The 56,298-nt window shown below is 70.7% G+C and carries 54 protein-coding genes, 4 pseudogenes and 1 riboswitch (1 of these 59 only partly in view); of the genes and pseudogenes, 26 read left to right on the top strand and 32 right to left on the bottom strand.

The features are described from left to right. The 3 genes from ACIQZO_RS36765 to ACIQZO_RS36755 form a co-directional block, all read right to left on the bottom strand. Positions 1-464, bottom strand: partial view of an NADPH-dependent FMN reductase gene (locus ACIQZO_RS36765; RefSeq protein WP_403635215.1) — the 5' portion only. It extends 178 nt beyond the left edge of the window; 464 of the gene's 642 nt are visible here — the first part of the coding sequence; its start codon is at positions 462-464; the stop codon falls past the left edge of the window. 74 nt (positions 465-538) lie between these two features. Beyond that, the gene (locus tag ACIQZO_RS36760) at positions 539-2,815 is read right to left on the bottom strand and encodes an ATP-binding cassette domain-containing protein (RefSeq protein ID WP_403635279.1); all 2,277 of its coding nucleotides are present in this window, start codon (positions 2,813-2,815) and stop codon (positions 539-541) included. Between the two features lie 190 nt (positions 2,816-3,005). Further along, positions 3,006-4,037 carry a helix-turn-helix transcriptional regulator gene (locus ACIQZO_RS36755; protein ID WP_403635212.1) on the bottom strand — a complete coding sequence of 344 codons (1,032 nt, stop codon included), beginning with the start codon at positions 4,035-4,037 and terminating at the stop codon, positions 3,006-3,008. A 212-nt stretch (positions 4,038-4,249) separates the two neighbouring features. Here ACIQZO_RS36755 and ACIQZO_RS36750 point away from each other — a divergent pair, with 212 nt between their 5' ends. The 10 genes and pseudogenes from ACIQZO_RS36750 to ACIQZO_RS36705 all read left to right on the top strand — a co-directional run. Then, positions 4,250-5,851: an MFS transporter gene (locus tag ACIQZO_RS36750; protein WP_403635209.1), complete on the top strand. Its 1,602-nt coding sequence runs from the start codon at positions 4,250-4,252 to the stop codon at positions 5,849-5,851. Between the two features lie 291 nt (positions 5,852-6,142). After that, positions 6,143-7,114 (top strand): methyltransferase, encoded by a 972-nt coding sequence (locus ACIQZO_RS36745; protein WP_403635207.1) that lies wholly within the window; start codon positions 6,143-6,145, stop codon positions 7,112-7,114. 8 nt (positions 7,115-7,122) lie between these two features. After that, positions 7,123-7,809, top strand: coding sequence for an antibiotic biosynthesis monooxygenase (locus ACIQZO_RS36740; protein ID WP_403635205.1), 687 nt, complete (start codon positions 7,123-7,125; stop codon positions 7,807-7,809). Beyond that, a complete protein-coding gene (locus tag ACIQZO_RS36735; protein ID WP_403635202.1) occupies positions 7,806-9,302 on the top strand; it encodes an FAD-binding protein in 1,497 nt (498 codons plus the stop codon). The genes ACIQZO_RS36740 and ACIQZO_RS36735 overlap by 4 nt, the downstream gene beginning before the upstream one ends. A 15-nt stretch (positions 9,303-9,317) precedes the next feature. Beyond that, positions 9,318-10,061, top strand: a complete 744-nt coding sequence (locus ACIQZO_RS36730) for a class I SAM-dependent methyltransferase (protein ID WP_403635199.1) — start codon at positions 9,318-9,320, stop codon at positions 10,059-10,061. Next, positions 10,058-10,408 (top strand): hypothetical protein, encoded by a 351-nt coding sequence (locus ACIQZO_RS36725; RefSeq protein ID WP_403635197.1) that lies wholly within the window; start codon positions 10,058-10,060, stop codon positions 10,406-10,408. The genes ACIQZO_RS36730 and ACIQZO_RS36725 overlap by 4 nt, the downstream gene beginning before the upstream one ends. Further along, the gene (locus ACIQZO_RS36720; protein WP_403635195.1) at positions 10,405-11,553 is read left to right on the top strand and encodes a glycosyltransferase; all 1,149 of its coding nucleotides are present in this window, start codon (positions 10,405-10,407) and stop codon (positions 11,551-11,553) included. The genes ACIQZO_RS36725 and ACIQZO_RS36720 overlap by 4 nt, the downstream gene beginning before the upstream one ends. Next, on the top strand, positions 11,550-12,746 hold the full coding sequence (locus tag ACIQZO_RS36715; protein WP_403635192.1) for a cytochrome P450: 1,197 nt from the start codon (positions 11,550-11,552) through the stop codon (positions 12,744-12,746). Before ACIQZO_RS36720 ends, ACIQZO_RS36715 begins: the two co-directional genes overlap by 4 nt. Beyond that, complete coding sequence (locus ACIQZO_RS36710) at positions 12,730-12,972, top strand: hypothetical protein (RefSeq protein WP_403635190.1); 243 nt, start codon at positions 12,730-12,732, stop codon at positions 12,970-12,972. The genes ACIQZO_RS36715 and ACIQZO_RS36710 overlap by 17 nt, the downstream gene beginning before the upstream one ends. Positions 12,973-13,314: 342 nt before the next feature. Then, positions 13,315-13,776, top strand: a pseudogene (locus ACIQZO_RS36705) (transposase); the annotation flags it as partial. Here the strand turns inward: ACIQZO_RS36705 and ACIQZO_RS36700 are convergent. After that, positions 13,674-14,192: pseudogene (locus ACIQZO_RS36700) on the bottom strand (transposase); the annotation flags it as partial. The pseudogenes ACIQZO_RS36705 and ACIQZO_RS36700 sit on opposite strands and share 103 nt — an antisense overlap. Before the next feature lie 127 nt (positions 14,193-14,319). On the opposite strand from ACIQZO_RS36700, the pseudogene ACIQZO_RS36695 reads away from it, so the two are divergent. The 5 genes and pseudogenes from ACIQZO_RS36695 to lnt all read left to right on the top strand — a co-directional run. After that, positions 14,320-14,636 (top strand): annotated as a pseudogene (locus ACIQZO_RS36695) (transposase family protein); the annotation flags it as partial. Between the two features lie 516 nt (positions 14,637-15,152). Next, positions 15,153-15,284: pseudogene (locus ACIQZO_RS36690) on the top strand (undecaprenyl-diphosphatase); the annotation flags it as partial. 114 nt (positions 15,285-15,398) lie between these two features. After that, positions 15,399-15,575 carry a hypothetical protein gene (locus ACIQZO_RS36685; protein ID WP_167745548.1) on the top strand — a complete coding sequence of 59 codons (177 nt, stop codon included), beginning with the start codon at positions 15,399-15,401 and terminating at the stop codon, positions 15,573-15,575. A gap of 69 nt (positions 15,576-15,644) precedes the next feature. Further along, on the top strand, positions 15,645-16,112 hold the full coding sequence (locus tag ACIQZO_RS36680; RefSeq protein ID WP_403635187.1) for a nuclear transport factor 2 family protein: 468 nt from the start codon (positions 15,645-15,647) through the stop codon (positions 16,110-16,112). Positions 16,113-16,176: 64 nt separating this feature from the next. After that, the gene (gene lnt, locus ACIQZO_RS36675; RefSeq protein WP_403635184.1) at positions 16,177-17,754 is read left to right on the top strand and encodes an apolipoprotein N-acyltransferase; all 1,578 of its coding nucleotides are present in this window, start codon (positions 16,177-16,179) and stop codon (positions 17,752-17,754) included. Here lnt and ACIQZO_RS36670 read toward each other — a convergent pair. Beyond that, positions 17,699-18,604 (bottom strand): Gfo/Idh/MocA family protein, encoded by a 906-nt coding sequence (locus ACIQZO_RS36670; protein WP_403635182.1) that lies wholly within the window; start codon positions 18,602-18,604, stop codon positions 17,699-17,701. The genes lnt and ACIQZO_RS36670 overlap by 56 nt on opposite strands. Before the next feature lie 86 nt (positions 18,605-18,690). Here ACIQZO_RS36670 and ACIQZO_RS36665 point away from each other — a divergent pair, with 86 nt between their 5' ends. Continuing rightward, positions 18,691-19,215, top strand: a complete 525-nt coding sequence (locus ACIQZO_RS36665) for a DinB family protein (protein WP_403635180.1) — start codon at positions 18,691-18,693, stop codon at positions 19,213-19,215. 157 nt (positions 19,216-19,372) lie between these two features. Further along, positions 19,373-19,834: a hypothetical protein gene (locus tag ACIQZO_RS36660; protein WP_403635177.1), complete on the top strand. Its 462-nt coding sequence runs from the start codon at positions 19,373-19,375 to the stop codon at positions 19,832-19,834. 51 nt (positions 19,835-19,885) lie between these two features. Here the strand turns inward: ACIQZO_RS36660 and ACIQZO_RS36655 are convergent, their stop codons facing one another. The 8 genes from ACIQZO_RS36655 to ACIQZO_RS36620 all read right to left on the bottom strand — a co-directional run bounded on the left by ACIQZO_RS36655 (position 19,886) and on the right by ACIQZO_RS36620 (position 26,656). Next, positions 19,886-20,431 (bottom strand): hypothetical protein, encoded by a 546-nt coding sequence (locus ACIQZO_RS36655; protein WP_403635276.1) that lies wholly within the window; start codon positions 20,429-20,431, stop codon positions 19,886-19,888. A gap of 95 nt (positions 20,432-20,526) precedes the next feature. Then, on the bottom strand, positions 20,527-21,195 hold the full coding sequence (locus ACIQZO_RS36650) for a uracil-DNA glycosylase (RefSeq protein ID WP_403635273.1): 669 nt from the start codon (positions 21,193-21,195) through the stop codon (positions 20,527-20,529). Between the two features lie 122 nt (positions 21,196-21,317). Next, on the bottom strand, positions 21,318-22,901 hold the full coding sequence (locus ACIQZO_RS36645; RefSeq protein WP_403635174.1) for an ABC transporter substrate-binding protein: 1,584 nt from the start codon (positions 22,899-22,901) through the stop codon (positions 21,318-21,320). Between the two features lie 152 nt (positions 22,902-23,053). After that, on the bottom strand, positions 23,054-23,815 hold the full coding sequence (locus tag ACIQZO_RS36640) for an SDR family oxidoreductase (protein WP_403635172.1): 762 nt from the start codon (positions 23,813-23,815) through the stop codon (positions 23,054-23,056). Between the two features lie 27 nt (positions 23,816-23,842). Further along, positions 23,843-24,604, bottom strand: coding sequence for a 3-oxoacyl-ACP reductase FabG (gene fabG, locus ACIQZO_RS36635; protein ID WP_403635169.1), 762 nt, complete (start codon positions 24,602-24,604; stop codon positions 23,843-23,845). A gap of 181 nt (positions 24,605-24,785) precedes the next feature. Then, entirely contained in the window at positions 24,786-25,169 is a 384-nt protein-coding gene (locus tag ACIQZO_RS36630; protein ID WP_403635167.1) for a DUF3037 domain-containing protein, read from the bottom strand. Next, a complete protein-coding gene (locus ACIQZO_RS36625; RefSeq protein ID WP_403635165.1) occupies positions 25,166-26,023 on the bottom strand; it encodes a HipA family kinase in 858 nt (285 codons plus the stop codon). Before ACIQZO_RS36625 ends, ACIQZO_RS36630 begins: the two co-directional genes overlap by 4 nt. Before the next feature lie 18 nt (positions 26,024-26,041). Beyond that, on the bottom strand, positions 26,042-26,656 hold the full coding sequence (locus ACIQZO_RS36620) for a cysteine hydrolase (protein ID WP_403635162.1): 615 nt from the start codon (positions 26,654-26,656) through the stop codon (positions 26,042-26,044). A gap of 76 nt (positions 26,657-26,732) precedes the next feature. Between ACIQZO_RS36620 and ACIQZO_RS36615 the strand changes: the two genes are divergently transcribed. Continuing rightward, the gene (locus tag ACIQZO_RS36615; protein WP_403635159.1) at positions 26,733-27,191 is read left to right on the top strand and encodes a pyridoxamine 5'-phosphate oxidase family protein; all 459 of its coding nucleotides are present in this window, start codon (positions 26,733-26,735) and stop codon (positions 27,189-27,191) included. A 39-nt stretch (positions 27,192-27,230) separates the two neighbouring features. On the opposite strand, the gene ACIQZO_RS36610 is transcribed toward ACIQZO_RS36615, so the two are convergent. Next, positions 27,231-28,151 (bottom strand): LysR substrate-binding domain-containing protein, encoded by a 921-nt coding sequence (locus ACIQZO_RS36610; protein WP_403635156.1) that lies wholly within the window; start codon positions 28,149-28,151, stop codon positions 27,231-27,233. Between the two features lie 74 nt (positions 28,152-28,225). On the opposite strand from ACIQZO_RS36610, the gene ACIQZO_RS36605 reads away from it, so the two are divergent. Continuing rightward, a complete protein-coding gene (locus ACIQZO_RS36605) occupies positions 28,226-29,221 on the top strand; it encodes a DMT family transporter (protein WP_403635153.1) in 996 nt (331 codons plus the stop codon). A gap of 256 nt (positions 29,222-29,477) precedes the next feature. Here the strand turns inward: ACIQZO_RS36605 and ACIQZO_RS36600 are convergent, their stop codons facing one another. Beyond that, on the bottom strand, positions 29,478-30,812 hold the full coding sequence (locus tag ACIQZO_RS36600) for an aminotransferase class I/II-fold pyridoxal phosphate-dependent enzyme (protein WP_403635151.1): 1,335 nt from the start codon (positions 30,810-30,812) through the stop codon (positions 29,478-29,480). 37 nt (positions 30,813-30,849) lie between these two features. On the opposite strand from ACIQZO_RS36600, the gene ACIQZO_RS36595 reads away from it, so the two are divergent. Beyond that, complete coding sequence (locus ACIQZO_RS36595) at positions 30,850-31,569, top strand: pyridoxamine 5'-phosphate oxidase family protein (protein ID WP_403635149.1); 720 nt, start codon at positions 30,850-30,852, stop codon at positions 31,567-31,569. Here the strand turns inward: ACIQZO_RS36595 and ACIQZO_RS36590 are convergent. Together ACIQZO_RS36590 and ACIQZO_RS36585 are read right to left on the bottom strand one after the other, a co-directional pair. Next, complete coding sequence (locus ACIQZO_RS36590) at positions 31,551-32,555, bottom strand: DMT family transporter (protein ID WP_403635147.1); 1,005 nt, start codon at positions 32,553-32,555, stop codon at positions 31,551-31,553. The genes ACIQZO_RS36595 and ACIQZO_RS36590 overlap by 19 nt on opposite strands. Positions 32,556-32,717: 162 nt before the next feature. Continuing rightward, entirely contained in the window at positions 32,718-33,674 is a 957-nt protein-coding gene (locus ACIQZO_RS36585) for an EamA family transporter (RefSeq protein WP_403635144.1), read from the bottom strand. Between the two features lie 172 nt (positions 33,675-33,846). On the opposite strand from ACIQZO_RS36585, the gene ACIQZO_RS36580 reads away from it, so the two are divergent. Further along, on the top strand, positions 33,847-34,275 hold the full coding sequence (locus ACIQZO_RS36580) for an SRPBCC family protein (protein WP_403635142.1): 429 nt from the start codon (positions 33,847-33,849) through the stop codon (positions 34,273-34,275). Between the two features lie 104 nt (positions 34,276-34,379). On the opposite strand, the gene ACIQZO_RS36575 is transcribed toward ACIQZO_RS36580, so the two are convergent. Then, positions 34,380-35,000 carry a PadR family transcriptional regulator gene (locus tag ACIQZO_RS36575; protein WP_403635140.1) on the bottom strand — a complete coding sequence of 207 codons (621 nt, stop codon included), beginning with the start codon at positions 34,998-35,000 and terminating at the stop codon, positions 34,380-34,382. A gap of 277 nt (positions 35,001-35,277) precedes the next feature. Between ACIQZO_RS36575 and ACIQZO_RS36570 the strand changes: the two genes are divergently transcribed. Beyond that, a complete protein-coding gene (locus ACIQZO_RS36570) occupies positions 35,278-35,847 on the top strand; it encodes a GNAT family N-acetyltransferase (protein WP_403635138.1) in 570 nt (189 codons plus the stop codon). A gap of 612 nt (positions 35,848-36,459) precedes the next feature. After that, positions 36,460-37,311 (top strand): PhzF family phenazine biosynthesis protein, encoded by an 852-nt coding sequence (locus tag ACIQZO_RS36565; RefSeq protein WP_403635135.1) that lies wholly within the window; start codon positions 36,460-36,462, stop codon positions 37,309-37,311. A gap of 34 nt (positions 37,312-37,345) precedes the next feature. On the opposite strand, the gene ACIQZO_RS36560 is transcribed toward ACIQZO_RS36565, so the two are convergent. The 3 genes from ACIQZO_RS36560 to ACIQZO_RS36550 form a co-directional block, all read right to left on the bottom strand. After that, a complete protein-coding gene (locus tag ACIQZO_RS36560; protein ID WP_403635133.1) occupies positions 37,346-38,044 on the bottom strand; it encodes a hypothetical protein in 699 nt (232 codons plus the stop codon). A 92-nt stretch (positions 38,045-38,136) separates the two neighbouring features. Further along, entirely contained in the window at positions 38,137-38,976 is an 840-nt protein-coding gene (locus ACIQZO_RS36555) for a CPBP family intramembrane glutamic endopeptidase (RefSeq protein ID WP_403635130.1), read from the bottom strand. 164 nt (positions 38,977-39,140) lie between these two features. Further along, complete coding sequence (locus ACIQZO_RS36550) at positions 39,141-40,673, bottom strand: glutamate-cysteine ligase family protein (protein ID WP_403635128.1); 1,533 nt, start codon at positions 40,671-40,673, stop codon at positions 39,141-39,143. Between the two features lie 487 nt (positions 40,674-41,160). On the opposite strand from ACIQZO_RS36550, the gene ACIQZO_RS36545 reads away from it, so the two are divergent. Next, positions 41,161-41,781 (top strand): hypothetical protein, encoded by a 621-nt coding sequence (locus tag ACIQZO_RS36545; RefSeq protein ID WP_403635125.1) that lies wholly within the window; start codon positions 41,161-41,163, stop codon positions 41,779-41,781. 261 nt (positions 41,782-42,042) lie between these two features. Continuing rightward, complete coding sequence (locus tag ACIQZO_RS36540) at positions 42,043-42,231, top strand: DUF5999 family protein (RefSeq protein WP_030009772.1); 189 nt, start codon at positions 42,043-42,045, stop codon at positions 42,229-42,231. 79 nt (positions 42,232-42,310) lie between these two features. Here ACIQZO_RS36540 and gcvP read toward each other — a convergent pair whose 3' ends face one another. Beyond that, on the bottom strand, positions 42,311-45,205 hold the full coding sequence (gene gcvP / locus ACIQZO_RS36535) for an aminomethyl-transferring glycine dehydrogenase (protein ID WP_403635122.1): 2,895 nt from the start codon (positions 45,203-45,205) through the stop codon (positions 42,311-42,313). 196 nt (positions 45,206-45,401) lie between these two features. Then, positions 45,402-45,500, bottom strand: a riboswitch (glycine riboswitch). A gap of 112 nt (positions 45,501-45,612) precedes the next feature. On the opposite strand from gcvP, the gene ACIQZO_RS36530 reads away from it, so the two are divergent. Beyond that, positions 45,613-45,978 carry a PRC-barrel domain-containing protein gene (locus ACIQZO_RS36530; protein WP_030388118.1) on the top strand — a complete coding sequence of 122 codons (366 nt, stop codon included), beginning with the start codon at positions 45,613-45,615 and terminating at the stop codon, positions 45,976-45,978. A 3-nt stretch (positions 45,979-45,981) separates the two neighbouring features. Here ACIQZO_RS36530 and ACIQZO_RS36525 read toward each other — a convergent pair whose 3' ends face one another. The 10 genes from ACIQZO_RS36525 to ACIQZO_RS36480 all read right to left on the bottom strand — a co-directional run bounded on the left by ACIQZO_RS36525 (position 45,982) and on the right by ACIQZO_RS36480 (position 56,126). After that, complete coding sequence (locus ACIQZO_RS36525) at positions 45,982-47,463, bottom strand: DNA polymerase IV (RefSeq protein ID WP_403635119.1); 1,482 nt, start codon at positions 47,461-47,463, stop codon at positions 45,982-45,984. A 43-nt stretch (positions 47,464-47,506) separates the two neighbouring features. Continuing rightward, positions 47,507-48,145: a MerR family transcriptional regulator gene (locus ACIQZO_RS36520; protein WP_403635116.1), complete on the bottom strand. Its 639-nt coding sequence runs from the start codon at positions 48,143-48,145 to the stop codon at positions 47,507-47,509. 180 nt (positions 48,146-48,325) lie between these two features. Beyond that, positions 48,326-48,799, bottom strand: a complete 474-nt coding sequence (locus tag ACIQZO_RS36515) for a bifunctional nuclease family protein (RefSeq protein WP_355412757.1) — start codon at positions 48,797-48,799, stop codon at positions 48,326-48,328. Between the two features lie 51 nt (positions 48,800-48,850). Then, positions 48,851-49,624 (bottom strand): MerR family transcriptional regulator, encoded by a 774-nt coding sequence (locus tag ACIQZO_RS36510; RefSeq protein WP_403635111.1) that lies wholly within the window; start codon positions 49,622-49,624, stop codon positions 48,851-48,853. 46 nt (positions 49,625-49,670) lie between these two features. Next, positions 49,671-50,618: an FHA domain-containing protein gene (locus tag ACIQZO_RS36505; RefSeq protein ID WP_403635270.1), complete on the bottom strand. Its 948-nt coding sequence runs from the start codon at positions 50,616-50,618 to the stop codon at positions 49,671-49,673. Between the two features lie 85 nt (positions 50,619-50,703). After that, positions 50,704-51,588: a DUF881 domain-containing protein gene (locus ACIQZO_RS36500; protein WP_403635108.1), complete on the bottom strand. Its 885-nt coding sequence runs from the start codon at positions 51,586-51,588 to the stop codon at positions 50,704-50,706. A gap of 5 nt (positions 51,589-51,593) precedes the next feature. Continuing rightward, a complete protein-coding gene (locus tag ACIQZO_RS36495) occupies positions 51,594-51,926 on the bottom strand; it encodes a small basic family protein (protein WP_007262894.1) in 333 nt (110 codons plus the stop codon). Continuing rightward, positions 51,923-52,831 (bottom strand): DUF881 domain-containing protein, encoded by a 909-nt coding sequence (locus tag ACIQZO_RS36490; protein ID WP_403635106.1) that lies wholly within the window; start codon positions 52,829-52,831, stop codon positions 51,923-51,925. Before ACIQZO_RS36490 ends, ACIQZO_RS36495 begins: the two co-directional genes overlap by 4 nt. A 108-nt stretch (positions 52,832-52,939) precedes the next feature. Further along, a complete protein-coding gene (locus ACIQZO_RS36485) occupies positions 52,940-55,435 on the bottom strand; it encodes a sugar phosphate nucleotidyltransferase (protein ID WP_403635103.1) in 2,496 nt (831 codons plus the stop codon). 100 nt (positions 55,436-55,535) lie between these two features. Further along, on the bottom strand, positions 55,536-56,126 hold the full coding sequence (locus tag ACIQZO_RS36480; RefSeq protein WP_403635100.1) for a CDP-alcohol phosphatidyltransferase family protein: 591 nt from the start codon (positions 56,124-56,126) through the stop codon (positions 55,536-55,538). Positions 56,127-56,298 lie beyond the last annotated feature (172 nt).

Genomic DNA, 56,298 nt, shown 5'->3' with positions numbered 1-56,298 from the left:
AAGTCGGCGAACACCGACAGGACGACCTGGCTCCGTACACCTGCGACCTTCACCTCGGCCAGCGCCAGCCGCAGGTGCTCGACGGCGCGGGTCCCGCCGTGCACGCCGTAGCTGACGAATCCGGCCGCCTTGTCGTTCCACTCGGCGAACAGGTGGTCGACGGCGTTCTTCAGCGCCGCGGGCACGGAGTGGTTGTACTCGGGGGTCACGAACACGAACCCGTCGAACGAGCCGATGGCGTCGGCCCACCGCCGGGTGGTCTCGTTCCGGTACTGGCCGAACATGGCGGGCACGGGCTCGTCCAGCAACGGCAGCGTGTAATCCGCCAGGTCGACCGGTTCGAAGGTCACCTCGCCCATCACGGCCGCGGGGTGCCGCGCGGCGACCTCGGTGACCCACCGGGCCACCGCCTCACCGCGACGGCCGGGGCGGGTGCTTCCGAGTACGACGGCGATCCTGATCATCTGATGTGCTCCTTCTGTCTGTTCCGAAGCCCCGGGACGCCCGGCGGCTTCGTGTCCTGGGAGGTACGGCGGCGTCACGCCCCGGGGTGGCCGGCGCCTTCGCCCCGGACCCGGCTCGCGAGGTGGCGTCCGGTGACCGAAGCCCGGCTCTCCATCAGGTCCTCGGGCAGCCCCGCGAACACGACGTCGCCGCCGGCCGCTCCGGCGCCCGGCCCCATGTCGATCACCCAGTCCGCCTGCGCGATGACGTCCAGGTCGTGTTCCACCACGACAACGGTGCTGCCCTTCATGACGAGTTGGTCCAGAAGGCCGAGCAGGCGCCCCACGTCCTGCCGGTGCAGCCCGGCCGTCGGCTCGTCGACCACGTAGAAATCGGAGGGCGAGGCGAGTTCGACGGCGAGCTTGAGCCGCTGGCGCTCTCCCCCGGAGAGCGTCGACAGCGGCTGTCCGAGCCCCAGGTAACCGAGCCCGGCCCCTTCCAGGCTCGCCAGCACCTCCCGGATCGCCGGTTCCGTGAAGAACGCGCACGCCTCACTGATGGACATGGCGAGGACGTCGGCGATGCTGCGGTCGCGCAGCCGGTGGGCGAGCACCTCGCTGCGGAACCGGGTGCCTTCGCACTCCTCGCAGGGCGATTCCACGGTGTCGCCGCGGCCGAGCTCCGTCACGACGACGCCGAGGCCGTTGCAGGCCGGGCAGGCGCCCGCCGAGTTCGACGAGAATTCAGCGGCGCTCACCCCGGTGGCACGGGCGAAGGCCTTGCGGATCGGGTCGAGGATGCCCGTCCAGCTCGCCGGGGTGCTGCGCCTGCTGCCCCGGGGCAGGCTCTGGTCGATGATCACGCAGGAGTCCAGGCGGGAGGGCAGCACTCCACGGGCCAGCGAGCTCTTGCCCGCTCCCGCGACACCGCTCACCGCGACGAAGACGCCGAGGGGGATCTCCACGGTGACGTCGCGCAGGTTGTGCAGGTCCGCGTTCTCCACCCGCAGCCAGCCCCGGGGTTCGCGGGCGGTCCGCAGCTGCGGCACGGTACGCAGCGACGCGGCGGTGGGTCCGTCGGAGTCGGGAAGCCCGCTCGGCGGACCGGCGTAGACGATCGTCCCGCCGTGGGTGCCCGCGCCGGGTCCCAGGTCGACGACGGCGTCGGCGACGGCGAGGACCTGCGGGTCGTGCTCCACGACGAGCACGGTGTTGCCCTTGTCGCGCAGGCTCGCCATCACCTTCAGCACCCGGTCGACGTCGTCGGCGTGCAGGCCGGTCGTAGGTTCGTCGAAGACGTACGTCAGGTCCGTCAGCGCCGAGCCGAGGTGGCGCACCATCTTGACCCTCTGGGATTCGCCGCCGGACAGCGTGCCCGCACGGCGCTGGAGGTTGAGGTAGCCCAGGCCGAGCTCGACCATGGCGGCGAGCGCGCCGCGGATGCCGTGGACGACGCCCGCCATCGCGGGATCGTTCCACTGCTGCACGACTTCAAGGAGCCGGGCGATCTCCATACCGGTGCACTCGGCGATGCCCACGCCGTTGACCCGTACCGAGCGGGCCTCCTCCGACAGGCGGCTGCCCTCGCACGCCGCGCACTGCGCGGTGCTGGCCATCTGCTCGACCGCGGCCCGCACGTGCGGCTGGAGCGATTCGCGCTCCTTGTTCAGGTACAGGCGCCGCAGCTTGGGCAGGAGGCCCTCGTACGTCACCTTCAGCGAGCGGCTGTCGGTCTTGGCGTGCTCCAGGTGCAGCAGCCTCTCCCACTCCTCGTCGTCGTACTTGCCGAGGGGGAGGTCGGGGTCGAAGAAGCCGGAGTTGACGAAGATCGACCAGAATCCGGTGCCGACCGCGAAGGTGGGGAACAGCAGCGCACCGTCGTTGAGGGAGAGGTCCCGGTCCACCAGCTGGTCGATGTCGGCCTCCGTGACCACTCCGGTGCCCGAGCAGGTCGGGCACATGCCGGAGGGGTCGTTGAACGAGAACCGGCTGGGGGACCCGATGTGCGGGGAGCCGTGCCGCGAGAAGAGCTGGCGCAGGAGGCCGTACGTGTCGGTGGCGGTCCCGATGGTGGACCGCGGGTCCGCGCCCAGCCGCTTCTGGTCCACGGTCACGACGGCGGAGAGGTTGCGCAGGCTGTCGACGTCCGGACGCACCGTCTGGGGCAGCAGCCCCTGGACGAACGTCGGCTGGGTCTCGTTGAGCAGGCGCTGCGACTCGGCCGCGATGGTGCCGAGTACCAGGGAGCTCTTGCCTGAGCCCGAGACACCGGTGAAGACGGTGAGCGCGCCCTTGCGTACGTCGATCGAGACGTCTCGGAGATTGTTGGTGCGCGCCCCGCGCACCTCGATGTGGCCACTGTCGTGGGACAGCCTGTTCGTCGCCCCGGCCGCTTCGTTGCGGTGTGCGCTGTCGACGGGCTGCTCCGCGGCGACCACTGTCGCTGCCTCGGTCAGTGATCGGGCGGGATTCAAGGAGTCTCCTGTGATTGCCGGGCTGGGCGAGCCAGGCTAGGAGTAGTAGAGGTCAGCTTCTGACCTCTACTACCTCACGTGAGCGCGATCACAAGGCCGGTTCGCCCCCCGGGGCGGACGCGTCGGCCGGGGCCGCCGCATGCACGTCGGGCCGGGGGATGTCGACGTCGATGCGGCCCATCACACGGCGGGCCGCCTCGGCGAGTTCGGGCGGGCTCTCGACGGTGAACCGGCAGCCGAAGGTGACCAGGAAGCCGATGAGCGCCGACCACGACCAGGCCCCCATCCGTATCCGGGTGATCCGCTCGTCGACCGCTTCGAAACTCGCCGCGCCCGGGGCCCACTTGGCCACCAGCGGCGCGGGGCACTCCATCAGGATGGTGCCCCAGCAGGGCCAGGTGTCCGGGGTGTCTCCGCGGTCGGGCTGGCTCTGGACGAAGCGGGTGATGTCCCTCTCGGGGACGTCGCGCTGAGTGAAGCGCCACCCGGTGGGGGCCGGCTGTTCGATCCGGTCGAGCCGGTAGGCGCGCCAGGAGCACCCGCGCTGGTCGTAGGCGACCATGTACCAGCGTCCCGACCAGACGACGAGCCGGTGGGGTTCGGCAAGGACCTCACTGCCGTCCACCTCGTCGACCTCGATGGACCGGTAGGTGAACCGCACGAGTTCCCGCTCCTGCGCGGCGGCGCTCAGCTGTGCCACCAGGCCGGGGTCGACCTGGGGCGGGGCCAGCTCCCAGGCGTTCTCTATCTGTTCGATGGAGAAGGTCGCGAGGCGGCGGGAGAGATGGGGCGGCAGGAGTTCCCTGATGGAGTTCAGCGCGCGCTTGGTGGCGTCACCCATGCCGGCCACGGAGGCGGGCGCCGTCTGGAGGGACAGCGCGATGGCGATGGCCTGCTCGTCGTCGACTATCAGCGGAGGAAGACGCGCCCCGCGGGACAGTCGGTAGTAGCCCGAGGGGCCCTTCGCCGCCGTAACGGGGTAGCCCAGTTCGCGGAGCCGGTTGATGTCGCGGCGGACGGTTCGCGGGGACACCCCCAGTCGCTCGGCCAGCCCGTCGCCGGTCCACTCCTTCTGTGCCTGAAGCAGGCTGAGGAGCTCCAGTGTGCGGTTGGCGATCAAGAATTGCCCTTCGATTGCGATCAGTAGAGGTCAGCACGCGTCCTCTTCTCCTGCGATGGTGCCTGTGCTCCGGGGCGGCGCACGCCCCCCTCCCACTCCAGTACTTCGCCCCGGGCGTTGCACCGGGTGCGTTGCATCGAGAAGATCGGAAGAACGCAGTGTCTGAAAATCCAACTCGGTCCTCATCGGCCAATCGGGACGCTTGGCTGGGTTTGGTCGCGATTTCCCTCGGTGTGTCGCTGGTGGTCGTGGACTTCACCATCGTCAACGTGGTGATGCCCCCCATCATCGACGACCTGAAGATCTCCGCGTTCGGCGCCCAGTGGGTCCAGGAGTCGTACGCGATCATCCTGGCAGCCCTGCTGCTGCTGATGGGGCGCCTGTCGGACATCGTGGGAGCACGCCGTCTGTTCGTCGTCGGCACCGTGATCTTCGGGCTGGCGAGCATCGCCGCGGCGGTGGCGCCCTCCGGGGAGCTCCTGATCGTCAGCCGGTTCGCCCAGGGCGTAGGCGGCGCGATCGTGATGCCGACGTCTCTGGCGCTGCTCAACATGACCTTCCGGGGACGCGACCGCGGCAAGGCCTTCGCCATCTGGGGGTCCACGATCGGTGCGGCCGCGGCGGTCGGACCACTGCTGGGCGGCTGGCTCGCCGAGTACTCCTGGCGGTGGGCGTTCGGCATCAACATCTTCGTCGTGGTTCTGATCCTCGCCGGCATCATGCGGTTCCTCCAGCCGTCCCCCCGGCAGCCGGGCAAGGTCGACGCCGTCGGCGGAGTGCTGTCGGTGCTGGGCCTCGGACTTCTCGCCTTCGGTCTGATCGAGGGCCGCAACTACGGTTGGTGGGACGCCCGCAAGAGCTTCGGCCCCTTCGGTGACGGGGTGAACCTGTCGGTCGTCCCGGTCGCCCTGGCCGTCTCCGTGATCAGCCTCGTGCTCTTCCTCCAGCTGCAGGTCCGGCTGACGCGCGCGAACGGCACGGCACCGCTGATGGACACCTCGCTGTTCGGCATCAAGTCCTTCAGCACGGGCAACATCGCGACGCTGATCATCGCGCTGGCGGAGTTCGGCATCCTCGCCGTGCTGCCCCTTTGGCTCCAGTACACCCTGGGGTATTCCGTACTCCAGACCGGCCTGATGGTCTTCGTCGTCGCGGTCGGCAGCTTCTTCGCGAGCGGTGCCAGCTTCGGCATGGCCGAGAAGACCGGCCCCGTCAGCCTGGTCCGCATCGGCCTGGTGCTCGAAGCGCTCGGTCTGCTGATGTTCGGCCTGCTGGCGAGCAGCGACTCCCAGTGGTGGGTCATCGGCCTCGCCCTGTTCCTGTACGGCATGGGGGTCGGCTTCGCCACCGCGCAGGTCACCAACGTCGTCCTGGCGGACGTACCGCCCCAGCAGGCCGGCCAGGGCTCCGGAATCCAGAGCGCCGCGCGTCAGCTCGGCTCCGCACTCGGCATCGCGATCCTGACCTCGACGTTCTTCACGGCGCTGGACTCCGACCTGTCCGAGCGGCTCGCCCAGCAGGGAACGCCCGACGCGGACAAGCTGTCCTCGGCGGTCTCCGACAGCGCGGGCGCGATGATCTCCGGGCTGAGCCAGAACCCCGCGACGGCCTCGGCCGCCGACGCCGCCCGGGACGCCATGTCCTACGGGGTCCAGATCAACGGCTACACCTGCGCCGCGCTGCTGGTGCTCGGAATGCTCGCGACCTTCCTCATCCCCCAGCGCAAGCCGGACGCCCAGCAGTGGGGCGGACAGGACGCCTCCGGCGGGGCGACGGAAGCCGGCGCCGACGTCCAGCAGACGCCTGCCTCCTAGAGGGCACGGCCCCATAGCTCCACCAGCCGCAGAGTGCTGCAGGACGGGCGAATCCGCTCCGTCCCGCAGCACTCTGCACTGTTCCGGCGCTGATTCCCAGGACCATCCCATGGGGATACCTAGCGCCGCTCCGGCACCGGCAACAGAGTGTGTTCGAGAACGAACTGCCCTTGCAGCGGTGCCTCATTTCGACGCATGGCAACCAGTCGAAGGGAAATCATGACCATTACCAGCACGGGATCGCTGCGCCCGCCGTCGCCCCCCGTCAGCATTCAGCTTCTCGATCTCCTCATGGGAAGCTGGCGCGCCGGTGTCGTCAGCACATTCGCAGAACTCGGTGTGGCCGACGCGCTGGGTCCCGGCGGCCTGACGCCGGCGGAACTCACCGTTCGGCTCGGCCTGAAACGCGATATAGCGGAACGTTTCTTCCGCGCCAGCGCCTCCGTGGGCCTGCTGCGGCAGACCGAGCAGCACACCATGGAGCTGACCGCTCTGGGCCACGCCCTGGCCACCGACGACGACGCCTCCATGCGCAACTTCGCGCGCTGGACGGGATCCACTGCAGAACGAGCGACCTGGGCGCACCTGCCCACAGCGATACGCACGGGCCGATCCCCCTTCGCCGCGATGCACGGGTCCGGCGTATGGGAATTCATGGAATCGAATCCCGACACCGCCGCGGTCTTCAATTCCGCGATGACCGAACTCTCCAAGAGGATCATCCGGCCCGTGGTCGAGGCATTCGACTTCTCCCGGTTCGGCAGCATCACCGATGTCGGTGGAGGGCGAGGCGCGCTCCTCTCCGCCGTACTGCAGAAACACCCCGGAACGTCCGGCGTCCTCTTCGACCAGCCGGACGTGGTGTCACGGGCCTGGCCGGAGCTGTCGGACGCGGGCGTCGCCGACCGCATGACGGTGGAGGCCGGCTCCTTCTTCGACAGCATCCCCGCGGGAAGCGACCTGTACATGGCCTCCAACGTGTTCCACGACTGGGACGATGCGCGCTCGCGCCTCATCCTCAGGAACATCGCGTCGGCCATGCACGTGGGAGCGCACCTCGCCGTCGTGGAGGCCGTGGCCGGCGTGGACGAGAAGGCGGACCAGGCCATCGCGCTCATGGACATGGACATGCTCGTCCTGTGCGAGGGCAAGCAGCGCACCGTGCAGGAGTTCCGGACCCTGATGTCCGAGGTCGGCATCGAGCTGGTCGGGGTCAGCCGCGCGGGACTGCAGTCCGTCATCGAAGGCAAGAAAGTCTCCTAGGAGGACGTATGCCGATCATCGAGCCCGAGTACGGCTCCCTGACCGTGTTCAACCTGTTCAACACCACCGACTCGGAGAAGCAGGCGACTCTCCTGGACGCCATGCGGGGCATCATCGCCAAGGCCAACTACCCGGGATGGCGGTCGTCCACGCTGCACGCGGGGGTGGCGAAGCCCTGCGCGGCCAACTACATCCAGTGGAGGTCGATCGACGACCTCAAGGAGCGGTACGACGGCGAGAACTTCAAGCACAACACCGTTCCCTACTTCACCGACCTCACCACGTCGGTGCACCTGCTGAAGACCGAGGTGGTGTCCGTCCAGACGAAGGACGGCGACGCCCGGACGGAAATAGGCCCGGACCGGGACGACTTCACCGTGATCGTCCTCATGGGGTGCGAGAGCAAGGACCAGAGCGAGCTCGTGTCCCTGCTCGACAAGCCGGACGAGTGGATGCGGCAGGTGCCCGGGTACCGCTCCCACAGCATCCTGCGCGCGCTCGACGGCACCATGGTCGTCAACTACGCCCAGTGGGACGACGCCGCCTCCTACGAGGCCTTCCACACCATGCCGGAGGAACAGCGCCCCGCGCACGACCGGCACATGCGCGCACGCGGCAAGTCCCTGCTGACCTCGAGGGACGCCAACACCTACGAGGCCGTGTTCTCCCAGTCGTGCGAAGGCTACGCGTCGTGACCCTGCCGATGTCACCCTTCACCGTGAGTCCCGAGGACCCCCGGTACCTCGAGCTCTCGCACTCGGACAACCACCGGTTCGCCGTCAAGCCCGCGGAGTTCCACCTTCCGCTCACGCCGGACGACGTCGTCGCCTCCCTGCGCAAGGCCGTCGCCGAAGGGCGGGCCGTCGCCTGCCGGTCCGGCGGGCACTGCGGTCAGGACTTCGTCGGCTCGCCCCGACGGGACCTCGTCCTGGACCTCCACAACCTCAACAGCGTCGGCCCGTCCGCCGAAGGGCAGGGGGTGCGGATCGGTGCCGGTGCGACGGTCGACCAGGCACAGAAGGCCCTCTTCCGCCGCTGGAACGCGTCCCTGCCGCTCGGCGCCTGCTCCGCGGTGGGCATGGGAGGGCTGGTCGCCGGCGGCGGCTACGGTCCGCTGTCGCGCCAGCTCGGCCTGGCAGTTGACCACTTGCACGCCGTGGAGGTCGCCGTCGTGGACGAGTCGCGCGACGTCCGTCTGGTGACGGCGCGCGCCGACGACACCGGTGACCTCGGGGACCTCTTCTGGGCGCACACCGGCGGTGGGGGCGGCAACTTCGGAGTGGTCACCGCCTACGAGTTCCGCAGCCCGGAGCACCTCGCCACCGAGCCGATCGGACTGGCTCGCGCAAGCAGCCGACTGCACGTGCAGAAGATCGTCTACCCCTGGGCCGCGATGGACGAGGAGTCCTTCGTCACCGTGATGCGGCGCTTCTTCGAATGGCACGAACGCCACGCCGCGCCGGGGACACCGGAGAACTCGCTGTTCGCCAGCTTCTTCGTCAACCACCGCAACTCCGGGTTCCTCCAGCTCATGGTCCAGCAGGACGCCGACGTGGACCCCGAGGGGAAGATCCTGGGCGACTTCGTCGCGTCGCTGACGGCGGGCACCCGCGCGGTGGGCATCCCCCGAGGGGGCGTGATGAGCTGGCTGACCGGCACCCGCTACATGAGCCAGGCCGACTGCGGTGACGTCATGGGGGCCCGGTCGGCCTCCAAGTCCGCCTATCACCGCGCGACGCCCACCGACGACCAGTTCTCGGTGCTCCACCGGCACCTGAACTCCGACCATCCCGGCCAGGCGTCGTACGTCATGTTCAACAGCTACGGGGGCGAGATCAACCGCCGCGCGCCGTCGGCCACCGCCGCTCCCCAGCGGGACTCCGTCGCGAAGTCGTCGTGGTTCACCGCCTGGCAGGACGCCTCGATGGACGAGCTCCACCTCGGCTGGCTGCGCGGTCTGTACGAGGAGTTCTTCGCCGGCACGGGAGGGGTGCCCGTCACCGGGGGCCGCACGGACGGCTGCTACATCAACTACCCCGACACCGACCTGCTGGACGCCGAGCGCAACCGGTCGGAGCAGCCCTGGCACCACCTGTACTACAAGGAGAACTACGCGCGTCTGCGGTCGGCGAAACGCACGTGGGACCCCCTGAACGTCTTCCACCACGCCATGTCCGTAGAACTCTGAGAGGAACCGCGAACGATGCCCACCGGCAGCACGGAGAAGATCCCCTTCGAAAAGCTCTACCAGGAGGGGGAGAAGTCGGGCCCCCTCATGCCGTGGAACATCGGCGGCCCGCAGCCGGCCGTACGCCGGATATGTGACGACGGCGGCTTCCACGGGCACGTGCTCGACCTGGGGTGCGGCCTCGGGGACAACGCGTTGTACCTGGCGTCCCAGGGCCTTCGGGTCTCCGCCGTCGACGTGTCGGAGGTCGCCGTCGAGTGCGGTCGCGAGAAGGCCCGCAGGAACGACACCACCGTCGATTTCCGGGTGGCCGACGCGTTCGCCCTCGCGGCGGACGGCCCCCGGTACGACGTCGTCCTGGACAGCGCCTTCTTCCACACACTGCCGGCCGAGGAGACGCCGCGGTACACGGAACTCCTGAGGGCCGTGTGCAACGACGGCGCCGAACTCCACCTGTTCACCTTCTCCGAGGAGCTCACCCCCGACTACCCGGGCCCGCGCCGCGTCTCGGAGCAGGAGCTGCGGGAGGCGTTCTCCGCGGACTGGGACATCAAGGTGATCGAGGCGACGCGCTACCACAGCTCGCTGCCCGCCGAAGCCGTAGCAAAGATGGTCGACCCGCGCACCTTCGAGGTCGACGCCCCCACCGACAACCTCGCCGACCAGCTGATCGACGAAGCCGGAAACGTCGTCTCCCGGATCTGGCACATGCACGCCGTACTGCGCCCGCAGGAAACCCGATCGGAGCACCGCGCATGAAGTTCGCCGCCGTCCTCGTCGTCAACTACCTCACCCCCTGGTACGAGTTGCCGCTCGAAGAGCGCGTAGCAATCGAGCACGAGCACGTCTTCCCCAGCGTCGGGGCCTTCGTGAAGAGGGGCGGGAAGCTCACCCCGGTGCGCGCCATCAAGTACGGGCGTGAGGCGGAGAGCTTCTTCATCCTGGGCTTCGACGAGATGGAGGACTACCTGGACCTGGTCCGGGAGCTGCGTTCGAGTCACCTGCTGACCGCGGGTCTCGCCGTCATCGACTTCGAGACCGTGGGCCTGGAGGAGGCCTACTTCGCCGAGCGCGACAAGGACCGGGCCCCGGCGGTCGCCGCGTGAAGGCCCTGTTCTACGCCGCGGGCACGAGCCCGGCCAGCGCGTTCGCGATCGGTCCCCTCGCCTCGGCGCTCCGGGCGTCCGGGCACGAGATCATGGTGGCCTCCTTCGAGGAGATGTCCGGCGCGGTCACCGGGATCGGCCTGCCGTCCATACCCGTGGCCCGCGGGCATTCGACCGAGAGCATCAAGGCCGCCGCCCACGGCAGGCCGGCGATCGAGTACCCCCACCGGCCCGAACAGGAGATGCCCTACCTGGGCCGCTGGTTCGGCCGCCAGGGCAGCTACGTGTGCGACGACCTGGTGGACATCTGCCAGCTGTGGGGCGCCGACGTCCTGATCGCGGGCAGCCAGGGGCACGGGGCGGAGATCGCCGCCCGCGCGGCCGGCATCCCCTTCGTCCGCCAGTCCTGGGACCTGTTCGACATCCACGGTTACGAGGACTACCTCCACGAGGAGCTGGCGGACCAGCTCGCCAGGATCGGCGCCGACACGCTGCCCGACCCGTCACTGCGGATCGACATCTGCCCGCCCGGCCTGACCGAGACCACCGGCACCTTCATGCGCTGGACGCCGCACAACAAGCAGCGGCAGATCGATCCGTGGATGCTGCAGACCCCGGACAGCGGCCGCGTGTGCCTGACGATGGGGAGCTTCCGGTACGCCTTCCCGGGCGCGATGGACCGGATCTCGGCCATCGTGGAGCGGATGCTGGGGCTCGGCGTCGAAGTCGTCGTCGCCATCGGCGAGGCGGAGGGGAAGCAGCTCCAGGAGAAGTACCCGCAGATCCGGGCGGGCTGGATCCCGCTGGAGGCCATACTCCCCACCTGCGAGGTGATCATTCATCCGGCGGGCGGCCTGACGGCGGTCAACGCCATCAACACCGCGACCCCGCAGTTGATCCTCAACCCGTTCGAGGCCTTCACCCCGACCCTGAAGCGGCTCACGGACTTCGGCTGCGCCCGGACGCTGTACCGCGAGGAAGGCAGTCCGGAGGCGATCGCGCAGGTCGTCAAGGAGATGCTGGGCGACTCCTCGTACTGCTTCAAGGCCCGGGAGCTGGCCGAGCGGGCGGCCACGGCGCCCACCGCCGTGGGAATGGTGCCGCTGATCGAAGACCTCGTTGCGCGGGAAAAGGTGAACCGGTGAGTCCGACGACCACGATTCCTCAGACCGATCTCGATCCGTACACCGACGCCTCGATCACCGACCCGTACCCGCTGTACAGCGCGCTCCGCGACGCCGCACCCGTGGTGTACCTCACCTCGCACCAGGTGCACTGCGCCGCCCGGTACGACGAGGTGTACACGGCCCTCCACCAGCACGGCGTCTTCGTCTCCGGCGAAGGCGTGGGCCTCACCGACACCCTCAACAAGGCGCAGAAGGGCAGCAGCTTCACCAGCGACCCGCCCTACCACGCCTACGTACGCGGCCTGGTGGCGCGGCACCTCAAGCCCCGGGCGATGGCCGACATCACGGGGTACGTCACCTCCTGGGCGGACCGGCTGGTACGCGAGCTCGTGGAACGGCAGTCGTTCGACGCCGTCCAGGACTTCGCCGTGGCGTTCCCCCTGGCCGTGGTCCCGGATCTGCTGGGATGGCCGGAGGACGAGGGCAAGGAACGGCTCCTGGAGTGGGCCAGTGCCGGATTCAACGCCTTCGGGCCGATGAACGAGCGCACACAGGCCGGACTCCCCCTGCTGGGCGAGATGAGCCAGTTCCTCCACCGGATGTCACAGCCGGGCAACCTGCGCCCGGGGAGCTGGGGAGCCGAACTGGTCTCCGAGGCCCGTGAGGGCAAGATCGAGGACAAGCTGCTGCCCGGCCTGCTCGGCGACTTCCTGGCCCCGTCCATGGACACGTCCGTCAGCGCGCTGTCCAGCATGATGTGGCTGCTCGGCACGCACCAGGACCAGTGGCAGCGGCTGAAGGAGGACCCCTCGCTGGTCTCGTCGGCCTTCAACGAGATCATCAGGTTCGAATCGCCGCTCCGCGGGTTCACCCGTTACGTGGCGGAGGACACCGAGCTGGGTGGCGCGCCCCTGCCCCGCGGGTCGCGGGTGCTCCTGCTGTTCGGCTCGGCCAACCGCGACGAGAGGTTCTGGAAGGACCCGGAGACGTTCGACATCGCCCGGCCGGGCGTGGCCCAGCAGATCGGTTTCGGGCACGGCATCCACGCGTGCGTCGGCCAGGCCTTGTCGCGCCTGGAGGGGCAGAGCCTCCTGGAGGCGCTGATCCGCCACGTCGACAGGATCGAGGTGGGAGAACCTGCGTGGAGGCTGCACAACACCATCCGCGGCATCGAGAAGATGGACGTGACGCTCCATGGACGAACGTCCTGAACCCGGCCACGTGCTGGCGGTGGTCAGGATCGACGCCCGGCGGTGCGAACTGCACCAGCAGTGCGAAGGCCTTTCGGACACGCTCTTCGCCTCCCCCGGGCAGCAGCTCGTGGTCCACGAGGGGGACGTGGACGTCCGTCACCTGGAGCGGCTGGTCAGGTCCTGCCCGATGGGGGCCCTCGAGCTGGACGTGACGCCCTCCGAGGCACCGGAGAACGCACGCTGAGGTCTGCACGACCCCTCCCCCGAGGAGCGGTCCGCCCTCCCGAGGCGGACCGCTCCTGTGCACGTCTCACCGCCCGAGGGCGACTCCGCCCACCGACGGCACCCTGATCCCCACCGGCTACCGCGACCAGGTCATGGACGAGGTCAGGCGCCCTTGGCGATCGGCTCCAGGATCGCCACGCACTCCACGTGGTGCGTCATCGGGAAGAGGGAGAGATCTGGCCCGTTTCAAGAAACACCAGGTCAGAGGCCATATACGAGCCTTCGCGCGGGTCCCTTTGGGGCGCCGTGCGTCAAACGAGCTCACAAGTGCTGGCCAGCGTCAGGCGTGCCTCACGGCCTCCACGTCATGACCACCACCCGCCACGACACCGTCGTCACCCGCTGGGCTATGGACCACCCCGTCCACGACCTGTTCCCCGGGCTTCCCAGGCAGAAGTGGAAACGCCGATCCTGCGGTGACGGCGCCCACGGCCCACGCGTCTACGACTGGGCGAGGGTCGAAGTCCGGCCCTGGCACCGCGAGGACCGCCGCCACTGGGTGATCGCCCGCCGCAGCGTCAGCCGGCCCGATCAGATCTCGTACTACATCGCCTACTGCCCGGCCGAGACGACCCTCGACGAACTCATCCGAGTCGCCGGCAGCCGCTGGGCCGTCGAGGAATGCTTCCAGACCGCCAAGCAGGAATGCGGCCTGGACGACTACCAGGTCCGCCGCTTCCCCGGCTGGCACCGGCACATCACCCTCGCCATGGCCGCCCACGCCTGCCTCACCGTCCTGCGGGCCCTGCCCTCGGGGAGGTAGTGGAGGGGGAAGGCAATCCACTCGTCGTGCATCTCGAAGAGCACGGCGGTGACCAGCCGCAGGAGCGCGTCGTCGTTGGGGAAGACCTGGACGACGTCGATGCGGCGTTTGATCTCGCGGTTGACCCGTTCCAGCGGGTTCGTGGACTGGATCTCCTTCCAGTGCCGTTCCGGGAAGGCGGCGAAGGCAGTGAGTTCGTCCTTGGCGTCCAGGAGCATCTGCTTGACCTGGGGGAACTGTGTGCTCAGCATGTCAGCGACCGTGTCGAGCTGACGGCGGACAACAGCCTGGGCGGGCTGGGCAAAGATGGTGCGGATGGTCGCGGCGACCATCTCCGCGGCGTCCTTGGCGATCACGCCGAAGGCATTGCGCAGGAAATGAACCCGGCAACGCTGGTAGGCGGCGCCGATCATCACCTTGCGTTGACCTCATCCCCTCCGCTGCCGGTGAACATGGCGTCGCACCGTCGGGTGGTTGCCTGGGCTCGTACGACGTCGAAGGCTTCTTGGTAGAACGCCCCTGCCGGATCATGCGGCCGGGGCCGACCGTATCGCCGTCGACCGACCGTTCCACTCGGGCAAACACAAGCTCGCGGGCCGCACGGACGTCATGGACGGACCGACAAGGGATACCAAGGAGCCGGGGGCACGGTCCGTGTTCCCTACCGCGGCCGGTGGGAGACGCTGTCCACAGGCCAGCAGGCCGTCAACCGGTCCCACGCGAAGATCCGGGCCCTGGTCGAGCAGACCGTCGCCACCCTCAAGTCCTGGCGGCTTCTCCGCAAGCTCCGCTGCTCGACCACCCGCATCACGAGCCTTGTTCAGGCTGTCCTCACCCTGCATCTGGCCAGCTCAGGCTGAAGATGGAAAAGGCTCACGGCGCTCTTCGCCACCCATGACAACGAATACCTGTTCCCTGCCATTGGCGGCGGGCTGCTGGCCCACGCAACCTTCAGCTGCTGGCAGCCGGTCTCGCGCGGTCGACCAGCCTCCGAGGAGTTCACGAGGGTTCGCCTGGGCCAGCCCCAGCTGGTCACCTCCCGCCGTCCCCTTCCGGATGTCCCTGCGACCGCGTACGCCGGGAAGCGGCTGTACCTGCTTCGTCACGGCGGCGAGGAGTGGCTGGACGAAGATCGACACAGTCGCATCGCCGTGGAGACCCGCATGGGCCACGAGGTCGCCGGCGTGGAAGGTCTCTACTCGCACGTTCCGCTGACCATGGAGCAGGAGATCGCCGATTCGCTGCAAACCAGGTGGCTGCGCTTCGTGGCCAGCGAGGGAGAGCACTGGAAAGTGCCATCTCCCACTGCTCTCCCATTCAATGTTGAAGAGTGGTGGAAACAGCAGGTCAGAGCCGCTCAGAACCTCGACTTGAACTGGTTCATGAATTTCATCTCGACCAAGAGCTTCATGCCGTTCGTGATCTACCGGATCCTCCTGGGCATCGTGCTGTTCGTGCTGATCGGCACGGACGTGCTGAGCCCGCACGCGGGTGAGTCCGGCTCGTAGCGGAGCCCCGTTCCATCACTTCGCGTGAACCGCAGGCCGCCCGGGAACGTTCCCGGGCGGCCTGCGCGTCGTTGTGCCTGAAGAGAGCGGAAGGCAAACAGCAGGGGGTGCCCCATGGGTCGAGTGGTGCTGGAGCGGTTTCCCGCCGGAAGTCCGCGGGGGAGCTGGCCCGCCGAGGAGTACGCGGCACAGCGGATGCGCGAGGGGGTGCAGGCCGAGGTGGTCATGGACCTGGACAGCGACGCGTTCCTCGTCGTGGTCCGGCAGAGGGAGTCCCGTTCCGGTCACTGACCGCCCGCGGGAAGATCCGGTGGGCGCAGGGCCCTTGGCCTCGCGCCCGCTCAGCCCCACACTGACCCGATGACTCAGCGTGTGGATCTCGCGACGGTGATGGACCGGCTGGCGATCGACGAAGTGGTCTCGGGGTACGCGGTGGCCGTCGACGACGGGGACTGGGATGCCTACCGGGCCCTGTTCGCCGTCGGCGGGAGGGTCGACTACAGCTCGGCGGGCGGGATCGAGGGCCCGGTGGCGGAGGTCGCGGACTGGCTGGCGCAGACCATGACGCTCTTCCCCGTGCGCCAGCACCTGATCGTCAACCGGCTGGTCCGGCTGGAGGACCTGGGCGGCTCGCCCGGCGACAGCGCCGAGGTGCGGGCGGACTTCCTCAATCCGATGCGGCTGGCCGGGCCGGACGCCGACCCGGAGGTCACCTCGCCGAACTTCGTCGCCGCCGGCCGGTACACCTTCGCGCTGGCCCGCACCCGTGAGGGCTGGCGGCTCACCCGCGTCACCGTCCACGAGAAGTGGCGGTACATGACCGCCTGAGCCGGGCGGCGGCGCTCGACTCGGCCCGGACGTCCTGCACTGCCACACTGGAAGCGGAGGCGCCATGATCACGATGCCCATGCGGTGGCGGTCCCCGCGATGGCGTGTGCCCGCCGCCGTCGCGGCCGGGGCGCTGCCCGCCCTCGCCTTCCCGGCCCCCGCGCTCTGGTGGTTCGCCTACGTCGCCCTCGTGCCCTGGATGCTGCTGCTGAGGTCGGCCCCCGGCGGGCGGCGGGCGGCCCTGGAGGGCTGGCTCGGCGGCGCCGGTTTCATCCTGGCCGTCCACCACTGGCTGCTGCCCAGCCTGCACGTGTTCCTGATACCGGTGGCCGCGCTGCTCGGGCTGCTCTGGATCCCCTGGGCGCTGCTGGTGAGGGAGTTCCTCGGCGGGGTCCCGACCGCGGGCCGGGCCTGGTGCGCGCTCGTCCTCGTACCGGCGGGGTGGCTGCTGTCGGAGCTGGTGCGGTCCTGGCAGGGCCTGGGCGGGCCGTGGGGGCTGCTGGGGGCCAGCCAGTGGCAGGTGACGCCCGCGCTACGGCTGGCCTCGGTGGGCGGCGTGTGGCTGGTCAGCCTGCTGGTGGTGGCGGTGAACTGCGCGGTGGTCCTGCTGGTCGCGGTGCCGGGCGCGCGGATCCCGGCGGTGGCGGGCATGACCGGGTGCGCGGTGCTGACGGGGGCGGTGTGGGTGTGGGCGGCGCGGCCCGTGGAGTCGGGCCGGCTGCGCGTGGCCGTCGTACAGCCGGGACCGGTGGCGGACGGCCCGGACAGTGCGGACCGGCGGTTCGACCTCGGCGAGCGGCTGACCCGGCCGCTGGCCGGGGAGCGGGTCGACCTGGTCGTATGGGGCGAGAGCAGCGTGGGCGAGGACCTGACGGCCCGCCCGGACCTGGCCCGGCGGCTGGCGGCGCTGTCGGCGGACGTGGGGGCGCCGCTGCTGGTGAACGTGGACGCGCGGCGGGCGGACCACCCCGGGATCTACAAGAGCGCGGTGCTCGTGGGCCCCCAGGGCCCCACCGGCGACCGGTACGACAAGATGCGGCTGGTCCCCTTCGGGGAGTACGTACCGGCCCGTGCGCTGTTCGGCTGGGCCACCTCGGTCGGCCGGGCCGCCGGCGAGGACCGGGTGCGCGGCGAGGCCCCGGTGGTCATGGACCTGCCCGGGCGGCAGGACGGGCGCACCGCGGACGCCTCCGTACGCCTGGGTCCTCTGGTCTGCTTCGAATCGGCCTTCCCCGACATGAGCCGGCGCCTGACCCTCGACGGGGCCTCCCTGCTCATCGCCCAGTCGGCGACCTCCTCGTTCCAGGAGAGCTGGGCCCCGGCCCAGCACGCCTCGCTGGCCGCACTGCGCGCGGCCGAGAACGGCCGCCCCATGGTGCACGCCACCCTCACGGGCATCAGCGTCGTGAACGGCCCGTCCGGGGAGCGGATCGGCGCCGCCCTGCCCACCTCGGCGAGCACGGCGGCGGTGTACGAGGTCCCGCTCGCCCGGGGCACGACCCTCTACGTCCGCTTCGGGGACTGGCCACCGGCCGCCGCTCTCGCCGCGCTCGCGGTGTACTGCGCGGTGGCGGGCAGCCGGGCACTCAGGCGGCCTGCTCCAGAGCCGAGCCCACCACCTTCTCGCACAGCTCGTGGGTGAGCAGCGCGTCGCGGGCGCTGAGCGTGGTGCCCGTCGTCACGGCCTCCAGGAAGTGGCCGACCACCTGCTCGATGCCGCGCTGGCGGGCGACCGGGACCCAGTCCCCGCGGCGCCGCACGGTCGGCTGGCCCTTGTGGTCGATGACCTCCGCGAGGTTGACGACCTGCCGCTTGGTGTCGCGGCCGGACACCTCCAGGATCTCCTCGGTGGAGCCCGACAGGCGGTTCATGATGCCGAGGGCGGTGAAGCCCGCGCCGGACAGCTGGAGCACCACCTGGTGCATCAGCCCCTCGCGCACCACCGCCCGGACGTCGACGTGCTCGGCCTCGCCGGGCAGCAGGAAGCGCAGGGTGTCGACGACGTGGATGAAGTCGTCCAGCACCAGGGTGCGCGGGTCCTCCGGCAGACCGACCCGGTTCTTCTGCATGACGATCAGCTCGCGGGCATGGTCGGCGCACTGTGCGTAGCCGGGCGCGTAGCGGCGGTTGAAGCCGACGGCGAGCGAGACCCCGCGGGCCTCGGCAAGTTCGACCAGCTGCCGCGACGCTGCGATCTCGTAGGCGAGCGGCTTGTCCACGTACGTGGGCACGCCGGCCTCCAGCAGCCGTGTGACGATCTCCGGGTGGGCCACGGTCGCGGCGTGCACGAAGGCCGCGTCGAGCCCTTCGGCGAGCAGCGCGTCGAGACCGGTGTGCCGGCGCGCGGCCGGGACGTGGTGGGTGTCGCCGACGTCCGCCAGCGCGACGGGGTTACGGGTCTGCAGGTGCAGCTCGATGCCCGGGCGGGTGGTCAGGACGGGCAGGTACGCCTTCTGCGCGATGTCGCCGAGTCCGATGCAGCCGACCTTCACCGGGCACCTCCAGGGGTTCGTTCGTTGTGGGATTCCCGCAGCTTAATCCCTGGTGGCAGGGGCTCTGTTCGCCGAGGATGAGCCCCATGACCACCAGTTCTGGATCACATCGAAACGAACCCGCCACCACCGCCGACGAGCGGGACATGCTGGACGGATGGCTCGACTACCACCGTGCCACCCTCGCCTGGAAGTGCGAGGGGCTCCAGGACGAGCAGCTGCGCCGCACCCCGCTCGCGCCCTCCGAGTTGAGCCTCCTGGGCCTCGTACGCCACATGGCGGAGGTGGAGCGGTACTGGTTCCGGGAGATCATCCTGGGCGAGGACCTTCCCGAGCTGTACTGCACGAGCGAGGACCCGGACGGCGATTTCCACTTCACCGAACAGGCCACCTGGGCCGAGGCGGAGCAGGTCTGGCAGACCGAGGTCGAGCTGGCGCGCCAGGCCGCCGCGGGCCGTTCGCTGGACCTCGTGTCGCGGGCCGAGAGCCACCACCGCCGTGAAGTGTTCAGCCTGCGCTGGGTCTACACCCACATGATCGAGGAGTACGCGCGCCACAACGGCCACGCGGACCTGGTGCGCGAGCAGATCGACGGCGCCACCGGCGATTAGCCTGTGTCCGTCACCCGTGCGGGGTGAATATCGGCTCCGGGTTTTCGCAACGGGGTCCTCGCACAGCAGAGTTGCGCGCGTGCATCCAACCCGAACCACGACAACGCTGTTGCTCGGAGTCGCCTGCGCCGTCTCGGCGGTCTCCGGGTGTGTGAATGTGAGCCCCGGACCCGTGCGGCCGGCGGCGGCCCCGGCCGCCGGGGTGCCGCCCCGCCACGAGCCGCGCGGCGGACCCGGGGCCGCGCCCGTGGTCGTCCGGGCGCCGGCCCTGGAGGCCCTGGAGGCGGTGGAGACCGCCCCGGAGCGGCCCGGGGCCCCGGCGGCTCCCGGAGCCGCCCAGCGGTCCGCACAGCGCCCCGTACCGGGCGGCTCCGGTGGGGCCGTGCGCGAGGCGCCGCCGGTCCCGGACATCCCCGAGCCGCGGCGGGCCGCCGAGTCCCTCTCCGGGCGTCCTGGAGGCCGTCCGCACCAGGCCCGGCCCGACGCCGAGGTGGAGCGCGAGCTGATCCGGAAGCTGCCGGTACGGCCCGCCGATGTGTGCGCGCTGGGCCGCAGGCACGGCCGCTGGCATCCCGACAGCCCGGAGGCCCGTATCTGCGCCGGCGCCCCTACGGACTGAGGTCCGCGGGCCCGCGGACCCGCCCAGCTGCACACCGCCGGATCCACACGGCTACGGGGACTGCTCGGGAAACGGCGGGGGCCCGGACCCCGGTTCCGCGGCCAGGCGCCGCTCCAGCCGGGCGATCGCGGCCCGTACGCCGTTGCCGTACCCGTCGTCGGCCAGCGCCCCGGTGGCGGCGCGGGCCCGCGCGAGGTGGACCCGCGCCGCCTCCGGCCGCTGCAGCTTCACGTAGTCGGTGGCCAGGCTGAGGTGCAGGGACGGGTAGAACACGCGCATCGCCGGATGCGGCTCCGGCCGCGCGGGGCCTCCGTCCCGGGGCGGCCCGGTCCCCGGCTCGTCGCCGCGCCCGTCGGCGGCGGCGGCGGTCAGGGCCCTCAGGTCCCAGGCCAGCTCGTCGGCCGGATCGTCCTGGGCGTCGGCCAGGTAGTGGGCCAGGGTGCACCGGTGCAGGGAGTCGCCCTCCTCGCCGATCTCGGACCAGATCTCGCCGAGCCGGTTGCGGGCCTCCTCGCGGTCCCCGGCGTGCAGCAGGATGACCGCCTGGCCGATCCTGGTCATGACGGCGTCCTCCGACGCCTCCTGCTGCTCCGTCACGGTGGCCTCCGGCTTGCTCTGCCAGACCTGCTCCGGTCTGATCATCAAGAAGCTAGCCGGAGGCACCGGCAATGGCGCCGAGGCGCGGTGGGACGTCAGCCGAGGTTCGGGATCCGCCAGTCGATCGGCTCATGTCCCTGGGCGGCGATTGCCTCGTTGATCTGCGTGAAGGGCCGGGACCCGAAGAACTTCTTGGCGGACAGCGGGGAGGGGTGGGCGCCCTTGACGACCACGTGCCGCTCCTCGTCGATCAGCGGGATCTTCTTCTGGGCGTAGGCGCCCCACAGGACGAAGACGGCCGGGTCGGGACGCTCGGACACCGAGCGGATCACGGCGTCGGTGAACTTCTCCCAGCCCTTGCCCTTGTGCGAATTGGGCTCGGCCTCGCGGACCGTGAGCACCGCGTTGAGCAGCAGGACGCCCTGCTCGGCCCACGGCATCAGGTACCCGTTGTCCGGGACCGGCAGGTCGAGCTCCTCCTTCATCTCCTTGTAGATGTTGCGCAGCGAGGGCGGGGTCTTGACGCCCGGCTGCACGGAGAAGCACAGGCCGTGGCCCTGGCCTGCGCCGTGGTAGGGGTCCTGGCCGAGGACGAGGACCTTCACCCGCTCGAAGGGAGTGGCCTCCAGGGCCGCGAACACCTGCTCGCGGGGCGGGTAGACCGGCCCGTTCGCCCGTTCCTTCTCGACGAACTCGGTGAGCTCTTTGAAGTAGGGCTGGTCCAGCTCCCCGCCGAGGACGGGGAGCCAGGACTCGGGCAGCATCTGGGTCACGGCGACAACCTCCGGTACAAGTTCGTGCAACTGCTCCAGAACCTACCGGGGCCCACTGACAATGCGTCGGCCGCCCGGGCACAGCCCGGGCGGCCGACGCATGGATGCCGTGTCTACCAGCTGGTCTTGCGGTAGAACTCCCACATCTGCATGACGGTCTGCGGGTCCAGCGCCCGCTCGGAGCCCGCGATGTCCTCACGCGCCGCGACGTACAGCTTGCCCTGCCACAGGGGCAGCAGCCGGACGTCCTCGGCGAAGATCTGCTGCGCCCGCTCGAACTCCTGGACGCCGGCCGACCGGTCGCCCTCGCGGCGGGACTTGGGCAGCAGGTCGGTCAGGATCTCGGCGGGCTCGTACGGGGTGCCGACCGCGTTCTCCTTGCCGACGAACGGCGCGATGAAGTTGTCCGGGTCCGGGAAGTCGGGGAACCAGCCGCGGCCGAAGACCGGGAACTCGCCGGTCTTGTAGCCGGTCTGGAAGGTCTTCCAGGGCTGGCTGCGCAGGGTGATCTTGAAGAGCAGGCTCTCGTCCAGCTGCCGCTTGAGCTCGGTGAACTCGTCGGCGGTGGAGGAGCCGTACCGGTCGGTGGTGTACCAGAAGGTCAGCTCGACCGGCTGGGTGATCCCCGCGTCCTTGAGGATCTTCTTGGCCTTGGCGACGTCCGCGCCGCCGTACTTGTCGTAGAAGGGCGTCTTGTGCCCGACGACTCCCTTGGGAACCATCGAGTACAGCGGCTCGGCGGTGCCGTGGTAGACCTTGGAAACGAGGGCCCCGCGGTCGACGATCTGCGCGATGGCCTGGCGCACCGGGAGCTTGGCGACCGCCGGGTCCTTGGGGTTGAAGACCAGGTAGCGGATCTCGGCGCCGACGTTCTCGACGACCTGGACGCCCAGCGCGTGCGCCGCGGGGGTCTGCAGGTCCGTGATCTCCGCGGCCGACAGGCCTCGGTAGGTGGCGTCGACCTCCTTCGCCTTCAGCGCCGCGACCATCTTCGGGGAGTCCGCGAAGTAGCGGATGGTCACCCCGTTGTTGCGGCGGGTGGCGAAGCCGGTGTAGCTCGGGTTCTTCGTGAGGACCGCCTCGGCGCCGTCCGTGTACGAGTCGAGCACGTACGGGCCGGAGCCGGTGATCTTGTCGCCCTCGCGAACCTTGTCGGCCGGGTAGTCCTTGGGCGCGACGAGCGAGGCTGCGGGCGAGCCGAGGACGTACGGGAAGGTCGCGTCCGAGGTGTTCAGGTGGAAGACGACCGTCAGCGGGTCCGGGGTCTCGATCTTGTCGAGGGTGCCGAAGAGCCCCTTGGGGCCGACGTTGGAGCCGATGGTCTTGATCCGGTCGAGGGAGTGCTTGACCGCCGCGGAGTCGAGCGGTTCCCCGTTGGAGAACTTCAGACCCTTGCGCAGGGTGCACCGGTAGGCCTGGCTCGCCGCGTCCGTGAACTCGCAGTTCTGGGCCGCGTCGGGCTGGGGCTTGCTGGAGCCCGTCGGGAAGGCCAGCAGGGTCTGGTAGACGTTCCGGTACAGCTCCCAGGAACCGTCCCACGCGGCCGCGGGATCGAGGGTGCTCGGTGTGCTCGTGGTACCGACAACGATCCTCTTCATATCGTCGCCGTCGTCCTCCGACAGCAGGCCGCATCCGGCGAGCAGGGATATGGACGCAAGGGCCGCAGTGATCTGCAGGCATCTGGTCCGGTTGAACACGTGCACGCTCCTCGATCAGCCAGGGGTGCGGCAGACCCTACCGCAGTGCCCCACGAATCCAATGGGTTGGTTTCGTGAGGCACTTGACCGGTTCCGTGCATATTCGGTATGCATTTACCTCCCTTTCGGAGGCAAATGCGTCCGATTATCGGTCAGTGCACCCCGGCATTGAGGAACATCCCTCCGTCGATGACGAGAGTTTGCCCGGTGATCCATTCCGCTTGTGCAGATGTCAGGAACGCCGCCGCCCCGCCGATGTCCTCCGGGACCCCGAGCCGGCCCAGCGGATAGGCCGCCGCGGCCTCCTGCTCGCGGCCCTCGTAGAGCGCCTGCGCGAACTTCGTCTTGACCACCGCGGGGGCGATCGCGTTGACCCGGACCCCGGGCGCCATCTCGTGCGCGAGCTGCAGGGTGAGGTTGACCATGGCGGCCTTGCTCATCCCGTAGGCGCCGATGAAGGGCGAGGCCGAGACACCGGCGATGGAGGCGATGTTCACGATCGCACCGCCGTTGTCCTTCTGCCAGGCGTGCCAGGTCCGCTGGGCGAAGCCGAGCGCCGAGATCACGTTCGTCTCGAAGACCTTCCGCGCGACCCCGAGGTCCAGATCCGCGATCGGCCCGAAGACCGGATTCGTGCCGGCGTTGTTCACGAGGAAGTCGACGCGGCCGAAGGCCTCCATCGTGCGCTCGACGGCGACGGCCTGGTGGGCCTCGTCGTGCGCCTTGCCCGCGACACCGATCACCCGGTCCGCGCCGAGCCGCTCGACGGCCTCCTCGAGGGCCTCCTCGTTGCGCCCGGTGATGCAGAGCCGGTCACCGCGGGCGACCAGCGCCTCCGCGACGCCGTAGCCGATGCCCCGGCTCGCCCCGGTGATCAGTGCGACCTTGCCGCTGTCGATACCGCTGTACGTCATGTCTGCGCCCTGTCTCTCGTGGACTCGTCAGCTGAGCGGGCCGCCGGCCACGTACATGACCTGGCCGGAGACGAAGCCCGCGGCCTCGCCCGTGAAGAAGGCGATGGCGCCCGCGATGTCCTCCGGACGGCCGACGCGCTGGACCGGGATCTGGGTGGCGGCGGCCGCCTGGAACTCCTCGAAGCCCATGCCGACGCGGGCCGCCGTCTGGGCGGTCATCTCGGTGACGATGAACCCGGGGGCGACGGCGTTGGCAGTGACGCCGAACTTGCCGAGCTCGATGGCCAGGGTCTTGGTGAAGCCCTGCAGACCGGCCTTGGCCGCGGAGTAGTTGGCCTGTCCGCGGTTGCCGAGCGCCGAGCTGCTGGAGAGGTTGACGATGCGGCCGAACTTGGCCTCCACCATGTACTTCTGACAGGCCTTGGACATCAGGAAGGCGCCGCGCAGGTGCACGTTCATGACCGTGTCCCAGTCGGTCTCGGTCATCTTGAACAGCAGGTTGTCGCGCAGCACGCCCGCGTTGTTGATCAGGATGGTCGGGGCGCCCAGCTCGCTCGCGACGCGCGCGACGGCCGCCTCCACCTGTGCGCCGTCGGAGACGTCGCAGCCGACCGCCAGGGCCTTGCCGCCGGCCGCCGTGATGGCCTCCACGGTGTCCTTGCAGGCCGCCTCGTCGAGGTCGAGTACGGCGACGGCACGGCCCTCGGCGGCCAGGCGTACGGCTGTGGCCGCGCCGATGCCCCGGGCCGCCCCGGTCACGATCGCGACGCGCTGCTCGGTGGTGGACATGCTGGATCTCCTCGCCCTTGAGAGGCGGCCGCCCAGAGGTGAGCAACCGCTTAGTAGCTTCAGCTGAGGAGACGCTAGGAGCCCTGGCACCCGGTGTCAACGCCACACAGGGGCTTCAGGACCACCGGCGTTGCGGGCACGGGGGTTCGAGGGCGGAGCCACCGCGGCGCCGCCGCGGCCGTCAGCGGACCAGCAGGTCCAGCAGCCGCTCCACCTCCGCCGCCGGATCGGCCGTCAGGCCGGTGTGCACCGGACCCGGCTGGACCACCGTGCTCCGCGGGGCGATCAGCCAGCGGAACCGCCGCCCCGCGTCGTCGCCCGCCGCCTGCCCCGCCTCGGCCCCGCCGCTGCACAGGCCCTCGACCCCGCGCAGGGCCGCCCGTACACCGGCCACGTCGGCCCCGGGATCCAGCGCGAGGAGCTTCGCCTCGTCGAGGTGCGTGCGCGCGGCGACGTACGTGTGCGCCCGGCAATAGACGATCACGCCGGCGTTGAAGCACTCGCCCCGTTCCATCCGGGGCACCACGCGCACCAGCGCGTACTCGAACACGTCCCGCTTGGTCACTCGCTGTCGCTCTTCTGCTTGTGGGTCTTGTGGGTCTTGTGGGGCCATTCCGGCAGGTGGTCGGTGAGCCAGCCGGGAGGTCCGGCAGGGGCCTTCACCTCGGCCTCCATCGAGATCCTCTCGTGGATCGTGGCCGCGCGCGGCAGCAACACCTCCACATAGGCGCGGCGCAGCGCGTCGGTGGAGTCGAAGCCCGGTTCGTCGACCAGCCACTCGTCGGGCACGTCGGCCGCGACCTCCGTGAGCAGCTCCTCGGTCACCAGCGGCGCGAGCGCGGCGGCCGCGGAGGCGATGTCCGGGCCCACGGGGGCCAGTACGTGGTCGGAGGCGTTGTAGGGCTTGGCGGCAGCGGCCGCGGCGGTGGGCCAGTTGTGGTGCCAGATCATGGTGGCGCCGTGGTCGATGAGCCAGACGTCCCCGTGCCAGACCAGCATGTTCGGGTTGCGCCAGGACCGGTCGACGTTGTTGATGAGGGCGTCGAACCAGACCACGCGTCCCGCCTCGACCGGGTCCACCTGGTACGCCAGCGGGTCGAAGCCGATCGAGCCGGGCAGGTAGTCCATGCCGAGGTTGAGCCCCCCGCTGGCCTTGAGCAGCTCCTGGACCTCCTGGTCGGGCTCGCCGAGCCCGATGACGGGGTCGAGCTGCATCTGCACCAGCCGCGGGACCCTCAGCCCCAGCCGCTGGGCCAGTCGGCCGCAGATGACCTCGGCGACCAGGGTCTTGCGGCCCTGGCCGGCTCCGGTGAATTTCATGACGTAGGTACCGAGGTCGTCGGCCTCGACGATTCCCGGGAGCGAGCCGCCCTCACGCAAAGGCGTGACGTAGCGGGTCGCGATCACTTCGGACAGCATCAGCCCAGGTTACGGGGGTCAGGTCGCGGGAGCCCACTGCATAAGCAGTTCCTCGGCCGTGGTGATGGCCGCCACCAGGGCGAGGGAGTTGCGGATCACCTCCGCGGTGCAGGAGGCGGGCACTCCGGCGATGGCGTCGGCCGGGACCACCACCTGGTATCCGAGGTTCACGGCGTCGAAGACGGTGTTCGGGATGGCGATGTTGGAGGAGACCCCGGTGACGACGAGGGTGCGGATGCCGAGATTGCGCAGCAGGGCGTCCAGGTCGGTGCCGGCCATCGGGGAGAGCCCGTGCAGCCGGCGCACCACCAGGTCCTCCTCGGTCACCGTGATGGGGGCGGCGACCTCCACCGCCGGGCTCCCGGTCAACTGGCGCACCGGCAGCCTGTCGGCGGCCCGGAACAGCCGTGCGTTGCCACTGGCCCCGCGTCCGTCCGGCCGCCGCTCGGCGACCGCGTGCAGCACCTGTACGCCAGCCCCGCGCGCGGCGTCGACCAGCGCGGCCACCCGCGCCAGCATGCCGGAGTCCCGGGCCTCCTTGGCGAGTTCGGGCAGCGCGCTCTCCTCGCCCACGACGCCGTTCTGGCACTCGACGGTGAGCAGCGCGGTGGTGGCGGGATCGAGGTCCGGCATGACTCCCCCTGGCGTGGCGACGGAAGAGCCCTCATGATTCCTGACACATAGTCAGATGTGAAGGGGCGCGGGACGGATGGACGAGACTCAGAAGCGGGGCCGCCGCATCATGATGAGCGACTCGGAGGTGGACGCCTTCCTGCGCGAGCAGCGGACGTGCCGGGTGGCGACGGTCTCCCCCGACGGGCGCCCGCACGTGGGCGCGCTGTGGTTCGCGTGGGACGGCCGCTCGCTGTGGCTGTACTCGATCACGCGCAGCCGGCGCTGGTCCGACCTGCGGGCGGACCCACGGATCTCGGTGGTCGTGGACGCGGGCGAGTCGTACGACGAGCTGCACGGTGTGGAACTGTCCGGGAGCGCCGTCTGCGTGGGCGAGGCCCCGCGCACCGGCGAGCCCTGCCCCGAACTGGCCGAGGCCGAACGGATCTTCCCGGTCAAGAACTTCGGCATCGAGGAGATGCCGCACGACGGCCGGCACGCCTGGATCCGCCTGACGCCGGAGTCGGTGGTCTCCTGGGACTTCCGCAAGCTGTAGCGCACGGGCGCGAGAGCGCGGGGCGGTCCGTACGGGCGGTCAGCGGAGCGCCGCGGCCGCCTGCTGCAGGCTGTCGACCGCGGCCCGGATGGAGGGCCGCCGGTCGGCGTCCGCCCGCCAGACGGCGTACACGTGGCGGCGTACGCTGTCGCAGACCGGCAGGAGCCGCACCCCCGGGGGCACCGGACCGCGGCCCAGCTTCGGCGCCACGCACACGCCGAGCCCGGCCTCCACGAAGGCCAGCTGGGTGTGGTGCTCCTCGGCGATGTGGGCGATGCGGGGCTCGATGCCCGTGCCGCGCAGAGTGAAGACCAGCCACTCGTGGCAGAACTGCCCCTCGTTCCAGGAGATCCAGTCGTCGTCGCCGAATTCGGCGAGGGAGATTCCGGAACGCCCGGTGCTCGCGGTCCGGTCGGCCAGCCGGTGGCCGGCCGGGACCGCGATGTCGACGGTGTCGTCCAGCAGGTGGGTCCGGGTGAGCTCGGCGGGCACCGGCATGCGTTTGTTGTGCCAGTCGATCGCCAGCGCCAGGTCGAGGTCCCCCCGCACGACGGCCGCCATGCTCTCCTCCGGCTCCTGCTCGCGCACCCGCACGCGCAGCTCCGGATGGTCGGCGCGCAGCCCGGCGAGGGCCTGCGGCAGGAGCCCGCGCATGGCGGTCGGGAAGGCACCGATCCGCAACTCGCCCACGGCGCAGCCCCGCTGGGCCTCGACGTCGGCCTGGGCGAGCTCCACCTGGGAGATGATCCGGGCCGCGTGATCGGCGAGCAGCCGCCCGGCGTCGGTGAGCCGGACCCCGCGCCCGTTCCTCGCCAGCAACGGCTGACCGACCTCGCGTTCCAGCTTGGCCATCTGCTGGGACACGGCGGAAGTGGTGACGTGGAGGCCGTCGGCCGCGCCGCTGACCGAGCCGTGGCGGGCGAGGGCGTCGAGGGTGCGCAGGCGCTCCAGGTTCAACATGTAAGCAATACTACGGCGTCACCCAGAGAAACTCTCGCTTGTCCTACGAAGTTGATACGAGGACAGTGAGGGGCATGAGCGCACCGACCACCCCGGGAACGGCCCTCCCGGCCTCCGCCTCCCCCGCCACGACCGCCTCCCCCATGGCGGCTGCCACCGCACCGGCCCGGCCGGGTCGCGGCGGCCTCCTCGACTGGCGGATCCGGTTCGCGATCCTCTCGGTCGTCTGGGGCTTCAGCTTCCTCCTGATCAAGGTCGGAACGGAGGCCTACGCGCCCTTCCAGGTGGCACTGGGCCGGGTCCTGTTCGGCGCGCTCGCCCTCCTCACCGTGCTGCTGGTCCGAAGGGAGCCGCTCCCCCGGGGGCTGCGCACCTGGGGCCACCTGAGCGTGGCCGCGCTCCTGCTCAACACCGCCCCCTTCTCGCTCTTCGCGTACGCGGAGCTGAGCATCCCCTCCAGCCTGGCGGGCATCTGCAACGCCACCTCGCCGCTGTGGGGCATGGCGTTGTCGCTGGTCGCCCTGTCCGAGGACCGGCCGACCCGCCGCCGCTTCGCCGGACTGGGCCTGGGCTTCCTCGGCGTACTGACCGTGCTCGGCGCCTGGCAGGGCTTCTCCGGTGTCGATGCCAAGGGCACCGCCTTCGCCCTGCTGGCCTCCCTCTGCTACCCCATCGGCTGGATCTACGTCCGCCGCACGCTGGCCGGGACCCCGGGCTCGCCGGTGGCCCTGACCGGTGGCCAGCTCATGGTCTCCACGCTCCAGCTCGCGCTGGTCAGCGCCCTGTTCACCTCGACGCCGAGCTCGTTCCCCCTCTGGCCGACCCTGTCGGTGATCGCGCTGGGCGCCCTCGGCACGGGCATGGCGCTGCAGATGCAGTACGGGCTGGTGACGGAGGTCGGCCCGACCACCGCCCAGATGGTCACCTACTTCATTCCGGTCATCGCCACCACGGCGGGCGTTCTGGTCCTCGGCGAGCAGCTCCACTGGAACACCCCGGTCGGCGCTGCGATCGTGCTGGCCGGCGCGGCCCTCACCCAGACCCGCACTGGGGCCCGCAAGCCCGCTTGACCTGGCTTGATAGCTTCCGACCTCGAACTCGCCCGGCGCCGCCACGCCGCGTCCGGTCCTGTCACCGGGACAGGAGCGGGCGCGGCGGTGCGGCCGGGCCGGCCGGGCGCGACCGCACGAAGCGCGACCGCACGAGCCGGGAGCGGTCGAGGCGGTCGGCCCCGGCAGGGCCGCACGGACCGCAGGACCGCACGGACCGACCCGCCGGGGGCCTGGGCCGGGGCCCTGACCCGGCCACGAGGTCCGCCGCCCGCGGTCAGTCGTACCGCACCCCCGCCGCCCCGACGCTGACCGCCGCGGCCACCGCGTCGGCCAGGCCCGGCACCTCCTCGACCGCCAGTTGCGAGACCGTCAGCCGCACCCCCGGCCCCGCCTCGACGCGGAAGACGGCCCCGGGCGACACCGCCCATCCGGCGGCGAGCAGCCTGGTCACCACCACCGTCTCGTCGATCACCGGCACCCAGACGTTCATGCCGCTGCGCCCGTGCGCCGGGACGCCCCGCTCCCGCAGCGCCTCGACCAGCGCGTCCCGCCGCCGCGCGTACGAGCGGGCCACCGCCGCCGGGTCCACCGCCCCCGAGGTCCACAGCTCCACCACCGCGTACTGGATCAGGCGGCTCACCCAGCCCGGCCCGAGGCGCTGGCGCCCCCGCAGCCGGTCCAGCGTGACCTCGTCGCCGGTCAGCACCGCGAGCCGCAGGTCCGGCCCGTACGCCTTCGCCGTGGAGCGGACCAGCACCCAGTGCCCGGTGACCCCGCCCAGCGGGTGCAACGGCAGGTCGACGATCCCGTGCCCGTGGTCGTCCTCGATCAGCAGCACCTCGGGGTGCTGCGCCAGCAGGGCCCGCAGCTCACGGGCCCGCTCCGCGCCCACCGCCGCCCCGGTCGGGTTCTGCGCCCGCGCCGTCACGACCAGGGCCCGTGCCCCGTCGGCCAGCGCCCGGGCCACCGCCTCGACCCGCGGCCCGTCGTCGTCCACGGCCACCGGCAGCACGCGCAACCCGAGCGCCGGGACCAGGTCCAGCACCCCGCCCCACCCCGGGTCCTCCACGGCCACCGCGTCGCCCGCCCGCAGGTGGGCGACGAGCACCCGTTCGATCCCGTCCAGCGCGCCCGAGGTGACCGCCACCGGACCGGGCGGCACCCCGTCCGCGTCGAAGTCGGCGCGGGCCCGCCGGGCGAGCTCCGGTGCGACCGGACCGGCCCCGTAGAGGGTCGGCGCCTGCGCGTACCGCCGGGCGGCCACCGCCAGCGGCCCGTCGAGCGACGGGAGCAGCGACACGTCCGGATTGCCCTCGGCGAGGTCCCGTACGCCCGCCGGCACCACCATCCGCAGCGCGTCCCGCGGCGTGCTCGACGGGCGGGACCGCACCCGGCTGCCGCGCCGCCCGTCGGTTTCGATGACCCCACGCTCGCGCAGGGTCCGGTAGGCGGCGGCCACGGTATTGGGATTCACCCCGAGATCGCCGGCCAACTCCCGCATGGGCGGGAGCAGCGAGCCGGGCGGGAGCGCGCCCGAAGCCACGCCCGCCTCCACCCCGGCGGCGATATCCGCTGCGCGTCGTCCTGTGATCCGATAGTCTCCTAGCACAAACCACAGTATGCACTAGCGCAATGGAGTCCGCATCATGGCCGCCACGCCTCCTGCCACGGAAACGCCCGGGACGACGGAAGGGACCGAGAGGCCCGCGTCGACCGGAAGCTACGAGCCCACCCCCCTCACCGTCCCCAGCCGCTCCCGCGACCGGGCGCGCTACGACCGCGAGACGGTGCACTCGATACTCGACGCGGCCTACATCTGCCACCTCGGCTTCGTCCGCGACGGCGCGCCCGTCGTCCTGCCCACGCTGTTCGCCCGGGTCGGCGAATCGCTCTACATGCACGGCTCCACCGGCTCCCGCCCGCTGCTCGCGGCCGGCCGCACCGACCCTGGACTGGCCGTCTGCGTGACAGTGACCCACGTAGACGGACTGGTGCTGGCCCGATCGGCCTTCCACCACTCCCTCAACTACCGCTCGGTGGTCGTGCACGGCACCGCCCACCAGGTCACCGACGAGGCCGAGTGCCGGACGGCCCTGGACGCGATGGTCGAGTCCGTCGCCCCGGGCCGATCCGCCGATATCCGGCCCGCGAACGCCAAGGAGCTCGCCGCCACCGCGGTGATCCGGGTGGACCTGACCGAGGTGTCCGCGAAGCTCCGTACCGGCCCGACCAGCGACGACGCCGAGGACCTGGACCTGCCCCACTGGGCGGGCGTGATCCCGGTGGCCCCGGCGTACGGAACCCCGGTGCCGGCCGCGGACCTGGCCCCCGGCATCGAACTCCCGGACTACCTCGCCGCGCTCTGAGGAGTCCGCCGGACGGGCGTGGGTACCGCGTCCACCGGCCGCCGCCGGGACTCCGCCGCGATCAGCGCGCCCACCGCCGTCAGCAGCAGTGCGGTCCCCAGCACCACGGCGCCGGTCAGCTCCTCCCCGAGGACCAGGACCGCGATCACCGCCGCGCTCACCGGCTCGATCAGCATGATCACCGAGACGGTCGCGGCCCGCACGGCGGCGGCCCCCGTGAAGTAGAGGACGTACGCAAGCGCCGTCGGCACGGTCGCCACGTACACCAGCAGCCACAGCACGCGGCCGAGATCGGCGGTGTGCGGCGACAGCCCCTCCACCGCGGCGAGCGGCAGCAGGCACACCGTGCCCACCGCGACCGACCACGCGGTGGTCACCAGCGGGTCCCCGCCGGCCCCGCGCTGCCCGAGCCACCGGGCCCGCAGGGTCATCCCCGCGTACCCGGCGGCCGACAGCAGCGCCCAGCCGACGCCGAGCGGCCGCACCTCGCCGCCGCCGCTGCCCAGCACGAGTACGGCCAGACCCGCCAGCGCGCCGACGACGGCGGCCGCGCCACCGAGGCCGAGCCGCTCACCCATCCAGTACCGGGCGCCCAGCGCGATGATCACGGGCCCGGCGCCGAGCGTGACCACCGTGCCCACGGCGAGACCGGTGTCGCGCACGGCGGCGAAGTAGGCGGCCTGGAACACGGTGAAGAGCAGCCCGGTCACGATCAGCGAACCCGCCGAGGGCCGCACCCGGGACAGGCGGCGACGGGACGGAAGGGATGCGCGGGACGCACGGGATCGGGACCGGGACCCGCGTACGGCGAGCACGGCGAGCAGCACCGCGAGCCCTCCCGCGCACCGCCAGAAGGACAGGGCGAGCGGGCCGAGGTCACTGGCCAGGAAGAGGAGGGAGGCAGCCGCTCCGGCGGTGCCCCAGGCGGCTCCGGCGACGACGAGGTACAGCAGACTGCGCCCGGCAGCGGGCGAATGGTTCGACACGAGATGTCTCCGCGCATGCGTGAAGGATGAAAGAAGCAGGTCATCGCTTCGCGGGCAGCACGGACCCGCCCGGGGGATCCCCGGGCCGGGTACCTGACGTGGTGGCGCCGCCCGCGCTAGGCGGCGGGAGGCGGAAGCACGGTCGAATGCATGAGCGCCACCCTAGGCCGTCGTCGTCTCGCGGTCCAACACGGCCGGGAGGACGTCGGCCGGCGGGTGCGGCCGGGAGGACTGGGCGATGAAGGCGCCGCCGAGCACCAGACCGCCGCCGACGATCTGCCAGGTCGAGAGGTGCTCGCCGAGCAGGATCCAGGCGAACACGGTGGCGACGACCGCCTCCAGGAACGCGACCACACCCGCGACCTGGGGCGAGAGCCTGCGCACCGAGACCACACCGGTCAGGTAGGCGAAGACCGTCGCGATCAGCACCACCCAGGCGAGCAGGAACGGGGCGGGCACCAGGGTGCCGCCCACGGAGGCCTGGCCGCCCAGAACCTGCCAGTCCATCTCCCACGGCCGGGCGATCACCGTCATCACCAGGGTGCCGACGAGCATGCCGTACGCGATCACCCCGAGCGGGTCGGGAGCGTCGTCCCCGTCCGCGCCCTGGTCGGCGAAGACGAAGTAGAAGGCCTGGCAGCAGGCGGCGGCGAGGCCGAAGAGCACGCCGAGCAGGTCCAGGCTCAGCCCGGCCCAGATCTCGACCACGCAGGCCAGGCCGACGACGGCCACGGCCGCGCCCGCGGCGGCCCCGCGGGTGACGGGCTTGCGCTGCACGAAGCGGATGTAGCCGAGGAGCAGCGCCGGGCCGAGGTACTCCAGCAGGAGGGCCACGCCGACCGGGATCCGGGACAGGGAGGCGAAGTAGAAGGCCTGCACACCCGCGACGGCAACCAGCCCGAAGCCGGCGAGCAGTGCGGGCCTGCGCAGGAGGAGACCACGGTGGCGCCAGGCCAGCGGGGACAGCACGAGCGCCGCCCCGGCCACCCTGAGCCAGACCATGTGGAGGGGATCCAGACCCGCTTCGATCAGCGGCTTCGCCGCCACTCCGGAACCACCGAACGCGAACGCCGAGACGAGGGCGAGGCCCAGTCCGGCATTTCTCCCTGACGCTTGCATCCGGCCATCATGACAGGGCCGGTCAGCACCGTCACGGGGGTGACACCTGTTGAGACGGAGCCGAGATCGGGGCCCGCCGACCCCCACCATTTCTGACAGGTCGTCAGTATTGAATGTTCCGCCCGCCGGGGCTACCTTCCGCCGCACGTACCCGACGAGAAGGGGTGGTCGCATGGCAGAAGTCACCGCGGAATCACGCATCGAGGCGTCCGCCGCGCAGCTCTGGTCCCAGCTGACGGACTGGGACGCATACGGGCAGTGGAGCATGACCCACACGAACTTCCCGAAGGGCGGACCGGACTCTCTCGCGGTCGGGGCCACCTTCGCCGAGAACATGAAGATGATGGGCTTCCCGGCCGAGGTCCTCTGGACCGTCTCGGAACTGGAGGACGAGCGCCTCTTCGCCATCACCGGCAAGGGGCCGATGGGCGTGGCCGTCCTCACCCGGTACACCCTGACCCCGGACGGCGGGGCCACCACGGTCCGCATCGACGGGGAGTTCACCGGGGCCGCCGTCTCCCTGATGGCGGGCAAGCTCAAGGACTCGGCCACGGCCGCGCTCAACGAGTCGCTGCGCAAGCTGGCCGGCCTGGTCGTCTGACCCACGCGCCCCTCGCGTCACGCACATGACGCACGTCGTACGCGAAGGCGCGCCCCGCGAGAGGAACTCGCGGGGCGCGCCGCTGCATGCCGGGCCGGCCGGGCTCAGTGCTCGTCGGCCAGGATCAGGTAGAGCTTCTTACGGGCGTCGTTGATGACCCCGAGCGCCTTCTCGCGCTGCTCGGGCGAGCCGGTCTTGAAGACCTGCCCGAAGGCTTCCATCAGGCCGACACCGGCCGTCCGGACCTCCTGCATCGCCTCGAAGTCGAAGCCGCGCCCGGCATCCGCCCAGGGGGCGTCCGGACCCGATTCGGCCTCGGTGCGGCCGGCGTCGGTGAGCGTGAACAGGTTCTTGCCACCCTCGCTCGCGCTGGTGATGAGCCCCTCGTCCTCGAGCAGCTGCAGGGTCGGGTACACCGACCCCGGGCTGGGCTTCCAGGCCCCGCCGCTGCGCTCGCCGATCTCCTGGATCATCTCGTAACCGTGCATCGGCCGGTCGGCGAGCAGCGCCAGGATCGAGGCGCGCACATCGCCGCGCCGGGCCCGGCCCCGCGGTCCCCCGCGTCCGCCGCGGCCACCGAAGGGACCCCCGCCGAACGGCGGTCCGAACGGGCCGAAGGCGGCGCGCCGCCCCTCGAAACCCTCCCGACGATCGGGCCCGCAGTGGTCGTGGCCCCGTCCGTGGTCATGCCCGTGCTCGTGTCCGTGCTGTCCGTGTGAACGCATGACTGCGCTCCTTTCGTCACGTTGTCGTTGCTTCATCGGTTGTCCGATGTCTCTACTATCGGAGAAGACTCGCGATGTGTCAACGATATATCGGAACACGTCGCCGACAGTCGAGCGGCGAGGGGATGCGCGTTGACTTGTCTCAGCGAAACGGGGGCACGTCTCAGCGAAGGCGCGGCGACGACGGCTCGTCTCAGCGAAGCTGGGCCACTGCCGGGCAGTCGTGATGCGAAAATCAGTCCGCAACTTGATCCACATCCGCGTCCCGGAGGTCCGCATGGACGTCGCCTCGCTGCTGCCGTTGACCACGTCCCGGTTATCGCTGCGTCTGTTCACTCCCGGCGACGCCGACGACCTGTACGCCTACCAGAGCCTGCCGAGCGTGGCGCGCTACTTGTACCGGCCGGCGCACACGCGTGAGCGCAGCGAGCAGGTTGCCGCCGAGCGCGCGGCGCAGACGGCCTGGCGCGCCGACGGGGACAAGCTGGCGCTCGCTGTCCGCCGACGCGATGAGCCCGGCGTCCTTGGAGAGGTAAGCCTCACTCTGGCCGATGCCCACGCCGCCCAGGCCGAGATCGGCTGGACTCTCGACCCAGGTCACCAGGGACACGGCTACGCGACCGAGGCGGCCGCGGCGCTGGCCGGGTTTGCCTTCGACACGCTGGGGGTGCACCGGCTCTACGCACGGCTGGATGTGGAGAACACCGGGTCTGTGCGGGTCTGCGAGCGCCTCGGGATGCGCCGGGAGGCGCACCTGGTCGAGAACGACCTCGACGGGGATCGCTGGGGCAGCGAGTTCATCTACGCGGCGCTGTCCGCGGATCTTGGCAGTCGATCAGGCGCTTGAGCCCGACGCTGCCTCCTGTTCGTGATCTTCCATAGGGGAGAACCCTGGTATGTCCGGTGGGGATGTTGAGGCCGGGCGGGGGCGAGGATGCTCGACGTAATCGGGAGGCGACGTCGGCGACGGATGGGGAACGCTTCGCCAGGTGATCGTGATGCAGCCTGTCCTGGAGATGAACACCCCCGATGGCTTTGACCTCTGGCCTACCGACGCGCAGTCGTCGCCTTCTTTGGTGGGGTGGCGGACCTCGACGCGACGGACCCGGCCGACCACCTGTTGGCAGTCCGAGGCAGCAGCCCTGGCCCGGCTCGTAGAGCTCTCCCGGGGCCCGGTCGCCGCGGCCTGCATCGTCGTCGGGTACGAAGGCGATCCGCTCGACCCCCTGTTCAGCCCCGCCCCCGACCGCCCCCGACGGCCCCCGACCGACCGGCCCATCCGGGCCCGTACCGGGGTCGGATGTCGGGTCGGCGGGTGGTCCGCGGCCGGCGGGCCGACGTCGAGCGGTCGAGGTTCGGTGGGATCGGTCGAAGTTCATTGAGACGGGTCAGCGCGTACGGGCCAGTGACCCCGGATTGGCCTTTGTCGATGATCAAGGAATCGCCCTAACGTCGGGTCATGCGCATCCGAATCGTCGACGCCTTCACCGACCGCCCCTTCCACGGGAACCCTGCCGGAGTCCTGATCCTCGACAGCGCGTTCCCCCCGGACGCCTGGCTCCAGCAGGTCGCCTGCGAGATGAACCTCTCCGAGACCGCCTTCGCCCACCCCCTGCCGGCCGGCGGGGACGCCGACTGGGCGCTGCGCTGGTTCACCCCGGCCGCCGAGGTCGACATGTGCGGCCACGCCACGCTGGCCACCGCGCATGTACTGGCCGCCAGTGGGCTCGCCACCGGACTGATCCGTTTCTCCGCGCGCTGCGGCATCCTCACCGCCGAGACGACCGAGGACGGCACCATCACCATGGACTTCCCCACGTCCTCACTGACCCCGGTGCCGGCTCCGGCCGCTGTGGACCACGCGCTCGGCGGGCCGCCGATCCTCTCCGTGCACGACACCGCGGACCACATCGGCGACCTGGTCGTCGAGCTGGCCGACGAGAAGACCGTCCGCGAGCTGCAGCCGGACCACGCCGCCCTGCGCGCCTTCGCCCGGCGCGGGGTGATCGTCACCGCGCCCGCCGAGGATCCCTCACTCGGGTACGACTTCGTCTCCCGCGGCTTCTTCCCGGCCTTCGGGATCGACGAGGACCCGGTCACCGGCAGCGCCCACACCGCGCTCGCCCCGTTCTGGGCGGAGCGGCTGGGCCGTACCGAGCTGACCGGCCTCCAGGGCGGCGCGCGGCGCGGTCTCGTACGGGTGACTCTGGCGGGCGACCGCACCCTGCTGACCGGCCGGGCCGTCACCGTGGTCGACGGCGAGCTCCTCGCGTCCCTGCCCGTGGAGCCCGGAGCCGGACGGGCGCAGTGACCCAGGGGGACAGACGCGGGCCGACCCCGCCCGGTCAGCCCGCGGACCTCCCGTCGCCCTTCGTGCGCGCCCTCGCCTCCGCCTTCGCACGTGCCGCGCTCCGCCGGCCCTCCTCGTGCTCCACCCAGGCGGCCGAGTCGATCCGCTTGCGATAGACCTGCGCGGGCTCCGCCGCGCCCAGGTGCACCGTCCACACCCACAGGACGGCCGACACCACGAAGAACAGGCCCGCGAGCCCCAGATAGGTGGCGATTTCCTCGGACTCGGAGGCGCCGTCCTCGTGCATGAACCCGGGTACGCCGGCGATGAGTGCGTTCACCCACCAGGCGAGCGCCCCGTTGAACAGGACGAGAGAGATCCAGTAGCCGACCCGCATGCTCCTCGCCGGGCCGCTCAGTTGCCCCAGCAGCAGGAGCCGCCGCAGCGAGACCGGCCCCGTCCGGTGGCGCCCGCCCGTGTCCTGCTTGGCCCGGCGCACCGACGCGTAGCACTCATCCAGCCAGCGCCCCGGGTCCGGCGCCGGGGCGTCGGTCGGCGCCAGTTGCTTGGCCTGGATCCAGCCGGTGAGGAACTGGATTTCCAGCTGGGCCTTCTCCAGTCGCCTGCGGTAGTGATGGTCGCTGCTGCGCGCCTCACGGCGGTCCCGGACGAGAAGGCTGATCCCGCCCACCAGGCCGGTGACCACCGGCACGAAGAACGGCGCGAACGGCACCAGGGTGTCCATAACAGCCACAGCGCGCGCCTCCTCGCTCCCCCTTCAGCGTCGCACTGCCCCCGGCGTTCGCCACCGCCCGGCTGTGCCGATCGGGTGGCACCCGCTCCGGGTCAGGGCGTCGGCAGCCAGCCCACCTTGCCCGCGAGCAGGGCGTACCCGCCGAAGGCCACGATGTCGAGCAGCGCGTGGGCGACGACGAGCGGTGCCACCCGGCCCCAGCGCCGGTAGGCGAGGACGAAGACGACGCCCATGACCACGTTGCCGATGAAGCCGCCGATGCCCTGGTAGAGGTGGTAGGAGCCGCGCAGGATGGAGCTGGCCAGCAGCGCGCTCATCGGCGACCAGCCCAGCTGGTCGAGCCGCCGCAGCAGGTAGGCCAGCACGATGACCTCCTCCACCACGGAGTTCTGCAGCGCGGAGAGGATCAGTACGGGGAACTTCCACCACACGTCGGGCAGCGCCTCCGGCACCACCGTGAGATTGAATCCGGCGGCCCGTGCTCCCAGGTAGAAGGCCAGCCCGGCGCTGCCGATGCCCGCCGCGACGAGCGCGCCCCGGCCCAGGTCCCACCAGGGCCGGGTGCGGTCGAAGCCCAGCACCCGCAACCCGGGCGCACCCTCGCGGGTCAGCAGGTGCGCCACCAGCAGCACGGGCACCAGGGCACTCGCGATGCCGAACAGCTGCCAAGCGAGGTCCAGCCAGGGCCGCCCCGGCGCGTACGAGCCGTTGAGCGTGGCCGCCTGGTCCTTGAGGCCGCCCGGCTTGGTGAGCGAGCCGAGGAAGCTGATCAGCGCGGAGACCCCGCTCGCCCCCAGCGACAGCGCGAGGACGAGCAGTGTCTCGGTACGCAGGAGACCCCGTCGCCCGTCCTCGCCCAGTCCCACGAACACCGGCTCCGGCTCCGCCCGCACGCCCGACTCCGTCCTGCGATCCCATTGCGACCACCCCATACTGCCTCCTCGGGGAGCCGGGAGGATCACCGTGGGGGGCGTCACCGGGCAGCACAGGACGTCGCCGGACACGGCCGGGCACCCCGCCGGGCACCCCGCCGGGCACCCCGCCGGGCACCCCGCCGGGCACGCGGCGGGTGTCCGGCGGGGTGCTCCCGCGCGGATCAACGCACGACCGGCACCGGGGCGGCCACCTCCTCCGTCAGCCCCACCGGCCAGGTGTGCACGGGGTCGCCCTTGTGCATCAGCTCGGTGTACCTGCGGGTCGTCGCGGCCAGCGCCTCGTCGCGCTCCAGCCCGCCGGCGAGCGCCCGATGGTAGGTGTCCACCTGCCAGGTCGCCCCGTTGACCCGGCGCCGGCAGCGCTCCTCGATGATGCCGAGGTAGTGGTCCCGGTCCGCGGGCTCGATGCCCCAGGCGTCCAGCCCCGCCGCCGCCATCGGCAGCAGCTCGTCCAGGACCAGCCGCACGGCGGGCACGCTCGCCAGTCCCCCGGGCCGGCCCCGGCGCGGCCACCGCAGCCGCGCGTCGATCCCGTACCGGCAGGCCGCGTCGAAGTTCGCCTCCGCCTCGGCGAAGGGCAGCCGGGTCCACACCGGGCGCGGTTCGTCGGCGAGGGTGCGTACGAGCCCGTAGTAGAAGGCGGCGTTGGCGACGACGTCGGCGACCGTCGGCCCGGCCGGCAGCACCCGGTTCTCCACGCGCAGGTGCGGCACCCCGTCGGCGACCCCGTAGACGGGCCGGTTCCACCGGTAGACCGTGCCGTTGTGCAGGACCAGCTCCTGCAGGGCCGGTACCCCGCCCTCGGCGAGCACCCGCAGCGGCTCCTCCTCGTCGCATATCGGCAACAGGGCGGGGAAGTAGCGGACGTTCTCGGCGAAGAGCTCGTACGCCGAGTCCACCCACCGCTCCCCGAACCAGGTGCGCGGTCGTACTCCCTGCGCCTGGAGTTCGGGCGGCCGGGTGTCGGTGGCCTGTGTGAACAGCGGCGGCCGCGACTCCCGCCACAGCTCGCGCCCGAACAGGAAGGGCGAGTTGGCACCGACGGCTATCTGCGCGGCGGCCACCACCTGCGCCGCGTTCCACACCGCCGAGAACCGGGCCGGGGTCACCTGCAAGTGCAGCTGTACGGAGGTGCAGGCGGCCTCGGGCACGATCGACCCGGAGGTCCAGATCAGCCGTTCGACGCCGTCGATGTCGAGCGTGAAGTCCTCCCCGCGCATCATCAGGATCTGCTCGTTGAGCAGCGAGTAGCGGTCCACTGCCGAAAGGTTCGCGGTGACCAGGTCCGCGCGGGAGATCGTCGGCAGAATGCCGATCATCACCACTCCGGCGTCGATCTCCGCGGCCTGCCGGTGGGCATAGCCGAGCCCGGCGCTGAGTTCCTCGGCGAGCTGGTCGAATACCCGGCCGCCGAGCCGGTGCGGAAGGACGTTCACCTCCAGATTGAACATTCCCAGTTCGGTCTGGAAATCCGGGCTCGCAATGCGCTCCAGCACCTGGGCATTCACCATTCTCGGCAACCCGTCGGCACCCGCGAGATTCAGCTCGATCTCCAGTCCCATCATGTTCTTCGGGCGATCGAACCTCTTCTCCGCCAGGAGCCGCTCCAGTCCCTCCAGACACTCGTGGAGCTTCCTTCGATACCGCTGCCGATCGGACAGGTCGAATCCGCCTGCCACGACCTTCTCCCCCATCGAAGCGTCCCTCCTCGAGTGGGCCTGGCCCGTGACGCCCAGGCGCGCGTTACGGTCGATGATGCCCCGGCAGCATGATCCATAACGCGCCGGGGGCGTGCGTGGCGAGGAGCGCGCGCCGGTTTGGCCGAAGGGCGCTTCGGCACATTCACCTGGCAAGTCGCTTCATGCAAATTCCGCTCCGACTTTGCCTTGTTCGGATAACCGACGCTTTCCAGCCGAGCCCCCGTCCGGTAACCTCCGAGGTCAGCGCGACATGTTCGCGCACATCCGGCATGAACGCCATGTCAGCGGGTCCGGTAGTCGCCTTGTCGGCAATAGGCGGGACAGCTAGCCGAAACACTGCGTGAACACATGTCGTATAAACTCCGCAAACGAGGCAGAGAGTTGGCGCGCGGCCATTGCCCCTCGGCCCCCCTCTGGCCCCAGAATGCGAGTCCGCACCTGCCCCCGTTCCACCGGTCTCCCAAGTGAGAGGCGACCCACCATGCCGCTGCATGTCCCTCCGGCTCCCGCGCCCGCCCTGCGCAGCGTCCTCGCGGCACTCGGTTCCCCCACCGCCGTCCACGAGGCGCACACCCCGGCCCTGCGCGCGATCCAGGGGCCGCTGACCGCCGAACTCCCCCTGCCGGTGCACGTCCTCGACCGGCTGGGCATGTCCAACCTCGCGGCCGGCGGCAGGCCGCCCCGCACGCGGCTCACCGGCTGGCGGTTCCTGATCCGCAGCGGGGACCGCTACGTCGCGGCGGCCGATACCCGGCTGACCCCCGACGGCTGGGTCTTCTCCCATTTCTTCGAAGGACCCTACGTCGCCGCCACCGAACGCGCCCTGCGCCAGGCGGAGTCCCTCACCACCGGCTACCAGCCGCGCCTGCTGTCGGTGCCGGAGCTCTACATGCTGACCCTGTGGCTGCACGGGGCGGTGGGCGCGAACGCCGCCGCCGGGCTGCCGGCCGGCGAGGACCTGCTGGTGCCGCTCGCCCCGGCCCCGCCCGGCATCGCCCCGTACCGACCGCATCCGGTCTCCGAGCTGCTGCCCGTACTGACCCGCCGGCTGACCCCGGCGACGGCGCCGACCCCTCCCACCCTGGCGGCGCCTGCGGCCTGACCCGAATCACCCATTCGGCCTAGTCCGCCCGGGCCACTCGCGAACCATCCGAAATGACAGGGGAGTTGGCCTGAACCGCCCGCACGAGTGATGCGTCATCAATCTGTGAGGACAGCTGCCGGGAAATCCCTGCGAAGCGGCTGTCATGGGGGAACACTGATGACACGCTCCCCGCGGGTGCGGGGATGACCCAGGGGGACGGCCATGAACCACGCATCGAGCCGTAGCACACAGACCACACCGCAGCGAAAGAACGCATCCATGTGCCAGCACCAGCCAGCCTGCCCGTCAGCCGAATCCGCCGACCGGGAGGCAGCTCGCCCGGTGGCCAACCACCCGGAGCAGGGCTGGAGCCTGCTGTGCAATGGCGTCCTGCTCTTCGAGGACACCGGCGAACTCCTGCCGGACGGCCAGATCATCGCCCCGCACCGACCGCTCGCGGCGGCGTAGCGATCGGGCGGCCGGCCGACGCGGCAACGACGAAGGGGCCGGTCCGGGAGAAATCTCCCGGACCGGCCCCTTGTTCATGTCAGGCGTCGTACTCGTCCAGCGGCGGGCAGGAACACACCAGGTTCCGGTCGCCGAACGCACCGTCGATGCGGCGCACCGGCGGCCAGTACTTCTCGGCGGCCGTGACCCCGGCCGGGAAGACGGCCTCGTCGCGGGTGTACGCGTGGTTCCACTCGCCGCCCAGCGCCGCCGCGGTGTGCGGGGAGTTCGCGAGCGGGTTGTCGTCCGCCGGCCACTCGCCGCCCGCGACCCGCTCGATCTCGCCGCGGATGGCGATCATCGCGTCGCAGAAGCGGTCGATCTCGGCGAGGTCCTCGGACTCCGTCGGCTCGATCATCAGCGTGCCGGCGACCGGGAAGGACATGGTCGGCGCGTGGAAGCCGTAGTCGATCAGACGCTTGGCGATGTCGTCGACGCTCACGCCCGTGGACTTCGACAGCGGCCGCAGGTCGATGATGCATTCGTGAGCGACCAGGTTGCCCGGGCCGGTGTAGAGCACCGGGTAGTGCGGCTCCAGGCGCTTGGCGATGTAGTTGGCGCCGAGCACGGCCACCTGGGTGGCGCGCTTGAGGCCTTCGCCGCCCATCAGGCGCACGTACGACCAGGAGATGGGCAGGATGCCCGCCGAGCCCCACGGAGCGGCCGAGATCGGACCGACGCCCGTCGCCGGGCCGGCGGCCGGCTGGAGCGGGTGGTTCGGCAGGTACGGGGCCAGGTGCTCCCGGACACCGACCGGGCCGACGCCCGGACCGCCGCCGCCGTGCGGGATGCAGAAGGTCTTGTGCAGGTTCAGGTGCGAGACGTCGCCGCCGAAGTGACCCGGCTTGGCGAGGCCCACCAGGGCGTTCAGGTTGGCGCCGTCGACGTAGACCTGGCCGCCGGCCTCGTGCACCTGGGCGCAGATGTCGGCGACGTGCTCCTCGAACACACCGTGCGTGGAGGGGTACGTGATCATGAGCACGGCGAGCTCGTCGCGGTGCTGCTCGATCTTGGCGCGCAGGTCGGCCGCGTCCACCTCGCCGTCGTCGGCGGTCTTGACGACGACGACCTTCATACCGGCCATCACGGCGCTCGCGGCGTTGGTGCCGTGCGCGGAGGACGGGATCAGGCAGACGGTGCGCTGCTCGTCGCCATGGGCGCGGTGGTAGGCGCGGACGGCCAGCAGGCCGGCGAGCTCGCCCTGGGAGCCGGCGTTGGGCTGGATGGAGACCTTGTCGTAGCCGGTCACCTCGCAGAGACGTTCCTCCAGCTCGGTGATGAGCGTGAGGTAGCCCTCGGCCTGCTCCACTGGGGCGAAGGGGTGCAGCTGACCGAACTCGGGCCAGGTCACCGGCTCCATCTCGGTCGTCGCGTTGAGCTTCATGGTGCAGGAGCCCAGCGGGATCATGCCGCGGTCCAGCGCGTAGTCCTTGTCCGAGAGCTTGCGCAGGTAGCGCAGCATCGCGGTCTCGGAGCGGTGCTGGTGGAAGACCGGGTGCGTCAGGTACGCGTCCGAGCGCAGCAGGCCCTCGGGCAGCGTGTCGGCGGCGGTCGCGTCGAGGGCCGTAATGTCTGCGGCGTCCCCGCTCACGCCGAAGGCGGCCCAGACGGCCTCGATGTCGGCGCGCAGGGTGGTCTCGTCGCAGGCGACGGAGACGAGGTCGGCGTCCACCTGGAACAGGTTGACCCCGCCCTCGCGGGCGGCGGCGACGACCTCGGCCGCGCGGCCCGGGACGCGGGCGGTGATCGTGTCGAAGTACGAGCCGTGCACGATCTCGACCCCGCCGGCCGTCAGGCCCGCGGCGAGCAGGACGGCGTAGCGGTGGGTGCGGCTCGCGATCGTCCGCAGGCCGTCCGGGCCGTGGTAGACGGCGTACATGCCGGCCATGACGGCGAGCAGCACCTGTGCGGTACAGATGTTGCTGGTGGCCTTCTCGCGGCGGATGTGCTGCTCACGGGTCTGCAGCGCCAGGCGGTACGCCTTGTTGCCGTCCGCGTCCACGGAGACGCCGACGAGGCGGCCGGGCAGCGAGCGGGCGTGCTTGTCCTGGACGGCCATGTAGCCGGCGTGCGGTCCGCCGAAGCCCATCGGGACGCCGAAGCGCTGGGTGGTGCCGACGGCGATGTCCGCGCCCAGGGCGCCCGGGGAGGTCAGCAGGGTCAGGGCGAGCAGGTCCGCGGAGACGGCGACGATCGCGCCGAGGCCGTGCGCCTGGTCGATGACCGGCTTGATGTCCCGTACGGCACCGGAGGCGCCCGGGTACTGGACCAGCACGCCGTAGACGCCGCGCTGGGCGACCTCGGCCGGGATGCCGTCGGACAGGTCGGCGACGACGATCTCGATGCCGATCGGCTCGGCGCGGGTCTCGATGACGGCGATGGTCTGCGGCAGGGCGTCGGCGTCGACCAGGAAGATGTTGCCCTTGGCCTTGCCCACGCGGCGGGCCAGCGTCATGGCCTCGGCGGCCGCGGTGCCCTCGTCGAGCAGCGAGGCGCCCGAGGTCGGCAGCCCGGTCAGGTCGGCGACGACCGTCTGGAAGTTCAGGAGCGCTTCCAGGCGGCCCTGCGAGATCTCCGGCTGGTACGGCGTGTACGCCGTGTACCAGGCCGGGTTCTCCATGACGTTGCGCAGGATCACCGGCGGCGTGAAGGTGCCGTAGTAGCCGAGGCCGATCATCGGGGAGAGGACCTGGTTGCGGTCGGCGAGCGAGCGCAGCTCGGCCAGTACCTCGGCCTCGGTGCGCGCCTCGGGCAGGTTGAGGCCCTCGGCGGTCTTGATCACATCCGGGACCGCGGCAGCGGTCAGTTCGTCCAGGGAGCCGTAGCCCACCTGGGCGAGCATCTTCGCCTGCGCCTCGGCATCCGGGCCGATGTGGCGCTGTTCGAAGGGGATGCCTCGCTCCAGCTGGGAGAGCGGAATGCGGTTGGCGGTCATGTACGGAGGCCTCCTGGTCGTATGACCTGCGAGGGGCACCACGGCGCGGGCACCCGGACGGCCTCCCCCTCTGTCATCTGCACCTGAGAGTTTCACCGGAGTCGCGGGGGTCGCCCGAGCTCTCCGGCTTTCACCGTCGGTGAGGAGTGGGACCGGCACTGCGCACCCGGTACCCGCTCCTGCTTTCCAGAGTGGCCTCGTCCGTGCGGTACGTATGCCTGAGAGATTCCGGGGAGGATTTGCTCCTTCGGCGCCTCCGTCTCGTTCACTCGGAGGACTCTCCCGCACAGGGTCGACAGCCGTTCACCAGCGTACCAGCGAGGTTCCGGCCCCTCCTCGAGTGGCCTCTGCTGCGGATATGCACTTCTGTAGTCATTACGGAGCAGTTGCGACCTTTTGGAGGGACCGTGCAGACCGACATCGATCCGCGCAGCCTGATCGGCCGCAAGGCGTTCGACCGCAATGGCACCAAGATCGGCACCATCGACGAGGTCTACCTCGACGATGCCACAGGTGTGCCCGAATGGGCCGCGGTCCGCACAGGGCTCTTCAGCCGGGACGCCTTCGTCCCGCTGGAACCGAGCGAGCTGGTCGGCGACACCCTCCGGGTGCCCTTCGAACGCGCTCTCATCAGGGACGCCCCGGATTTCGGCGTCGGCCGCCACCTCTCCCCCGAACAGGAGCTGCAGCTCTACCACCACTACGGCCTGGACACGACCCTCCCGTCGGACTTCCACCGCGACTTCGGCCACCTGGCGGGCGACGAGAGCTAGGGCCTACGGCCCCTCCCCCACCAGCGGCAGCGGATCGGACGGCTCCAGTTCGGGGTCGTCCACCCGGAAGGTCCGCACCCGGCCGGGCTCCGATCCGGGCTGCTCGAACCGTACGGTCACCCGCCCGACCCCGCTGCCCTGTACCCATCCGGGCCCGTACACGGCATGCCGTACGTCGCTCCCTGCCGTCCAGCGCCGCTCGGGCGACGGCTCCGGCTCCCCAGGCGTCTCCAAGGCCTCATGGGCCCCGGTGGTGCCCTCGGCCCCCGCCTCGGGGGTACCGGCCGCCACGGCTTCCGCTCCGGACCCGGCCGCACCCTCCGCCGCGTCCGCCCCGGCCGCACCCTCCGCCCCGTCCGCCCTGTCCGCCCCGTCCGCACCCTCCGCCCTGTCCGCCCCGTCCGGCTCAGCGGCGAGCGACTGCGCGAACAGGTCCTCCTGCGTGTAGTCCGCGAGCCCCGTCACCCCGACCCCCAGCAGCCGCACGCCACCCGTGGTATCCACACCCTCCAGGAGCCGCGCCGCGGCCTCCCGCACCACCGCCGGGTCGTCCGTGGGCCCGCGCAGCGTCTCGGACCGCGTCAGCGTGGAGAAGTCGTACCGCCTCACCTTGAGCACGATCGTGCGCCCCGAGTGCCCGGAGCCCCGCAGCCGCCGCACACACCGGTCGGCGAGCCGCTGCACCTCGCCGCGGATCCGTACCCGGTCGTGCAGGTCCACGTCGAAGGTGTCCTCGACCGACACCGACTTCGCGTCCCGCTCCGCGACCACCGGCCGGTCGTCCAGCCCCAGCGCCATCCGGTACAGCCCGGCACCGGCCGAGCGGCCGACCATCCGGACGAGCTCGTCCTCCCCGGCCTCCACCAGCTCCCCCACCAGGGTGATCCCGGCCCGGCGCAGGTGCTCGCCCGTGGCCGGCCCCACCCCGGGCAGGGTCCGTACGGACATCGGTGCGAGCAGCTCTCGCTCCGTCCCCGGCTCGATCAGTAGCAGCCCGGCCGGCTTGGCCTCCTCGGAGGCAACCTTGGCCAGCATCTTCGACCCGGCCAACCCCACCGACCCGCTGAGCCCCGTGGCGGCCCGGATATCGGCCCGCAGCCGCTCCCCCGTCTCCCGGGCGGTCCGCGCGTCGAAGGCGACTCCGCCCGCCTCCAGGTCCACGAAGGCTTCGTCCAGGCTCAGCGGCTCCACCAGCGGCGACAGCTCCCGCAGCATGGCCATCACGACATCGCTGACCTGCCGGTAGAGGCTGAAGCGAGGAATGAGGCACGCGCCGTTCGGGCACAGCCGCCTCGCCTGACCCATCGGCATCGCCGAGTGCACACCGAATCGCCTCGCCTCGTACGAGGCGGTGGCGACGACCCCGCGCGGTCCGAGCCCCCCGACGATGACGGCCTTCCCCCGCAGGCTCGGCTTCGACGCCTGCTCGACGGAGGCGTAGAAGGCATCCATGTCCAGATGCAGGATGGTCGGCGCGGCTCTCACAGCCCGATGTTGCCCTACGCCACTGACAACGCTCGGGCTCGGCTCAGACGGCCCGGTTGCGGCGGGCGGCGAGCTCGTCCGTCGGGTTGTGCCGCACCAGGGTCTCCCCGGTGTCCACACGCTCGCCGTGCAGCTGGGCCAGCGCGCTCTCGACGTCGCGCCAGACCACGCCCACGGCGATGCCGAAGACGCCCTGCCCGCCCTGGAGCAGGCTGACGACCTGATCCGGCGAGGTGCACTCGTACACGGTGGCGCCGTCGCTCATCAGCGTCATCCGTTCGAGGTCCGAGAGCTCGCGGTCCTGCAGGTGCTGCACCGCCGTGCGGATGTTCTGCAGCGCCACACCGGTGTCCAGGAACCGCTTCACGATCTTGAGGACCACGACGTCGCGGAAGCTGTAGAGACGCTGCGCGCCCGATCCGTGCGCGGCCCGCACACTGGGCTCCACCAGCCCGGTGCGTGCCCAGTAGTCGAGCTGCCGGTACGTGATGCCGGCCGCGGCGCACGCCGTCGGCCCGCGGTATCCGATCTGCTCGGGCTCCGGGTCGCCGCCCACCGGTCCGACCGGTGTCGACTCCGGCTGACGGCGCGCGGTGCCGACCGCACCGCCGTGCAGCGGGTACGCCCGAGCCTCACTCCGTGCGGGGGTGCCCCCGGTCGTACCGTCGCCCGTGATCCTCACGCCGACCCTCCGTCCTTGACCTGCCCACCTTGAAGGTAGGCAGTCACCAGGGGTGCGTCAACGATCGCCACACTCGGCACGCCGAGTGATAATCACCCTGAGAGTGGTTTCCCGTATCCCTTTGCGGGGAAAGGCTAGTCGAATGGGCTCAGGTTCCCCGAGGACGACGCGGCCAGGACCTCACTGCGGGCCGGTGCCGAAGTCCTCCGGCGAGATCTGGTCGAGGAACTCGCGGAACTTCTCCACCTCGTCCTCCTGCTCGTCCGGAATGGCGATTCCGGCGTCGTTCAGCACGCCGTCACTGCCGTAGATCGGCGTCCCCGTCCGCAGGGCGAGGGCTATGGCGTCCGAAGGCCGCGCACTCACCTCGACCCCGCTGGCGAAGACGAGCTCCGCGTAGAAGACGCCCTCCCGCAGATCCGTGATGCGGACCTCGGTGAGCTCCTCGCCGATCGCCTCCAGCACGTCCTTGAACAGGTCGTGCGTCAGCGGTCGGGCAGGGGCCATCCCCTGCTGCGCGAAGGCAATGGCGGTCGCCTCCCCTGGACCGATCCAGATGGGGAGGTACCGATCGCCTCCCACTTCACGCAGGAGCACGATCGGTTGGTTGGAGGGCATTTCCACCCGGACACCCACAACGTCGAGCTCGTTCACACAGCAACCCTAGGACCTGCTCGGCAGGTTTGGGTAGTCGGGCCCCCCACCTCAGGGCAGCCGGACCCCGAGAGCGGTCTGTACGAGCGCCTCGTGGAGCCTTACGGAAAGCCCCGCGAGCTCCTTCAGCGTGGCCTCCGCATGAGCCCTGGTCTGCGGGTTGCGGTGCCTGCGCAGCGGTGCCACGACCTGCTCGACCAGACCCGCCTCGCGGTCCGCCGCCGCCTTCATCGCCCGCAGGTGCCGCGGCTCCAGCCCGAAACGCCCCAGGTCGGCCACCAAGCGGGCCACCGTGACGGCCTCTGCGTCGAATCCGCCGTCCGCGCCCTCCCCGAGCAGCCCGTACGACTCCCACTCGACCAGCTGTACCTCGTCCACACCGGCGGCTTCGAGCAGCTCGGCGCGCCCCACCCGGGCCACGGTGGGCCGCTCGCGCCCCACTTCGCCGTAGACGGCCGCCGGCCCGGCGGGATCGGTGGAGTCCCCGTGCGCCGTGGGCCCCGGGATGCGGATCTGCTCACCGCGCGCGAGCGCGTCGAGCTGCTCCCGGATGACCTTCAGCGGCAGGTAGTGATCACGCTGGAGGCGCAGGATGCGGGCGAGGCGCTCCACGTCGTCGGTGCTGAACTTGCGGTATCCCGAAGGCGTGCGCCGCGGCTCGACGAGCCCCTCCGCCTCGAGGAAGCGGATCTTCGAGATGGTCACTTCGGGGAACTCGTCACGCAGCGTGGCGAGCACCGTGCCGATGCTCACCAGCCGCCCTGCCTGACCGGCGCTGCCGGCGGCGCCGTTTCGCGGAGCGCCGCCGGTCGGGGTACGCAGCATGGAACCTTCCCTCTGGGGGTAGCCCCGGACGGAGTCCGGAGGAGGGTCAGATGCCCCGCAGGCTCGCGTAGAAGACCAGCCGGTACTTGCCGATCTGCACCTCGTCGCCGTTGTTCAGGGCCACGGAGTCGATCGGTTCACGGTTCACGTACGTGCCGTTGAGGCTGCCGACATCGCCGACGGTGAAACCGCCGTCCTGACTCCTGCGGAATTCGACATGGCGCCGGGAGACGGTGACGTCGTCCAGGAAGATGTCGCTCTGCGGGTGGCGGCCGGCCGTGGTCAGCTCGCCGTCCAGCAGGAAACGGCTCCCGGAGTTGGGACCGCGCCGCACGATGAGCAGAGCGGAACCGGGGGGCAGCGCCTCCACCGCGGCCTGGGCCTCGGGGGACAGCGACGAGGACGACACGTGCGGCTGTCCCGACACCTCGGCCTCGTAGGCCTCCAGGCCCGAGATCGAGATGGTGGACGTGGTCTCCGAGGCGCGCTCCGGCGTCAGACCCGCCCGCAGCGGCGCGCCGCAGTTGGAGCAGAACCGACTGGCCGCATCGCTGCGGTGTCCGCACCTGCTGCAAATCTGCTCGGCCGACATGGACGGCTCCTCGCGCCGCGGCTGACCCGCGGATGCATTGGTGGCATACGGGTCGGGGGCAAACCCTCCACCCGCACTTGAGGTTGATGGTTCACCGAAACCTATGCGTCCGGTACCGGCAGGGTCAACAGCCGACGCGCCGGGGGCACCCGGAACATCGCCCGGACCTGCGACCTCGTCGCGGAAGAGCGGCCGGTCGCCCTGTCCTTCCACGTCCCCGTGCCCGGCGCGGTGCCGTGCCGCGCCGCCTTCCTCGCGGTTCTTCTTGCCGAACAACTTCTCAAACAACTTCACGGGCGATTCCCCTTGACCGAAATAGACCCGCCCGTGGGGCAGGACGAACTCCGAATGCCGACACCTGCCGACCCGGACATTCTCACAACGTCCGTAACCACCAGACAGTTTCCACCACGCACCGCGACTTCGGTGCGTCGACCCCCCGCAGGCATCCACCCGCGTGAGCCGCTCCACTCTTCACCGCTCATCATCACGATGACGACCGAGCGTAGTCAGGCTGCTTCGCAGCCCGCAAGGCATCCACAACGATCTTCGCCGACCGTGTGACGGCGACGGTGGCCTGCTCCTTCTCCAGCGTCTGGACGACTCCGCCGGGAATGTTCAGCGCGGGCTCCAGATCCTGCGGCTTGCCGATCACCCTGAACTCATAGGGCTGTGTGATCTTCTTACCGTCGATGGCGACCCCGCCGTTCTCGTCCGAGAAGTACGAGCCGGCCACGATGCGCACCCCGTTGATCTGGATCGCCTCGGCCCCGGCCGCCCGCAGCTCCTGAAGGGTGTCCAGCAGCTGGTCGGACTCCACCTGGCCCGTGGGATCCGCGATCTTCAGAGTGATCCCCGGCCCCTGCGCTGCCACGGTACCGGCCAGGATGCCGAGTTGGCGCTCCTTCTCCACGGTCTGCTTGCGGGCCTCCTCGGCCTGGTTGGAGCTGCTCTCCAGCTCCCGGCGCTGGTCCTCCAGCCGCTGCTTCTCGTCCTCCAGGCGCTTGGTCCGCCCGTCGAGCTCGTCGAGGATCCGTACGAGGTCCTCCTGACGGGCCCCGCGCAGCGCGCTGGAGTCGCTGTTGGACCGGACCTGGATCGCCAGACCGAGGCCCAGGACGAACAGCAGCAACGCGACGATCAGTTGGGCGCGGCTCACCCGCAGCGGCCACAGCCCCGCCGCCAGCCGCTGCCGGCCGGTCTCCTCGGGCTGCGCCGGCGGCGCGTCCTTCGGGGCCTCCACGGGCTCCGGCGCAGGCGGGGGCGCAGGGGACTGCCGGGGCTCGGGGGACTGCGGCGGCTGTGCGGGCTGCGAGGGCTGCGGCGACGCGCCCGCCGCTCCCGGCTCCTCGGGGCTGTCGTTCGTACTCATCGGCCTCACGCCCGGAACACGTGCCGGCGGATGGCCGCGGCGTTGGAGAAGATGCGGATGCCGAGGACGACGACCACACCCGTGGAGAGCTGCGAGCCGACCCCGAGCTTGTCGCCGAGGAAGACGATCAGCGCGGCCACGACCACGTTCGACAGGAACGACACCACGAAGACCTTGTCCACGAAGATGCCGTCCAGCATCGCGCGGAGACCGCCGAACACCGCGTCCAGCGCCGCCACCACGGCGATCGGCAGATAAGGCTCCACCACGGCCGGTACTTCGGGCCGGACCAGAAGTCCGACCACCACTCCGGCCAAGAGGCCCAGTACCGCGATCACGATGCACCCTTCTGCTGCTCTGCTGGTGTAGCTGTACGTACGGTCAGGCTCGACGCTGCCGGCAACCGCAGGTCGTCGGCCGGGGACAGGCTGTAACGGATTCCGTAGCTCTCCTGCAGCACGTGCAGGTACTGTCCGTCCGCCGAGTCCTGGAAGGCCGTCCCGAGCCGCTTCTTGTCCCCCACCGCCAGCACCTCGTACGGCGGCACCAGCGGCCTGTTGTCGACCAGTATCGCGTCACCCGCGGCCCTGATCGCCGACAGTTCCGTCAGCCGCTGGCCGTTGATGGAGATCGCTTCCGCCCCGGACTGCCACAGCCCGTTGACGATCTTCTGCATGTCACGGTCACGCAGTCGTCCGGTGTCCGAGAAGCCGGAGCTCTCACGCGGCTTTCCGCCGCCGCCCGAGGACGCGCCCTTCGCGTCGTCCACCACCAGCTTGACCCCGGGCCCGCGGACCTCCGTGGCACCCGCCAGCAGCGCCACGAGCTCGCCCTGGCCACCGCCGGGCTGCTTCAGCGCCGCACGCTGGCGCGCCGCCACGTCGGTCCGCAGCCGGTCGATGTCACGCTCCAGGCCGTGCGTGCGGTCGTCGGCCCGCTCCACCCGGTCGATCAGTTCCTGACGCTCCTTGGCCAGCACCGGAGCGGCTATCCGCGCTTCGGCCGCGCCGAGCGTGACGACCATGGCGGTGACGACGAGCCCGGCCGCGAGCCCCAGTTTGGCCTTGAGGGTGCGCGGCAGACCCGCCTTGCCCTCTGCCTCGCGCCGGGCCGAGGCCTCCGCGTAGCCCTCGTCGAGACTGTGGTCCATCACGTGCGTCAGCAGCGACATGGAAGCGTCCGGGCGCGCGGGCGCCGGAGACGCCGGAGTCCGGTTGTGGGGCGGCTGCGACATGCCGCACATCGTCGCATGTCGGCACCGCACACACCCAATGCGTCCATCCGGTGGGCCGGGACCGTGCTACCGCCCCGGCCCACCGGACTTCCGCCCTACATCATCGCCCGCCGGGGGTCACTGCCCGGCGCTGTCCACCACGGCCGCCCATTCGTCGAGCAGCGCCTGCGCGGAGGCGTCGTCGGGGCCCTCCGCCCACAGGTGCGTGACCGCTTCCGCCGGATCCGGCAGGACCAGCGCCCACCGTCCGTCGGCCTCGACCACGCGCACCCCGTCGGTGGTGTCCACCTGCCGGTCGCCGGCCACCTCCACGACCCGCCGCATGACGAGCCCCTTCACCGCCCACGGCGTCGGAACGTCCCGACGCAGGACATGGGCCCGCGGAATCCGGGCGTCGATCTGGCTCAGCGTGAGCTGCGTGCGCGCCACCAGGCCGAGCAGCTGCACGAAGGCGGCCGACCCGTCGAAGACGCTACTGAACTCCGGAACGATGAAACCGCCCCGGCCGTCCCCGCCGAAGATGGTGTTCTCCGCCCGCCCCACGCGGGTCAGGTCGTCGGGCGACGTCGTCGTCCACTCCACCTGCGTACCGTGGTAGGCGGCGACCTGCTCGGCCACCCTTGTCGTGGTCACCGGCAGCGCCACCTTGCCGCTGCGCTTCTCCGCGGCCACCAGGTCGAGCAGCACCAGCAGCGCCCGGTCGTCCTCGATGATCCGCCCGCGCTCGTCCACGAGGGAGATGCGCTCGCCCACCGGGTCGAACCGCACCCCGAAGGCAGCCCGCGCCGAGGCCACCATCTCACCGAGCCGTACCAGCCCGGCCCGCCGGGACTCCCTGGTCTCCGTCGGCCGGGACTCGTCCAGTCCGGGATTGATCGTCAGGGCGTCCACACCGAGCCTGCCCAGCAGGCTGGGCAGGACGAGCCCGGCGCTTCCGTTGGAAGCGTCCACGACCACCTTGAGCCCGGCATCGCCGATGCCGGTGGTGTCGACCCGACGCAGCAGCGAGCCCGTATAGGCGTCGAAGACACTGCCCGGGAACTGCAGGTCACCGATCTCTCCGGGAAACGCACGCCGGTACTCCTGGCGCGCGTACACCCGGTCCAGCTTGCGCTGCCCCTGGAGCGAGAGGTCCGCCCCCCGCTCGTCGAGGAACATGATGTCCACGGAGTCCGGGACACCCGGCGAGGTCCGCAGCACGATCCCTCCCGCGCTGCCGCGCGCGGTCTGCTGCCGCGCCACCGGCAGCGGTACGTTCTCCAGGTCCCGTACGTTGATCGCGCTGGCCTGGAGCGCGGAGATCACGGCCCGCTTGAGCGCTCTCGCGCCACGGGAGTGGTCACGGGCCGTCGTGACGATCGCTCCCTTCTTCAGGGTCGTCGCGTACGCACCGGCGAGCCGGACCACCACCTCGGGAGTGATCTCCACGTTCAGGATCCCGGAGACTCCCCGCGCGCCGAAAAGGTGCGCCTGCCCGCGGGACTCCCAGATCACCGATGTGTTGACGAAGGCTCCGGCCTCGATCGTCTTGAAGGGGTAGACCCGTACGTTCCCCTGAACGATCGATTCCTCACCGACCAGACACTCGTCACCGATGACGGCCCCGTCCTCGATCCGCGCGGCGCGCATGATGTCGGTGTTCTTGCCGATGACGCAGCCGCGGAGATTGCTGTGGGGCCCGATGTAGACGTTGTCGTGGACGACGGCCCGGTGCAGGAAGGCCCCGCCCTTGACGACCACGTTCGACCCGATGACGGTGTGCTCCCGGATCTCGACGCCGGCTTCGATCTTGGCGTAGTCGCCGATGTACAGCGGCCCGCGCAGCACCGCGTCGGGGCTCACCTCGGCCCCTTCGGCGATCCACACCCCGGGGGAGATCTCGAAGCCGTCCATCTCGATCTGGACCTTGCCCTCGAGCACGTCGGCCTGCGCCTTGACGTAGCTCTCGTGCGTGCCCACGTCCTCCCAGTAGCCCTCGGCCACGTAGCCGTAGATGGGCTGGCCTTCCTTCATCAGCTGGGGAAAGACGTCACCGGACCAGTCGACGGAGACATCCGGGTCCACGTAATTGAAGACCTCGGGCTCCATGACGTAGATACCGGTGTTGACGGTGTCCGAGAACACCTGTCCCCAGGTCGGCTTCTCCAGGAAGCGCTCGACCTTTCCTTCCTCGTCCACGATCGTGATGCCGAATTCCAGCGGGTTCGGCACCCGGGTCAGGCACACCGTGACCAGTGCGCCCTTCTCCTTGTGGAAGCGGATCAGATCGGTGAGGTCGAAGTCGGTGAGCGCATCGCCGGAAATGACGACGAAGGCATCGTCCTTCAGGGCCTCCTCGGCATTCTTCACACTGCCGGCGGTGCCGAGTGGCTTCTCCTCGTGGGCATAGGTGAGCTCCATTCCGAGCTCTTCGCCATCCCCGAAATAGTTCTTGACGAGTGACGCCAGGAACTGCACGGTGACCACGGTCTCACTGAGCCCATGCCGCTTGAGCAGCCTGAGCACATGCTCCATGATCGGCCGGTTGGCCACCGGCAGGAGCGGCTTGGGCATGCTCGAGGTCATGGGGCGAAGGCGCGTGCCCTCGCCGCCGGCCATCACGACGGCCTTCATGTCGGAAGAGTCCTCCTTGGGAGACGACAGTCGTACCGACCCTCGCCCGTCTCGGTCGGTGACTCCGCAACTCCTCCGCGTCATCCGGCGCCGGGCGGGCTCAATCGGTGGTGGTGTCTGCCTTCACCAGACGGCGGACTTGAACCACGTAAAGGATTCCTGCCCACCAGTAGAGGGTTGTACCCCATACAGCGAACGCCCATCCGAAAACTGCCGCCAACCAGGCCAACCAGCCGCTTCCGTCACTGAGCAGCAGCAAGGGAAACGCGTACATCAGGTTGAAGGTCGCCGCCTTGCCGAGGAAGTTGACCTGCGGCGGCGGATATCCGTGTCTGCGCAGGATCCACACCATGATCAGCAGCATCAGCTCGCGCGCGATCAGCGCGCCGGTGAGCCACAGCGGCAGGATCTCGCGATAAGTCAGACCGAAGAGCGTCGACAGGATGTAGAGGCGGTCCGCGGCGGGATCCAGCAGCCTGCCGAGCTTGCTGATCTGATTCCAGCGCCGCGCCAGCATCCCGTCGAGGTAGTCGCTGACCCCGCTGAGCATGAGGACGGCAAGGGCCCAGCCGTCGTGCTCCGCCAGGATCAGCCACAAGAACAGGGGCACGCCGGCCAGGCGAGCCATGCTCAGGATGTTCGGAATGGTGAAAATTCGGTCAGTCTGAACCCGAGTCTCCTGGACCTCCACCCGGGGGCCTCCACTGTGACTGTAGAAATGGTCGTTCGATGCCCCCTGACCCTACAGGAGACCGCACACGTGTCCCGAACGCAGAAAAGCCCCGCACCGAGCCCATAAGGGCTGGTGCGGGGCTTCCGCAATAATTGTTCGGCGGCGTCCTACTCTCCCACAGGGTCCCCCC

It is taken from the genome of Streptomyces sp. NPDC097617 (assembly GCF_044761485.1).
GTDB lineage: Bacteria > Actinomycetota > Actinomycetes > Streptomycetales > Streptomycetaceae > Streptomyces.
The sequence above is the reverse complement of the archived record's forward strand: the minus strand, read 5'-3'. Positions and strand labels throughout refer to the sequence as shown.

Coding starts and splice junctions, on each gene's coding strand:
- ACIQZO_RS36605 (WP_403635153.1), top strand. CDS start 28,226: ATGAGCGCACCGACCACCCCGGGAACGGCCCTCCCGGCCTCCGCCTCC.
- ACIQZO_RS36575 (WP_403635140.1), bottom strand. CDS start 35,000: ATGCGTTCACACGGACAGCACGGACACGAGCACGGGCATGACCACGGA.
- ACIQZO_RS36485 (WP_403635103.1), bottom strand. CDS start 55,435: ATGAAGGCCGTCGTGATGGCCGGCGGCGAGGGCACGCGCCTTCGCCCC.
- ACIQZO_RS36730 (WP_403635199.1), top strand. CDS start 9,318: ATGCCCACCGGCAGCACGGAGAAGATCCCCTTCGAAAAGCTCTACCAG.
- ACIQZO_RS36570 (WP_403635138.1), top strand. CDS start 35,278: ATGGACGTCGCCTCGCTGCTGCCGTTGACCACGTCCCGGTTATCGCTG.
- ACIQZO_RS36665 (WP_403635180.1), top strand. CDS start 18,691: ATGACCACCAGTTCTGGATCACATCGAAACGAACCCGCCACCACCGCC.
- ACIQZO_RS36550 (WP_403635128.1), bottom strand. CDS start 40,673: ATGGGGGAGAAGGTCGTGGCAGGCGGATTCGACCTGTCCGATCGGCAG.
- ACIQZO_RS36510 (WP_403635111.1), bottom strand. CDS start 49,624: ATGCTGCGTACCCCGACCGGCGGCGCTCCGCGAAACGGCGCCGCCGGC.
- gcvP (WP_403635122.1), bottom strand. CDS start 45,205: ATGACCGCCAACCGCATTCCGCTCTCCCAGCTGGAGCGAGGCATCCCC.
- ACIQZO_RS36610 (WP_403635156.1), bottom strand. CDS start 28,151: ATGTTGAACCTGGAGCGCCTGCGCACCCTCGACGCCCTCGCCCGCCAC.
- ACIQZO_RS36740 (WP_403635205.1), top strand. CDS start 7,123: ATGCCGATCATCGAGCCCGAGTACGGCTCCCTGACCGTGTTCAACCTG.
- ACIQZO_RS36625 (WP_403635165.1), bottom strand. CDS start 26,023: ATGCTGTCCGAAGTGATCGCGACCCGCTACGTCACGCCTTTGCGTGAG.
- ACIQZO_RS36595 (WP_403635149.1), top strand. CDS start 30,850: ATGGCCGCCACGCCTCCTGCCACGGAAACGCCCGGGACGACGGAAGGG.
- ACIQZO_RS36490 (WP_403635106.1), bottom strand. CDS start 52,831: ATGTGCGGCATGTCGCAGCCGCCCCACAACCGGACTCCGGCGTCTCCG.
- ACIQZO_RS36580 (WP_403635142.1), top strand. CDS start 33,847: ATGGCAGAAGTCACCGCGGAATCACGCATCGAGGCGTCCGCCGCGCAG.
- ACIQZO_RS36555 (WP_403635130.1), bottom strand. CDS start 38,976: ATGGGGTGGTCGCAATGGGATCGCAGGACGGAGTCGGGCGTGCGGGCG.
- ACIQZO_RS36725 (WP_403635197.1), top strand. CDS start 10,058: ATGAAGTTCGCCGCCGTCCTCGTCGTCAACTACCTCACCCCCTGGTAC.
- ACIQZO_RS36745 (WP_403635207.1), top strand. CDS start 6,143: ATGGGAAGCTGGCGCGCCGGTGTCGTCAGCACATTCGCAGAACTCGGT.
- ACIQZO_RS36680 (WP_403635187.1), top strand. CDS start 15,645: ATGACTCAGCGTGTGGATCTCGCGACGGTGATGGACCGGCTGGCGATC.
- ACIQZO_RS36620 (WP_403635162.1), bottom strand. CDS start 26,656: ATGCCGGACCTCGATCCCGCCACCACCGCGCTGCTCACCGTCGAGTGC.
- ACIQZO_RS36540 (WP_030009772.1), top strand. CDS start 42,043: ATGTGCCAGCACCAGCCAGCCTGCCCGTCAGCCGAATCCGCCGACCGG.
- ACIQZO_RS36685 (WP_167745548.1), top strand. CDS start 15,399: ATGGGTCGAGTGGTGCTGGAGCGGTTTCCCGCCGGAAGTCCGCGGGGG.
- ACIQZO_RS36585 (WP_403635144.1), bottom strand. CDS start 33,674: ATGCAAGCGTCAGGGAGAAATGCCGGACTGGGCCTCGCCCTCGTCTCG.
- ACIQZO_RS36710 (WP_403635190.1), top strand. CDS start 12,730: ATGGACGAACGTCCTGAACCCGGCCACGTGCTGGCGGTGGTCAGGATC.
- ACIQZO_RS36545 (WP_403635125.1), top strand. CDS start 41,161: ATGCCGCTGCATGTCCCTCCGGCTCCCGCGCCCGCCCTGCGCAGCGTC.
- fabG (WP_403635169.1), bottom strand. CDS start 24,604: ATGTCCACCACCGAGCAGCGCGTCGCGATCGTGACCGGGGCGGCCCGG.
- ACIQZO_RS36500 (WP_403635108.1), bottom strand. CDS start 51,588: ATGAGTACGAACGACAGCCCCGAGGAGCCGGGAGCGGCGGGCGCGTCG.
- lnt (WP_403635184.1), top strand. CDS start 16,177: ATGATCACGATGCCCATGCGGTGGCGGTCCCCGCGATGGCGTGTGCCC.
- ACIQZO_RS36565 (WP_403635135.1), top strand. CDS start 36,460: ATGCGCATCCGAATCGTCGACGCCTTCACCGACCGCCCCTTCCACGGG.
- ACIQZO_RS36640 (WP_403635172.1), bottom strand. CDS start 23,815: ATGACGTACAGCGGTATCGACAGCGGCAAGGTCGCACTGATCACCGGG.
- ACIQZO_RS36615 (WP_403635159.1), top strand. CDS start 26,733: ATGGACGAGACTCAGAAGCGGGGCCGCCGCATCATGATGAGCGACTCG.
- ACIQZO_RS36650 (WP_403635273.1), bottom strand. CDS start 21,195: ATGCTGCCCGAGTCCTGGCTCCCCGTCCTCGGCGGGGAGCTGGACCAG.